Raw genomic sequence first — 56570 nt, forward strand, 5'->3', positions numbered from 1 at the left:
TTGCGGCGGCCGATCTCCAGGACCTGTTCGCGGACGGCCTCGCAGGAGTTCTTCACGGCGCCGCCGGTGACGTAGGTCTGGCGGGACGCGGAGGTGGAGCCGGCCGAACCGACCCGGGTGTCGGCCGGGTGGATGGTGACCTGCGAGACGCCCAGTTCGGTACGGGCGATCTGGGCGTGCACGGTGACGCCGCCCTGGCCGACCTCCGCCATGGCGGTGTGCACGGTCGCGACGGGTACGCCGCCGATGACCTCCATGCGCACCCTGGCGGTGGAGTAGTCGTCGAAGCCCTCCGAGAAGCCGACGTTCTTCAGGCCGACCGCGTAGCCGACGCCGCGTACGACGCCTTCGCCGTGGGTGGTGTTGGACAGTCCGCCGGGCAGCGCGCGTACGTCGGGGTGCTCACCGGCGCTCTCCCACTGCCGTTCGGGCGGCATCGGCCTGGCCTTGACCCGGCGCAGCAGCTCGGCGACGGGTGCGGGTGAGTCGACGCGCTGCCCGGTGGGCAGCAGGGTGCCCTGCTCCATGGCGTTCAGCTGTCTGAACTCGACGGGGTCCATGCCGAGTTCGGCGGCGACCTTGTCCATCTGCGCCTCGTAGGCGAAGCAGGCCTGGACGGCGCCGAAGCCGCGCATCGCGCCGCACGGCGGGTTGTTGGTGTAGAGGGCCAGCGCCTCGATGTCGACGTCCTCGATGACGTACGGGCCGACGGCCAGCGAGGAGGCGTTGCCGACGACGGCCGGGGAGGCGGAGGCGTAGGCGCCGCCGTCCAGCACGATGCGGCACTTCATGTGGGTGAGCTTGCCGTCACGGGTCGCGCCGTGCTCGTACCAGAGCTTGGCGGGGTGGCGGTGTACGTGTCCGAAGAAGGACTCGAAGCGGTTGTAGACGATCTTCACCGGCTTGCCGGTGCGCAGCGCCAGCAGGCAGGCGTGGATCTGCATCGACAGGTCCTCGCGGCCGCCGAAAGCGCCGCCGACGCCGGAGAGCGTCATGCGGACCTTGTCCTCGGGCAGGCCGAGGACGGGGGCGATCTGGCGGAGGTCGGAGTGCAGCCACTGGGTGGCGACGTACAGGTCGACACCGCCGTCCTCGGACGGTACGGCCAGGCCGGACTCGGGGCCGAGGAAGGCCTGGTCCTGCATGCCGAAGACGTACTCGCCACTGACCACCACATCGGCGCGGGCCCTGGCCGCATCCGCGTCGCCGCGGACGATGGGCTGGCGGTGGACGATGTTGGGGTGCGGTACGTGCCCGGCGTGGTGATCGTCGCGGCCCTCGTGGACGAGGATCGCGCCGGGGGCGGTCGCGGAGGCCTCGTCGGTGATGACCGGGAGTTCGCGGTAGTCGATCCTGATCTTCGCGGCGGCGCGGCGGGCGGTCTCGGGGTGGTCGGCGGCGACGATCGCGACGGGCTCGCCGTGGTGACGCACCTTGCCGTGGGCGAGCACGGGGGTGTCCTGGAACTCCAGGCCGTAGTTCTTCACCTCGGTCGGCAGGTCGTCGTAGGTGAGCACGGCGTAGACGCCCGGGGTGGCGAGTGCCTCGGAGGTGTCGATCGAGGCGATCTCGGCGTGCGCGACGGTGGAGCGCAGCGTATGGCCCCAGAGCATGTCCTCGTGCCACATGTCGGAGGAGTACGCGAACTCGCCGGTGACCTTCAGGATGCCGTCGGGGCGCAGCGTGGACTCGCCGATGCCGCCCTTGGTGCGGGTGGCCTGGTTGATATTGGAGGGGGATCCGGTAACGCCCATCGTCTAGACCGTCTCTTCCGCTCGGGCGGCCGCCAGGCGGACCGCGTCGAGGATCTTCTCGTAGCCGGTGCAGCGGCAGAGGTTGCCGGAGAGCGCCTCGCGGATGTCCGCGTCGGACGGGTCCGGGGTGCGCTCCAGGAGTTCGTCGGCCGCGACCAGCAGGCCGGGGGTGCAGAAGCCGCACTGGACGGCTCCGGCGTCGATGAACGCCTGCTGGATCGGGGAGAGCTCGCCGGTGTCGCGGGTCTCGTCGCCGGACGGCTTGGCCTCCCAGCGGCGGGCCTTGTCGACCGTGGTGCCGCAGGCGCCGGAGGCGCAGCCGGTGCCGGGGTGGGCCTCGGAGCGGTGGGCGGCGAAGTCGGCGAGACCTTCTACGGTGACGACCTCGCGGCCCTCGGCCTGGCCGGCGGCGACCAGGCAGGAGCAGACCGGAACGCCGTCGAGGCGGACGGTGCAGGAACCGCACTCGCCCTGCTCGCAGGCGTTCTTGGAGCCGGGCAGGCCCATCCGCTCACGCAGCACGTAGAGGAGGGACTCGCCCTCCCAGACGTCGTCGGCCTCGTGCCTGCGCCCGTTGACCGTGAAATTGACGCGCATGATCAGGCAGCTCCTTCGGTGCCGCGGCCATCACCGCGGTACGACTCCCAGGTCCAGCCGAGGGTCCGGCGGGCCATGATCCCGACCGCGTGCCTGCGGTAGCTCGCGGTGCCGCGCACGTCGTCGATCGGGTTGCAGGCGGCCGCGGCGAGCGTGGCGAACTGCTTGGCGACGGACGGTGTGATGATCGTGCGGCTGTCCCAGAACCCGCCCTCCTCAAGGGCGGCGTTCAGGAACGCCTCGGCCTCCTTGGCCCGTACGGGTGTCGGGGCGGCGGATCCGATGCCGGTGCGGACCGTGCGGGTCTCGGGGTGCAGGGCCAGGCCGAAGGCGCAGACGGCGATGACCATCGCGTTGCGGGTGCCGACCTTGGAGTACTGCTGCGGCCCGTCGGCCTTCTTGATGTGCACGGCCCGGATCAGCTCGTCGGGTTCGAGGGCGTTGCGCTTGACGCCGGTGTAGAAGGCGTCGATGGGGATCAGCCGCGTTCCGCGGACGGACTCGGCCTCCACCTCGGCGCCCGCGGCGAGCAGCGCCGGGTGCGCGTCCCCGGCGGGCGAGGCGGTGCCCAGGTTGCCGCCGACGCCGCCGCGGTTGCGGATCTGCGGCGAGGCGACGGTGTGCGAGGCGAGCGCCAGACCGGGCAGCTCGGCCCGCAGGTGCTCCATGATGTCGCTGTACGGGACAGAGGCGCCGAGCCGTACGTTCTCCTGGCCCACCTCCCACTCGGACAGCTCACCGATGCGGTTCAGGTCCAGGAGGTACTCGGGCCGCCGGTGGTCGAAGTTGATCTCGACCATCACATCGGTGCCGCCCGCGATGGGCACGGCCGTAGGGTGCTCGGCCTTGGCGGCGAGCGCCTCCTCCCAGCTGGCGGGGCGAAGGAAGTCCATGAGTGGCTCTCTTCTCAATCGGGTCGTTCGCGTTCGCTGGGGCTGGGGACGGCCGGCCCTCGACTGGTTGTTCATACGTTGTTAACGCGTTGTGTGGCCCAGTACACAAGCCCTGCTCCACCTGGTGCAGTCACCGAAACCATGAAGGAGTTGGCTGGTCTTCGTCCTCGTCTTGTAGATTCGAACGAATGACGGGTCTCTGTGACCTCACCGCAACACCCAGTTTTCACCCGCACCAACGAAAGAGATCGGCGGCGACGAGATGCGGCTGCGCGCACTGCTGGAGACCGACGCGCTGGGCCTGCGGCTGCTCGGCGGCGACGAGGAGCTGGACCGGTCGGTCCGCGGCGTGATGACCACGGACCTGCGGGACCCCAGCCGTTATCTGACGGGCGGCGAGCTGGTCCTGACCGGACTGGCCTGGCGCCGGGACGGTACGGACTCCGAGCCCTTCGTACGGATCCTCGCGGGAGCCGGCGTGGCCGGGCTCGCGGCGGGCGAGGCGGAGCTCGGCGACATCCCGGCCGATCTGGTCGAGGCGTGCGGCCGGCACCGGCTGCCGCTCTTCGCCGTCAACGAGACCGTCGCATTCGCAACGATCACCGAACATGTGGTCCGCCAGGTGTCCGGCGAGCGCGCCGGCGATCTGGCGGCGGTCGTCGACCGGCACCGCCGGCTGATGACCTCGGGACCTTCGGGCGGCGGGCCGGAGGTGGTCCTCGATCTCCTTGGCTCCGACCTGGACCTTCAGGCCTGGGTGCTCTCGCCCACCGGCCGGCAGATCGCGGGCGCCGGTGTGCCGCTGCCCGGACCGGTCGGTGCGGAGCTGGCCGGTCTGCATCTGGCCGCGGTCCGCTCCGGCCGCCGCGCCCCGTACCGGGCGACGATCGGCGGGGTGGTGTATTCGCTCTTCCCGATCCGGAACAACGGCCGGGGTGCCGTACCGGCCTCCCGTGATGTGCGCGAGTCGGTGCTCTCCGACTGGCTGCTCGCCGTCGAGGCCGACGCGGGCGACTGGCCGGCCGCCCGGCTCGACCTGCTCCAGGGCGTCACCCAGCTGATCGCGGTCGAACGGGACCGGCGGGACGCGGCCCGTACGGTGCGCCGCAGGCTCGCCCAGGAGGTTCTCGAACTGGTCCAGGCGGGCGCCCCGCCGGCCGAGATCGCGGCCAGGCTGCGGGTGGCCACGCCGGTGCTGCTGCCCGGCCTCGGGACCGCGCCGCACTGGCAGGTGGTGGTGGCCCGGGTCGACTGGGACGAGCAGGGCGCGCCCGGCTCCACCGGATCCGGTGTCGCGGGCGGCCCGGCCACCCAGGCGCTGCTGGAGGAGATCCTGGTCGACCCGGCCGTCACCGGCCCCGACTCCGCGGACCGGATCGCGGTCGCGCACTCCGGCGACGAGGCCGTCGCGCTGGTGCCGCTGCCCGCCGTCGCCCCACCGGCCGAGGACGCGGACGACGCCGCGGACCCGGACGGCCCGGAACCCTCCGGGGAGGATCCCGCGCTGCACGCCGATGTCCTGCTGGCCGCCGTCCGCGCCCCGCTCTCCGCGGGTCTGGCCGACGACGGCCGCCTGACACTGGGGGTCAGCGCCTCGGTGCACTCGCCCGAGGGGCTGCGCGGCGCGCTGGAGGAGGCCCGGCACGCCCGCCGGGTGGCGGCGGCCCGTCCGGGGCGGGTCTGCGCGGCCGGCCATCACGAGCTGGCCTCACACGTGCTGCTGCTGCCGTTCGTCCCGGACGACGTGCGCCGCGCGTTCACCGCACGCCTGCTCGACCCGTTGCGCGACTACGACCGGCGCCACCGCGCGGAGCTGATCCCGACCCTGGAATCGTTCCTGGACTGCGACGGTTCATGGACCCGCTGCGCGGCCCGGCTGCATCTGCACGTCAACACGCTGCGCTACCGGATCGGGCGAATCGAGCAGTTGACGGGGCGTGACCTTTCACGGCTGGAGGACAAGCTCGATTTCTTCCTCGCCCTGCGTATGAGCTGATTCCCGGAGGCTCCCGCGACTCCGGCGGCCTCCGTCGATTGTGAAAACTTTCACCTGACATTGCCTCCACCTCTTGGCCCGGCGTGCCATTCCGTGCTGTGATGCGGCCAGACTCAGAGCGTCCGGCCGTTGAGGGGTGGGTGACGCCGCCCCTCGATGGCCGGACACTCTCCACAGCTCAATGGCGCGCTCGGGGAGGGCAATGTGGCGTATACCGCCATGTCTGGTTCCGGAACGACAGCAGATGACGATCCGCCGCTCCAGACAGCGGTATGGCGGTTGCGGTCACGCGCCTGTTGGACGGACGCCGCGGCACTGCTCGAACACGACGCCGCCACCGATCCGGCCGCGGCGCTCCAGCGGACAGCTCTGCTGACCGAGCGGTGTCTGTACGCGGGACAGGGCTGGACCGATGCCGAGGACGCGCTGCGAACCGCCGAGGCCCTGGCCCACGACGACGCCGAGCGCGGGGCCGCCGCCTGCGAGCGCGGCCATCTCGCGTACGCCTCGACGCTGCTCGGTGTGCGGGACCGGGCCGACGAGGCCCGGGTGGCGCTGAGCCGGGCCGCGGCGCTGCTCGCCCCGGCCGCCGCGGGCCGCCCGCTGCTCGACTTCCGGCGGGGCCTGATCGCCCAGAACATCGCGGACTCGCCGCAGGCGGCACGCGCCGCGTACCGCAGGGCCCATGCCGGTGCCACCGCCCAGGGCGATGAACTGCTCCTCTCCTCCACCTGGCGTCATCTCGCCCTGATCGCCCTGCGCGAGGGGGAACTCGCCGAGGCCAGGCACGGTTTCGCGGAGTCCCTGCGGATAAGGGAGGAGCTGGGCTACCTGGTCGGCACGGCCCCGGCGCTCATCGCCATGGCGGACGCCGAACCGGAGCCCGAGGCGGCGACCCGGCTGCGCGCCGAGGCGGGCAGGCTCTTCCGGCTGCTCGGCGGCGTACCGACCTGGCTGGCCCCGCACATCGACCCGCCGGGCCCCGGAACGGCCGAGGCGAACTGAGACCGCGCCCGGGGGCCCTGCCGCACCTGTCGGAGTCAGCCCCCGGAGCCGGTGAAGTGCTCCCGTACGAGTGACTGCACGACCACCGCGTCCTGGGCGATCAGCGCGTCCAGGAGTGCGGTGTGCTCGGCGGCGTCCGCCAGCAGGTCGGCGCGGCGGGTGACGGGGTTGGTCCCCAGCGGCCACTGGGAGCGGCGGTGCAGCTCGTCGGCCACCGCCACGAGCTGTACGTTGCCCGAGAGCGTGAGCACCGCTCCGTGGAAGGCCCGGTCGGCCTCCGCGTAGCTGGCCCGGTCGCCGACGGCCGCCGCCGCCACGGTGGCGTCGGCCAGCGGGCGCAGGGCGCACCAGCCCGCCGACGTCACGGTGCGGGCGAGCCGCAGCATGACGGGGACCTCGATCAGCGCCCGCACCTCGGCCAGTTCGGCCAGCTCGCGCGGGCCGCGCTCGGCGACCCGGAAGCCGCGGTTCGGCACGACTTCGACGGCCCCCTCGACGGCCAGCTGCTGCATCGCCTCGCGCACCGGGGTGGCGGAGACCCCGAAGCGGGCGCCGAGGGCCGGGGCGGAGTAGACCTGTCCGGGGATCAGCTCGCCGTCGACGAGGGCGGCGCGCAGGGCCTCCAGGATCTGGCCGCGCACGGAGTGCCGCTGCACCACGGCCCGGGGCGGGGGCGGCTCGCTGTGGGTGTGCTCGCCGCGGGCCTGTTCGGGCACCCGGACGGACGAGTGGGCGGCCACGGACGCGACGGACGCGTACGGCGGCCGCACCTCCTCACACGCTCTGCCCTGCTCCACGGGTACCTCCTCGGCCGGCGCGGGCACGGCTCGCGTGCGCCGTGCCCCGTGTGCACGATAAGCGGAGGAGGCCGCAGTTCAAACATCGATCAAGTCGGGTAAGGTAAGGCTTACCTCTAAACGATCGCGATACGGTGGTCCCCGCATGACCCTCTCCGCCCTGCTCCCCGCAGCGACAGCCTCGGCCGTGACCGAGGCGTACGCGCGTCTGGCCGAGGTCTTCCCCGGCCTGCGCGCCGAGGTGCTCGCGGACGGCGAGTCCGCCCCGGGCGGCGTCGGCTGGGTGGGCGCGCACGAGCTCGCGGCCGGCGGCGGCGCCCTGGAGGCCTTCCTCGCGTGGGACAACGCGCAGGTGCTGCGGGACTACGGACAGCAGGCCCGGCCCGACGTCGTCGCCAGCTTCGGCCTGCACCGCTACGCCTGGCCGGCCTGTCTGCTGGTGACGGTGCCGTGGTTCCTGCACCGGCGGGTGCCGCGGATCCCGGTCGAGGACGTCGCGTTCCAGCGGGCGCTGGGCCATCTGACCGTCCGGGTAAGGGAGTTCGCCTGCCTGCCCGACGATCCCGCGGCGGCGCTGCCGGGCGCCCGGGTGGTGGCCGACGAGGCCGCGCTGCGCGCCGAGGTCCTCTCGTCCGTGGCCGAGCACCTCGGACCGGTGCTCGACGGCTTCGGCCCGCGGATGCGGCGCGGCAAGCGGGCCCTGTGGGGCATGGCGACGGACGAGATCGTCGAGGGCCTCTGGTACATCGCCCACCTCCTGGGCGAGGAGCGGCGCGCGATGGCCGAGCTGGAGGCGCTCCTGCCGGGCACCACGAAGCCGTACGTCGGCACGGCCGGCTTCCGCGAACTGACCGGCCCGAACGGCGAGTCGCTGCCCACCCGCGACCGGGCGAGCTGCTGCCTCTTCTACACACTGCGGCCCGAGGACACCTGTGTCACCTGCCCGCGCACCTGCGATGCCGACCGGCTGCGGAAGCTGACGCCCGCTCCCTGATCCACACCGCCCGCAGGGGTGACGTGAATCGAACACAACTGGCTCACCGCTGAGGGGTGTTCGACCAGATCGCGGAAATCCGGCGTCTCAGCCACCCCATTGGCATTCACTTGCCCCGAAACCGTCTGGACTTGCGGGAATCTCCGCCACGATTGCGCCCGACACGCCCTATCGCGACGCAAGGGACCGCGCATGAGACTGACCGACATATCGCTCGACTGGCTGCTTCCGGGCGCCGTGCTGCTCGTGGGGGTCATGGCGGCGGTGGCGGTGGTCGCACGCGGCAAGCGCTCCGCTGACACATCCGCGGCCGACGACACCTGGGAACGCAGCGAGGACCGGCGCAGGCGCAAGGAAGCGCTCTACGCCACGGCTTCGTACGTTCTGCTGTTCTGCTGCGCGGCGGTCGCCGCCGCGCTCTCCTTCCACGGGCTCGTCGGCTTCGGCCGGCAGAACCTCGGCCTCTCCGGGGGCTGGGAGTACCTGGTGCCGTTCGGCCTCGACGGGGCGGCGATGTTCTGCTCCGTGCTCGCCGTCCGGGAGGCCAGCCACGGCGACGCGGCCCTCGGCTCCCGGCTGCTGGTGTGGACCTTCGCCGGCGCCGCCGCCTGGTTCAACTGGGTGCACGCACCGCGCGGCCTGGACCACGCGGGCGCCCCGCACTTCTTCGCGGGGATGTCGCTCTCGGCGGCCGTGCTCTTCGACCGGGCGCTGAAGCAGACCAGGGTCGCCGCGCTGCGCGAGCAGGGCCTGGTGCCCCGCCCGCTGCCGCAGATCCGGATCGTACGGTGGCTGCGCGCGCCCCGGGAGACCTTCGGCGCCTGGTCGCTGATGCTGCTCGAAGGCGTACGCACGCTGGACGAGGCGGTCGACGAGGTGCGCGAGGACCGCAGGGAGAAGGAGCAGAACCGTCTCCGCAGGAAGGACCAGGAGAAGCTGGACCGGGCGCAGATCAAGGCCCTGAACCGGCAGAACCGGGCCTGGGGCCGGGCGGGCCGGGGCGTCGCCCAGGTGGATGTCCAGGCCATCACCGCCTCGGCGGGCTCCGCGCAGTCCGTCGCGGAGCCCGCCATATCCGGGCCGGGTCAGCTGCCTCTGCGACCCCGGCCATCCCTGCAAGCCGTCAGCGGCTCCAGCTCCAAGAACGCATCGGACCCGGGCACGACTGAACCGGGAGCGGTCGACCTCACTGCCGAGGACGACACCCAGGCCCTGCCCCGGCTCGACTCGCTGGAGCAGAAACTGAAGGACCTGGAGCAGCAGTTCGGCTGACCCGTACGGACCGGTGAGCAGGTGTTCAACACTGTTGGCGATGAACGGCCCTGACAGTCCGTCGGACTGTCAGGGCCGTTCGCCGTCCAGCTCGAACCAGACCGTCTTTCCCAGCGCCTGCGGGCTGATCCCCCAGGAGTCCGCGAGGCTCTCCACCAGGATCAGCCCTCGGCCGTGCGTACCGTCGTCGGCGTTCGGTACGTGCGACACGGGCATCCCGGGGACGAAGTCCCTCACCTCCACCCGGAGTCCCCGCGGCGCCACGCTGACGGCGACGACCGCGCCGTCGTCCGTGTGGACCAGCGCGTTGGTCACCAGCTCGCTGAGCAGCAGCTCAGCCACCTGCGCGGGCTCCTCCTTCCACCGGTACCTCAGTAATTCCCGTACGGCACACCGCACTTCGGAAATCGCGGCCAGATCCGCGCTGCCCAGCCTGCGATGCAGCCGGCCCAGTTCCTGACGCTCCATCGTCTCCCCCGCCCGCACAGTGAATCGCCCCCTTCTCGTATCGAACCGCTTCACGCAATGCATGCCCCGCCCACGGGCTGTCACGCTTGCCGCCGTGTCACGGCGTGCGGAACCACGCCATCCGGTACGGATCGGACAGCCGGGACGTGGAGCTGCCGCCGTTCGGGTTAACTTCCGAAAAAGTCACTGGAGTTGGCGTTGACGGGAACGCATCTACGCGCGTCATCATGGTGGGTATGCGAATCCCCCCACGGATCACCACGCTCGGCGGCGTCGCCGCCCTCCTGTCCGTCCTCTTCGTCGGCGGCACGGTCGCGACCTCCGCGACGGCGTCCACCACCTCGGTCGGCAGCATCTGTTACTCCGCCCTTCCCTCCCAGGCTCACGACACCCTCGATCTCATCGATGCGGGTGGCCCCTTCCCGTACGACCAGGACGGCGTCGTCTTCCAGAACCGCGAAGGCGTCCTGCCCGGACAGAGCACCGGCTACTACCACGAGTACACCGTGATCACCCCTGGCGCCCCGACCCGCGGCGCACGCAGGATCGTCACCGGCGAGGAGACCCAGGAGGACTACTACACCTCCGACCACTACGAGACGTTCGACCTCGTCGACTTCCACTGCTGAACCCTCCCCGGAAGGATCCGCGCCGCAGCCCCCCACCTGCGGCGCGGATCACCGGTGAATCGGACTTGTACGCTCCCCCCATGACCGTGACCTATGTGATCAACGGCTCCGAGGTCACCGGCCTGGAGCGCTTCTGGCAGCTCATCGGCGAGGCGGTGAACGGGCCCGGCGGCTACTTCGGCACCGGTCTCGACGCCTTCGCGGACTGTCTGAGAGGCGGGATGGGCACGCCGGACGACGGCGATTTCGTCATCGAGTGGCGGGACCACGCCCTCTCGGCACGCGCCCTGGGACACGAGGAGACCGCGCGTCATCTGCGCGGCCTCCTGGACCGTGCCCACCCGAGCAACCTGCCGCGGCTGCGGCAGGAGCTCGCACAGGCGGACGGGGGCCAGGGACCGACGCTGTTCGACCAGCTGCTGGAGATCATCCGGGACGAGACGGCTCCGGGCACCCTGCGACTGCGCTGAGGGGCACGGGTGCGGTCGCCCGCACCCGTGCCCCGGGGTGGATCAGTACTGCGCGGAGACCTTCACTCCGCCGAAGTCCTGCACGGCGTAGAGGCTGATGTAGTGGGCGCCTTCCGCCGGGTGGTCGACGGTCAGCGTGTGGGCGTTCCCGGTACCGGTCGCCCGGCTGGTGTAGGCACCCGTGGTGGCCCAGCCGTTGGCGTTGTAGTAGAGATCGGCGTCGCCCGTGCCGCCGCTGGTGGTGATCTTCAGCGTGGCGGTGCCGGCGGGCACGTAGACGTAGAGGTAGGAGTAGTTGCCCTTGGTGGCCTGCTGCCCGCTGCGGGCGCAGTCCTGGCCGAGCTCGCGGCTGTCGCCGGTGACGCACTCGTTGACCGGGTCGGTGGGCGGGTTGGTGGTGGTGCCGCAGCTGCCGGCAGCGCAGGCCGTCAGCCAGGTGTTCCAGTCGGCGTCGTAGCGGCTGCCGATGGTGGAGGTGAGCAGGGTGCGGGCGCCGTTCCAGTCACCGCTGCGGTAGAGACCGAGCAGCTTGTCCACATCGGCGCGGTGCGACTGGAGCATGTAACGGACGGCCAGGTAGCCCCAGTTGTAGACGCGGGTCTGGTCGGCGTTGTCGTACGTGGTGTCGAACAGGGTGCGCAGGGTGTAGGTGTGCGCGGCGGCCTGCGTGATGGCGTCGTCGTAGACGACGTCGCGGTAGGTGTAGGAGACGTACTCCGCGAAGCCCTCGATCCACCAGATGGTCGGCGTCGTGATGCCGGCGTCGAAGTCACCGGCCATGTCGAACCGGCCGTCGAGGTAGTGCGTGTACTCGTGGTTCAGGTTCCAGATCTGGAACTCGGGACGGACCCACTCGGCCTCGTAGGCGATGAACCGCGGCTGGTTGCCGACCGCGGCCGGGTCGCCTTCCAGGTACATGCCGCCGTTGTTGGTGTCGATGCCGTAGATGGCCCCGGCGTAGGTCTGGTAGTCGGTGCTCGAATCGAAGACCACCACCTCGATGGTGCTGTTGCGGTCATTGGCGACGGGGCCCTTGTCCCGCACCACGTCGTGGAAGTAGGCGTCCTGGTTGCGCAGACTGGTGCAGGCGGTCGCCAGATCGGTCGAGGACATCTGCTGGGCCAGGATGTGAATGCTGTCGCTGCAGGTGTAGTTGACCGGGAGCACGGCGCTCTTGAGGCGTGCCGACAGGTCGCAGGTGTTGTAGGCGGAGCAGTTGGCCGCGTCGTAGAAGTCGGTCATCTCCGCGAGTCCGACCCAGAGCGGCGCGGTGGGCCCGGTCAGGGAGCTCCGGCCGAGCAGGTCGGTGACGAGCGGGCGGACCTTGGGCACCAGCGGCGCCTCCTGGAGGAAGCGGGCCAGTTCGCGTCCCGCGTTGGAGGTCAGGTACGACTGGTCCGTACCCAGCAGGCTCAGGTGGTCACGGGCGAAGCCGGCGAGCGAGTCGAGCAGGCTCGGGTCGGCCTGGACGGCGCTGACGAACTCCGGTACCTGGTGGCCTCGGAAGGTCACGGTGTACACGTTGTTGACCGCGTTGAGCATGTACCAGGAGCTGTTGTACGAGGAGTTGTAGTCGGCGAGCAGCCGCTTGACGACGTAGAGGTAGCGGGCGTTCTGCTCCGCGCTGTCGATGAGGGTGACGGCCTCGGCCAGGGTCTCGCCGTTGGCGTCCGTGACGTCGCGGGAGTGCGAGGAGGCGAAGAAGCCGTCAAGGCCGCCCTGGATGGCGGTACGCAGCGAGGCGCCGTAGCTGCCGACGGTGCCGGGGTCGTAGTACTGCACGTAGTAGCCGGCCCGGAGGAAGAGCACCAGCTGCGGCATGCCGTTGCTGCTGTTGCCCGGGTAGGCGGCCGACGCGTCGCGCATCGCGTTGGCGACGGTGACCATCTGGGCCTCGCGGAAGGCGAGGTAGCCGTCGTTGCCCTTGACGCTGAACAGGGTGTTGACGCAGTCGGTCGTCGACGCCTTGATCTGCTGCACCAGGGCGCTCCCGGTGCGGCTGGTGAAGTCCGCGACCGAGCAGGCGGCGGCCGCGCCGACTCCGGCCGACTTGGCGGCGGAGCGGGCCTTCGACTTCATCGAGGGGGCGCGGTGGCTCGGGGTGGAGGTGCCCTGGTCGTCGTAGTCGCGTCGCAGCGCGTCCTTGGAAGCGGTCTGCGGCGCCCGGTCCGCGGGCTTCAGCGCCTTGTCGCCTATGTGAGCGGCGTCCTGGACGGGGGCGGTGAGGGACTGCGCGGCGGGGCCGCCCGGATCCGGTGCGGACGGGTCGACGGCCTTGTGTGCGGCGGCCGTCGCGCTTGCGGCGGCCGTCACGGAGGGACGGACCTCGGAGGCCCGGCTCGGTGCCGCGAGCATGCCGACGCCCAGGCAGGCCGCCAGGGCCACGGTGGATAGCCCGGTAAATCTCTGACGAACCGTTCGGTTCTTCACGTGCCGCCTCCCAGCGGAGTGGTGGCCGCGCGACGGTGCGCGGCCGTGGGGGATGGTGCGCGGCCGAGGTCGGACGGGGATATGGGTCTGACATGAGCACGACCTCAATCGCGGCCGTCTGTACAATGGCACATGTCACATGTTCTTTGGAAGGCGTTGCGCGCAGATTCATCGACGCGCCAACTCCCGTCCGCGACGCCCTGCTTGCGGCCGGTGTCGACACAGCCCGAGGAGTTCCGCCCCGTGACCGATCCCCGAAACCCCCTGCACACCGGCAGCCACGACCTGCCGGTGTCGCCGGCCCTGGACGCCTTCATGCGCGCCACCTGGGCCGATACCCCGCTCCCGGCGGGTGACCGCGTCCCGTCCCATGACCTGACACCGGCCCGCCGCGCGCGGGTGGCCGCCCGCTTTCCGGGCGAGCGGCTGGTCATTCCGGCGGGCGCCCTCGCTGTCCGGTCCAACGACACGGACCACCGCTTCAGACCGCACACCGGTTACGCCTGGCTCACCGGCCTCACCGGGGAGGACCAGGCCGGCCATGTGCTGGTCCTGGAGCCCGACGGGGACGCCCGCCACGAGGCGGTCCTCTACCTGAGACCCCGGTCACCGCGTTCCGGCGGCGAGTTCTACCAGGACCGCAGGTACGGGGAGTTCTGGGTCGGCCGCAGACCCGGTCTCGCGGAGGCCGCCGGGCTCACCGGCATCCGCTGCGAGCACCTGGACGCGTGGGACAAGCTGATGACCGGGGCCCAGCCCCCGACCAGGGTCGTCGCAGGCGTCGACCCGGCGGTCGACGCCTTGCTGGGTGACGCTCGCCGGATCCCCGCGCCACGGCCCGCCCCGGCCGGCCTGGACACCGTCCTCAGCGAGCTGAGGCTCGTCAAGGACCCTTGGGAGCAGGGCGAGTTGCAGCGAGCCGTCGATGCGACGACCGCCGGGTTCGAGGACGTCGTACGGTCACTGCCACAGGCCCTGGCCCATCCGCGCGGCGAACGCGTGGTCGAGGGCGTGTTCGGCCTCAGGGCCCGGCTCGACGGGAACGGTCCCGGCTACGCGACCATCGCCGCCGCCGGGGCGCACGCCTGTGTGCTGCACTGGACCCGTAACGACGGCCCGATGGAGCGCGGGCAGTTGCTGCTGCTGGACGCGGGCGTGGAGACCGATTCGCTCTACACGGCCGACGTCACCCGCACCCTCCCGCTGTCCGGCACCTTCACCCCCCTCCAGCGCACCGCGTACGAACTGGTGCTGGCCGCCCAGGACGCGGGCATCGCGGCGCTGCGTCCCGGCGCCCGGTTCCGCGACTTCCACCAGGCCGCGATGCGGGTCATCGCCGACGGCCTGCACGACTGGGGCGTGCTGCCGATGCCGGCCGAGGAGGCGCTGGCCCCCGAGAACGGGTTCCACCGCCGCTACACCCTGTGCAGCAGCGGCCACATGCTCGGCATGGACCTGCACGACTGCGCGCAGGCACGCGCGGGGGCGTACCTGGACGGGGTCCTGGAGCCGGGGCAGGTGCTCACCGTGGAGCCGGGCCTGTACCTCCAGCCGGACGACGAGACGCTCCCCCGGGAGCTCCGGGGCATCGGCATCCGGATCGAGGACGACCTCGTGATCACCGCGGACGGCGCCCGGCTGATGTCATCCGCGCTGCCCCGGACGCCGGACGGCGTCGAGGCCTGGATGGCGGGGCTGCTGGAGAGCTGAGGAGCGGCCGGGGCCGCAACGGCCTCGGGAGGCCGCTGAACAGCCCTGGGCACCGCGTACTTGGGCCGGGCCGGCGCCGGGGCCGCCGGCCTCAGGCCTTGACGGCCGGTACGCCCTCGGGCTCCCCGTCGGCCTGCTCCCCGTCCGCCCGTTCCATGTCCGCCCGCTTGCCGTCGGCCCACAGGGACCGGACATGGGACATATGGGCGAGCATGCAGGCCTCGGCGCCGGGGGCGTCACCGGCGACCACCAGATCCAGCAGTTGTACGTGCTCCTCGGCCGAGGCCGTCAACTGCCCTGATTCGGCGAGCCGGTTCAGCCCGTAGAGCCGGGAGCGCTTGCGCAGCTCGCTGACCTCCTCGACCAGCCGGCGGTTCCCGGCCAGCCCGAGCAGAGCGAGGTGGAAGCGGCGGTCTGCCTCCAGGTAGCCCAGTATGTCGTGCCGGCGTGCGGCCTCGACGATCTCCTGCGCGACGGGGCGCAGCGCCTCCAGCTCCCGCGTCAGGCCCATCCGCGCGATCCGGCCCACGGTGGGGACCTCGATCATGGCGCGGAGTTCGGTGAAGTCGTCGAGGTCCTGGTCGGTCAGCTCGGTGATCCGGAAGCCCTTGTTGCGGACGGCCTCGACCAGTCCCTCCCGGGCCAGATCGAGCATCGCCTCGCGGACGGGCGTCGCGGAGACGCCGAACTCCGAGGCGAGCGCGGGCGCGGAGTAGATCGTGCCAGGCCTCAGCTCCCCGGAGATCAGCGCCGCCCGCAGCGCGTGCGCCACCTGGTCGCGCAGATGTTCCTGCGCCGAGATCACGTTGAGCGACGTGAGGCGGGCCATGTCTGTCCTCCAGCACCGTATGGAGCACCAGAATACAATGTCACGTTGTCTTGCCGCCCGGCTCCGTGGCGCGGGGAGTGCGGGGCCGGGCGGCAGGGGTCCGCCGGGTCACGGATTCACAGCAGGAACCCTTCGGGGAAGGGGTCGGCCGGATCGAGGAAGTACTGCGCGGTTCCGGTGATCCAGGCGCGGCCCGTGACGGTGGGGACGACCGCGGGCAGCGTTCCGACGGTGGTCTCCGCGACCAGCCGGCCGGTGAACGACGTACCGATGAAGGACTCGTTGACGAAGTCGGTGTCCAGGGGGAGTTCGCCCCGCGCGTGCAGCTGGGCCATCCGGGCGGAGGTTCCGGTGCCGCACGGTGACCGGTCGAACCATCCGGGGTGGATGGCCATGGCGTGCCGGGAGTGGACGGCGTCGGAGCCAGGTGCGATCAACTGCACGTGCTTGAGCCCGTGGATGTCGGGGTCGAGCGGGTGGACCGGCCGGTCGGTGTCGTTGACCGCGTCCATCAGGGCGAGCCCCGCCTCCAGCAGTTCGTCCTTGCGCGAGCGGTCGAAGGGGAGCCCGAGATCGTCCAGTCGCACCATCGCGTAGAAGTTGCCGCCGTAGGCGAGGTCGTAGGGGACGGTGCCGAAACCGGGCACCTTCGCCGTGAGACCCAGGCCTGCGGAGAAGGCCGGGACGTTGGTGAGCGTGACGGAGACGGCGGCCCCGTCCTCGACGTGCACATCGACGCAGACCAGTCCGGCGGGGGTGTCCAGCCGCACCGTGGTGACCGGTTCGGTGACCTCCACCATGCCGGTCTCCACCAGCACGGTGGCCACCCCGATGGTGCCGTGTCCGCACATCGGCAGAAAGCCCGAGACCTCCATGAACAGGACCCCGAAGTCGGCGTCGGGGCGGGTCGGCGGCTGGAGTACGGCACCGCTCATGGCGGCATGGCCGCGCGGCTCGTACATCAGCAGGGTGCGCACCGCGTCGCGGTGCGCCATGAAGTGATTGCGTCGTTCGGCCATGGTGGCGCCGGGGATGGTGCCGATCCCGCCGGTGATGACGCGGGTGGGCATGCCCTCGGTGTGCGAGTCGACGGCGTGGAATATGTGACGCGTGCGCAAGTCTCCTCCTCGGTCGTCCTGCCGGTCCGTTGCGGTGTGCGGGCCGGGGGCCGGTCAGTCCAGTCCCTCGGCCCGCGCCTTCTCGGTGGCGGCGCGTACGGCGGCCACGGCCTCGGCGTCCAGCGGCAGCCTCGGCGGACGGGTGGGACCGCCGTGCCGTCCGACGATGTCCATCGACGCCTTGATCGCCTGGACGAACTCCGGCTTCGAGTCCCACCGCAGCAGCGGATGCAGCCGCCGGTAGAGCGGCAGGGCCGTCTCCAGGTCCCCGGAGACGGCGGCACGGTACAGCGCGACACAGCCGGCGGGCAGCATGTTGGGGCAGCCCGCGATCCAGCCGACCGCACCGGCCAGGGCGAGTTCCAGCAGGACGTCGTCGGCGCCGACCAGCAGATCGAGCCCGGGAGCCTCCTCGGCGATCTCGTAGGCCCTGCGGACGTCCCCGCTGAACTCCTTGACGGCCACGATGGACCCGTCCGCGTAGAGCTGTGCCAGGAGCCGCGGGGACAGATCGACCTTGGTGTCGAAGGGATTGTTGTACGCGACGACCGGCACGCCCGCCCCCGCGACCTCGGCGTAGTGCGCGCGGACCGCGGCGTCCTCGCACGGGTAGCCGTTGGGCGGCAGCAGCAGGACGGAACCGGCACCCGCCTCCGCCGCCTGGTCGGCCCGGCGGCGCGACTGGGCGCTGTCGTAGGCGGAGACCCCGGGCATGACCCTGGCGCCGTCCCCGGCCGCCTCGACCGCGACCCGCACCACCTGGTCGCGCTCCTGGTCCGTGAGGGTCTGGTACTCCCCCAGCGAGCCGTTGGGCACCACTCCGTCGCAGCCAGCGTCCACGAGGTCGCGGACGTGGGCCGCGTACGCGTCGAAGTCGATGGACCGGTCTTCGCGCAGGGTGAGCGGGGTGGCGACCATGACGCCTCGCCAAGGCCTGGTCCGTGCTGCGGAGTTCGTCGACATCTGGGCTCCTTGAGGTGGTGACATGACATGAATCGGCAGGGGAGAAGAAGGAGAGGGCCGGGAGACGGGCGGGGGCCGGGAGACGGGCGCGCCGCGGGGCCTCACACGTCCTCGGGGCGGGCCGCGCGGGCGAGCACGGAGAGCGGGACGGGGCAGGCGAGCGGACGGCGGTCGGGGGCTCCGGCCTCCGCGGCGCAGCCCGCCAGTCCCCGGACCGCGAATCCGCACGTCCGGCCCTGGCACCAGCCCATCCCGGCCCGGGTGAGGAGTTTGACCGTACGGCTGTCCCCGGCACCGAGGTCGTCGACCGCTGTGCGGATCGCGCCGGCGGTGACCTCCTCGCAGCGGCAGACCTCCGTGTCCGCGGTGAGCCACTCGGTCCATCCGGGGCCGGGCCGGTGCACGGCGCCCATCAGCTCGGCGAACGCGCGCATCCGCCGCCGGGCCCGGCGCAGCGCCGTCACCCGGTGCGCGTCCCGGCCCCGCGTCCCCTGCCTTGCGTCGCGGGTCACGGAGAGCGCGGCCAGCTCCCCTTCGGCCAGCGCGAGGTGCACCCCGCCGATGCCGCCCGTCTCCCCCGCGGCCCAGACACCGGGCACGGTGGTGCGCAGGTCGTCGTCGAGCACCAGGGCGGCCGCCCCGTCCGCACCGCACCGGGTCGCGCAGCCCAGGCCCACGGCGAGGTCCAGCTGCGGTACGAGGCCGTGGCCCACGGCCAGGGTGTCGCAGTCGATACGGCGCCCGGTCCCGGGCAGCGGACGCCAGTCGCGGTCCAGGCGGCTGACGGTGACACCCTCCACCCGGTCGGTGCCGTGCACGGCGGTGACCGCACGGTGCGTCAGCACCCGTACCCGGTCGCGGGCCAGTGCCACGCCGTGCCGTACGCCCTCCCGGAGCCGGCCGGGGTCGGCGGCCAGCACGCGGGGAGCGCGTCCGTACTCCACGTATCCGGCGGCCTCCACCAGAGCGGGCACCCGGGCGCCCGCCCGCGTCAGGGACACCGCGACGGCCTGCAGCAGCGGCCCGCTGCCCGCGACGACGATGCGCCGTCCCGGCAGTACCAGCCCCGACTTGAGCATGGCCTGCGCCCCGGCCGCGCCCACGACACCCGGCAGGGTCCAGCCGGGGAAGGGGAGCTGGCGCTCGTGGGAGCCGGTCGCGATGAGCAGCCGGCGGGCGCGCAGCGCGGCCGAACCCTCGCTGTCGGGCCCGGTGACGGCGTGCAGGGTCCAGTCCGCCCCGGACCTCTCGACGGCCCACACCTGATGCCCGGCGAGGTGGTGGATCCGCCCCGCGTCGCGGTGCCGGTCGAGACGGGACCTCAGTGCGGCGAACCGCGCCCAGCCGTGGTGCAGTGCCTCGGGCCGGGTGGCGCCGAGGCCGGGGGCCGGGGCGCGGTAGTACTGGCCGCCGGGTGCGTCCGCGGCGTCGAGCAGGACGACATCGAGTCCGCGGTCGGCCGCGGTGACCGCCGCCGCCAGTCCGGCCGGTCCGGCGCCCACCACCGCGAGTTCGGTGAAGGACGGCGCGGCCGCGGAACCGGGGGGCTCAGTGGAGGAGTCCGGCATGTCCGTCTCCTTCCTGGGTCGTGACCACGTCGCCGGGGCCGGCGGGCAGCAGACAGGCCCGGCGGCCGGGGACGCCGTTCACGGTGACCAGGCAGTCGAAGCAGGAGCCGATACCGCAGAAGGCACCCCGTGGCCGTCCGTTCACCCTGGTGGTGCGCCAGGTGAGGACGGAGGCCGCCCAGAGGGCTGCCGCCACGCTCTGCCCCGGCAGGGCACGGACCGGGCGGCCGTCAAAGGTGATCTCGAACCCCGGCCCGGACTCGGCACCGGCCACGCCGGCCGGGGTGCGGGCGGTGTCGCGCTTACGGATACGTATCACCAGGGCTCCTGTCTCGGTGATCGGGCGGTCGGGCCGGCCGGCGGGAGTTCGCGGGACCCGCGTGGCGAGGCCGGGGCCGGTAGCGGGCTTCTCTGTGGTGTACGGCGTCGCGGCCGGCGGTTCACGGCCCGGATCCGGGCGTCACGTCGAACCGGTCCGGCCGGAACGGCTCGGGGTCGATGGCGGGTTCCTCCCCGCGGATCGCCGCGACGACCAGCGCCGCCGTCGCGGGCGCCAGTCCGATACCCGCGCCCTCGTGGCCGCAGGCGTGGAAGAGGCCCGGGACCCGGCGGTCGGGTCCGATCGCCGGGAGGTGGTCGGGCAGGTAGGGGCGGAACCCGTGGTAGGCGCGCAGCACGCGGGCCGTCCCGAGTACGGGGAAGAGCGCGGCCGCCGCGGCGGCCAGCCGGCTGATGACCGGCACGGACAACGTGCGGTCGAAGCCGACCCGTTCGCGGCTGGCGCCGATCAGTACCGGCCCCGACGGTGTGCCCTCCACGACGGGTGACGTCTGCAGAGCGGCCGACCCGCTGGAGACATCGGCCACGTACTCCGCCGCGTACACCTTGTGCCTGATCAGGCGTGGCAGCGGCTCGGTGACCAGGACGAACCCGCGCCGGGGCAGTACGGGCAGTTCCACCCCCGCCAGTGCGGCCAGCTCGCCGCCCCGGACGCCCGTGGCGTTGACGACCGCGGGCGCGAGCAGGTCACCCCCGCCGGTCCGTACGCCGCGCACCGCGCCCGTCGGCCCGGTCAGCACGGCCGTGACCGCCTCGCCCAGGTGCACGACGGCCCCGGCGTCGCGTGCCGCGCGTATCAAGTGGGCCGCTGCCAGGGCGGGTTGCACCTGCGAGTCCTGCGGATAGAGGACTCCGCCCGCGAGGCCGGGCGCGAGGTGCGGTTCCAGTTCCGCCAGCTCGTGCGGGGCGACCGCGCAGGTCCGCACTCCCGCCCCGCCCTGTCCGGCCGCCGTCGCGGTCAGGGTGGCCAGCGACGACGCGCCGGCCGCGACCACCAGACCTCCCTTGCGCTCGAACTCGATCGCCGGTGGCAGCACTTCGGAGAGTTCGCGCCAGCGGGACAAGGAGAGCAGCGCGAGGTCCAGCTCCGGACCCGGCGACTTGTCCGAGACCAGGAGATTGCCCTCACCGGCCCCGGTGGTGCCACCGGCGACCGGTCCGCGGTCCACCACCGCGACCGCGAGTCCGGACCGGGCGGCGTAGTAGGCGCAGGCGGCGCCGACCACTCCGGCCCCGACAACGACAACGTCCAAAGGCTGTCTCATGAACACGTCAGTAATATGTCACATTGCTCAGGGGGTGCCAAGAGGGCGTCATCACCCTCTGTATGACGCGTCGTCACGTACGCTGCGCCCCACGTCACGCCCCGCGGTACCGGCGGCCGGCCGCCGGCCGCCGGTGAGGGGTGGATGCCTGCCACCGGGGAATGCAAGCCCTCGACCGCGCGCGGGCGCCGACAACGAGGAGCGACATGCACGACGACAGCACACTGGTGGAGGGCCGGCTGGAGCGGGCCCTGCGCCAGTTCATCCGCCCCGCCGAGTACGCGGCGCGGACCCCGCTCACGCTGGCGGTGTGGCATGCGCCGGGCGAGCCGGTTCCGGTGGCGGAGGCTCTCAAGGCGCGCTACGAACCCTTCGCGGCCGGGACGGTGTGGGGCGGTCCGTGGACCACCAGCTGGTTCCGGCTCGACGGTGCGGTGCCGCAGGAGTGGGCCGGCCGCCGGGTCGAGGTGGTGGTCGATCCGGGCTTCTCGGGCCAGGCTCCCGGCTTCCAGGCCGAGGGGATGCTCTACGACACCGAGGGCGTCCCGCTGAAGGGTGTCCACCCGCGCAACCGGCATCTGACCGTCGGCGCACCCGCCGCCGGTGGCGAGCGGGTCTCCCTGCTGCTGGAGGCGGCGGCCAACCCGGCGGTGCTGGAACACGGCTTCGAGCCGACGCCGCTCGGGGACGTGCTCACGGCGGGCGACGATCCGCTCTACCGGTTCGCGTCGGCGGACCTCGCCGTGCTGGACGAGGACGTCTGGCACCTCGTGCTGGACATCGAGGTGCTGTCCGAGCTGATGCGGGAGCTGCCCACCGACCGGTCGCGGCGGCACGAGATCCTGCGGGCGCTGGAGCGGATGCTCGACGCACTCGATCTGCACGATGTGTCCGCCACCGCGGCGGCCGGACGGGCCGAGCTCACCGAGGTCCTGTCCAGGCCCGCGTCGGCGAGCGCGCACCGGATCTCGGCCACCGGGCACGCGCACATCGACTCGGCATGGCTGTGGCCGCTGCGCGAGACGGTACGGAAGGCCTCCCGCACCTTCGCCAACGTCACCGCGCTCGCCAAGGACTACCCGGAGCTGGTGTTCGCCTGTTCACAGGCCCAGCAGTACGCGTGGGTCAAGGAGCACCAGCCGCACATCTGGGAGCGGATCGTCCGGGCGGTGGCGGACGGGCAGTGGGAGCCCGTCGGTTCGATGTGGGTGGAGTCCGACGCCAATCTGCCCGGCGGCGAGGCGCTGGCCCGGCAGATCGTGCACGGGAAGCGGTTCTTCGAGCAGGAGCTGGGGGTGGAGACCGAGGAGATCTGGCTGCCGGACTCCTTCGGCTGCACCGGCGCGTTCCCGCAGCTGGCCCGGCTGGCGGGTATCCGGTGGTTCCTGACGCAGAAACTGTCGTGGAACCAGACCAACAAGATGCCGCACCACACCTTCTGGTGGGAGGGCATCGACGGCACCAGGATCTTCACGCACTTCCCGCCCGTCGACACCTACAACGCCCACTTCCACGGCCTGGAACTCGCCCACGCCGAGAAGAACTTCACGGACAAGGGCCGGGCCACCCGCTCCCTCATGCCGTTCGGCTGGGGCGACGGCGGCGGCGGCCCGACCCGGGAGATGATGGAGAAGGCCCGCAGACTCAGCGATCTGGAGGGCTCCCCCCGGGTCGAGATCGAGAAGCCCTCGGCGTTCTTCACCGCGGCCGAGGAGGAGTACGGGGCGCAGGCACCGGTCTGGTCGGGTGAGCTGTACCTGGAGCTGCACCGGGCGACGTACACCACGCAGGCGAAGACCAAACAGGGCAACCGCCGCAGCGAACACCTGCTGCGCGAGGCCGAGTTGTGGGCGACCGCGGCGGCCCTGCGGGCACCCGCGTACGCCTACCCGTACGAGGCGCTGGACCGGATCTGGAAGACGGTCCTGCTCCACCAGTTCCACGACATCCTGCCGGGCTCGTCCATCGCCTGGGTCCACCGCGAGGCCCGTGACACCTACGAGCAGGCGCGCGTGGAGCTGGCGGACCTGGTGGCGGAGGCGGTGACGGCGCTCGGCAGGGCACAGGGGCTCGTGGCGCTCAACTCCTCCCCGTACCCGCGCAGTCAGGTCGTCGAGCTGGACGCCGAGGCGAGTGCGGTGCTGCCGTCCGGGGCTCATGCGCAGCCGCTGGGCGACGGGCGCACCGCGGTGCTCGCCGAGGCGCCGGGGCTCGGCTCGGGGCTGCTGGACGGTGCGGCGGTCCCGGAGCAGGGCGTCTCGGCCGTCGTCCGCGCGGACGACGGGACCGTCCTCGACAACGGGCTGCTGCGCGTCACCGTCGACCGGGACGGGCTGATCACCTCCGTCCTCGACCTCGCGGCGGGCCGTGAGGTCCTGGCCCCGGGCCACCGGGCCAACCTCCTCCAGCTGCACCCGGACCACCCGAACAACTGGGACGCGTGGGACATCGACGCCCACTACCGCCGCTCACGCACCGATCTCACCGATGCCGAGCTGGTCGAGCTGGTGGAGGAGGGGCCGCTGCGGGCGGCCGTGCGGGTGGTGCGTGCGTTCGGCGCGTCCCGGATCGTGCAGGAGATCCGGCTCGCCGCGGGGAGCAGGCAGGTCGATATCGAGACCGAGGTGGACTGGCAGGAGTCGGAGAAGGTACTCAAGGCGGCCTTCCCGCTCGATGTGCACGCCGAACGGTCCACGGCCGAGATCCAGTTCGGTCACGTCCACCGGCCCACGCACGCCAACACCGGCTGGGACGCGGCCCGTTTCGAGATCTGCGCCCATCGCTGGCTGCGGGTCGCCGAGCCGGGGTACGGCATCGCGCTGCTCAACGACTCGACGTACGGGCACGAGGTGACCCGCACCCCGCACGCGGCGGGCCTCGGCACGACCGTACGGCTGACACTGCTGCGCGCCCCGCACAGCCCCGACCCGGAGACCGACCTCGGCACGCACCGGTTCCGGTACGCGCTGGCGCCCGGCGTGGAGATCACCGACGCGGTACGGGAGGGACTGGCGCTCAATCTGCCGCTGCGCGCCGCGGTCGCCCCGGCGGTGCCGTCGGTCGTGTCGACCGGCCATCCGGCGGTGACCGTGGAGTCGGTGAAGCTCGCCGAGGACCGCGGCGGCGATGTGATCGTCCGGCTCTACGAGTCGGCCGGGGGCCGGGCCGACGCGACGCTGCGGGTCTCGTTCCCCGTCGTCGCGGCCCGGATCACCGACCTGCTGGAACGGCCGCTGCACGAGGCGACGACCGACGCGCACGGCCTCTCGCTGACGCTGCGGCCGTTCCAGATCCTGACGGTGCGGCTGACCCCGGCCTGAGGACGTGGGGATGTGGGGATGTGGGGATGTGAGGACGGGATGTGAGGAACCGTCCCGGCCCGCCCCGGCCTCGCTCCTGGCCGTCGCGGGTCAGGGGCGGGGCACGTTGCGGAGGTTGGAGCGGGCCATCTGGACCATCCGCCCCACTCCGCCGTCCAGCACGATCTTGCTTGCCGAGAGCGCGAAACCGGTCACCATGTCCGCGCTGATCTTCGGCGGGATGGAGAGCGCGTTGGGATCGGTGACGACGTCGACGAGGGCCGGGCCCTTGTGCCTGAAAGCATCCTTGAGGGCGCTTTCGAGCTGCTTGGGCTTCTCGACACGTACGCCGTACGCCCCCGAGGCACGGGCGATGGCCGCGAAGTCCGGGTTCTTGTTGGTCGTCCCGAACGACGGCAGTCCCGCCACCAGCATCTCCAGTTCGACCATGCCCAGCGCGGAGTTGTTGAACAGGACGACCTTCACCGGCAGGTCGTACTGGACGAGGGTGAGGAAGTCCCCCATCAGCATGGTGAATCCGCCGTCCCCGGACATCGAGACGACCTGCCGGTTCCGGTCCGTGAACTGCGCGCCGATGGCCTGCGGCAGCGCGTTGGCCATCGAGCCGTGGGTGAACGAACCGATCACCCGGCGTTTGCCGTTCGGCGACAGATAGCGGGCCGCCCAGACATTGCACATGCCCGTGTCGACCGTGAACACCGCGTCCTCGTCGGCGAGTTCGTCCAGCACCGATGCCACGTACTCCGGGTGGATCGGCACGTGCTTGTCGACCTTGCGGGTGTACGCCTTGATCACGCCCTCCAGCGCGTCGGCGTGCTTCTTGAGCATCCGGTCGAGGAACTTGCGGTCGGTCTTCGCCTTCACCCGCGGGGTCAGACAGCGAAGCGTCTCGCGGACATCGCCCCAGACCGCCAGATCGAGCTTGGAGCGGCGGCCCAGGTGCTCGGGCCGCACATCGACCTGGACGATCTTCACATCGGTGGGGAGGAAGGCGTTGTACGGGAAGTCCGTACCGAGCAGGATCAGCAGATCGCACTCGTTGGTGGCCTCGTAGGCGGCGCCGTAGCCGAGCAGGCCGCTCATGCCGACGTCGTACGGGTTGTCGTACTGGATCCACTCCTTGCCGCGCAGCGCGTGCCCGACCGGGGACTTCACCCGCTCGGCGAACTCCATCACCTCGGCGTGCGCACCGGCCGTCCCGCTGCCGCAGAACAGCGTCACCCGTTTGGCCTCGTCGACCATCCGGCAGAGCTTCTCGATCTCCGCGTCGCCCGGCCGCACGGAGGGCCGTGAGGTGACCATGGCGTGCTCGATCGACTTCTCCGGTGCGGACTGCGAGGCGATGTCGCCCGGCATCGAGACGACGCTGACGCCGCCCCGGCCGACCGCGTGCTGGATGGCCGTCTGGAGCAGCCTCGGCATCTGCTGCGGGTTGGAGATCATCTCGTTGTAGTGGCTGCACTCCTGGAAGAGCAGCTCCGGATGGGTCGCCTGGAAGTACCCGAGGCCGATCTCGCTCGACGGGATGTGCGAGGCGAGCGCGAGCACGGGTGCCATGGAGCGGTGTGCGTCGTAGAGGCCGTTGATGAGGTGGAGATTGCCGGGTCCGCACGATCCGGCGCAGGCCGCCAGCGTGCCGGTGATCTGCGCCTCCGCACCGGCGGCGAACGCGGCCGTCTCCTCGTGTCTGACCTGGATCCAGTCCATGCCCGAGTGCCGGCGGATGGCGTCGACGACCGGGTTGAGGCTGTCGCCGACGACTCCGTACAGCCGCTTGACGCCCGCGCGGGCGAGGATGTCGACGAACTGCTCCGACACGTTCTGCTTGGCCATGGGTGCGTTCTCCCTCTGCCTGTGCTCCGTGCACGTTCGGCTGTCCGGACTCCGGGGCGCGAAACCTCCGCCGGAGCGGTTCTCTCCGGAGTCCATCAACCCACGGCGCGCGCGGTTACGCCTCCCAGACGCCGACCGCCGTCCGGTCGTCGGCGTACCCCTTGACCCTGAGCTGGGCGTCCGCGAGGAACTCCGCGAGGCCGGGCGCCGGGCCGGGCGCCCAGCGGGCGGCGAGTTCTTCGGCCAGCGCCGGTTCGTCGCGCATCGGGTCCGCCAGACCGTTGCTGCACAGCAGCAGGGTGTCGCCCGGCCGGGCGACCGAGGCCCGGAAGCGGAACGGTTCCGCGGGCGGCGGGACCGGGCTCTCGATGTACGGGGACGGGGCGGTGGTGATCCCCAGGTCCATGGTCAGCCGCTCGCCGTCGGGACCGCTCTCGGGGGACGCGGAGCCGAAACCGACCACGCCCTCCCCCGTGAGTTCGCCGGGGTGCGCAACCGCCGGTTCGAGGTCCTGCCAGCTGCCGTCGCGCAGCCGGAAGAGCCCTCCGCCGCCGACGCCGAAGAAGACCCGGGTGCGGCAGTCGGGATCGGCGGACAGCAGGAGGCAGCGCAGACCCGACGTGTACTCGTGCGGTTCGAGCCCGAGTTCGGCGGCGCGGGCGCGGAGCTTGCCGTAGCTGCGGTCGGCGAGCCGGTGCAGACCCGATTTGAGTTCGCCGCGGCGGCCCGCCCGTATGTCCTCGGAGAGCCGGGCATGGCTGCGTCCGACGGCCTCACCGATCCAGCGGCACGCGTCGGCGGCGGCCGGATGCACGCCCTCGGCGGTACGGGCGCCGCCCGCGACGGCGACCAGGACGAGGGCGCTCTCGGCGGTGCCGAAGCGCGCGGTGAGCAGCGCGTCGCGCCGGGGCTCGCCCCGGAACCGTGCGGAGTCACCGCGCACGGAGGCGGCCCGCAGGGTGTACGTCCCGTAAACGGCGCCGTCGAGCACGGTGTCGGCGACGAGGGCGTGGATCTCGCGCGGGTCGGTGGCGGGCAGCGCGGTGGGCTCCGCGTCGTACGTGGGCGGCCGGGCACCCACGTACGACGCGGGGCGGGGCGCTTGCGCCCCGGCGGCGGGGGAGGTGCGGGCCGGAGCGGTGTGAGCAGGAGCGGTGTGGGCCGGGGTCTTCGTGTCCGGTCGCTCGTTCTCGTCCGGCCGCTCGTTCTCCTTCCGCTCGACGACCGGCCGTCTGGGCAGCGGCGGGGCGATGCGGGGATCGGCGGGAGGCGGCGGGGGCGGCACGGGTGCGGGTTCGGATGCGGCTTCGGGTTCGGGTTCGGGTGCGGGTTCGGCAGGGGGCTCGGGCGCCACGGCTTCGGGCGCCGGGGCGGGTATGGGCGCCGGTGTCGCGAAGGTGCGGGGCCCGGATGTGCCGGCCGGGGGCTCCCACGGAGCGCGTACGGGCTCCTCGCGCGACGGCGACGGCGGTGGCGTCGGGGGCGGAACGGGCGGGGCCTGCGCCGTCCGGTCGGCCTCCGGCGGCGCCACCCGTGGCTCGGGCACCACCGCGGCCGCCTCGTACGCGTCACGGCCGTCGGGCCCCACGGCGTCCGATGCCGAGTCGAAGCGGTCGTCGAGACTGTCGGCCGCCTGGCTCGCCCCGGTGTCCGGGGCGGATTCGTCGTACAGCCTGCGCCACCAGTCGTCCTCGTGGGCGGCGGGCCTCTCCCCCTGCTGACTCATGCCCATATTGTCCACCGCGGGGGCCGTCGCAAAACGGATCATCCCGAAAATGTGATGGGAGGCCTCCGGGAAAGAGGTCCGCCGGGCGGCCCCACCCCCCACGGGAGGGACGCCCGGCGGACCGGTCGGGGTGATCCGTCGTCAGCGCGCGGCGCGGACGTCGGTCATGGTCTCAACTTCCCTTGCTCACCAGCACCTTGTTGCGAGGGAAACCGGAACGGGCAGCACAAAGCATCACGTTCCGGAGGTTGTTGGTGCTGCGGTGGCGCAACATTGGCAGAGGGGCGGGCGGTACAGCGATGATGTGCCGAGGCGGGTTTACGCCGTGGCCGCTTTCCGCCACGGCCCGGTCGGCCGAACAGCCCGACATGACATGGAAGCACTGCGTCCGGGGAGGGGTCCGGAGATGCTGGGAGCCATAGGTCTCGACGAAAGACAGGAGTCGGCCTATCGCGCGCTCGTGGCGCTGGGAGCCGCGGAGCTCTCCGATCTCGCACACCGGCTGGCGCTTCCGGAACCGGAGACCGAGCGGGCGCTGCGACGGCTGGAGCAGCACGGTCTGGCCGCCCAGTCGTCGGCCCGCACGGGGCGGTGGGTGGCGGCGCCGCCGGGGGTCGCGCTGGGTGCGCTGCTGACGCAGCAGCGCCATGAGCTGGAGCAGGCGGAGCTGGCGGCGGCGCTGCTGGCCGAGGAGTACCGGGCGGACGCCGCCGAACCCGCCGTCCACGACCTGGTCGAGGTGGTCACCGGTGCGAGCGCGGTGGCGCACCGGTTCCATCAGCTCCAGCTGGGTGCGACGAGCGAGGTGTGCGCCCTGGTCACCGGGAAGCCGATCGCGGTCAGCGGTCTCGACAACGAGTCCGAGGAGCAGGCCGCCACGCGTGGGGTGACGTTCCGGGTGGTGGTCGAGCGCGAGGTGCTCGCGCTGCCGTCCGGGATCCTGGAGCTGTCGGCGGCGCTGAGCCGTGACGAGCGGTGCCGGGTCGTGGACCGGGTGCCGACGAAGCTTGTCGTCGCCGATGCCTCGCTGGCGATGGTTCCGCTGACGGGCCGTGGCGCGGAGCCCGCGGCCCTGGTCGTGCACGCGTCCGGGCTGCTGGAGTCGCTGATGGGGCTCTTCGAGGCGGTGTGGCGCGAGGCGATGCCGCTGCGGCTCGGCGAGAGCGGGCTGCTGCGGGAGGACGCGACCGGGCCCGATCCGACGGATCTGGAAGTCCTGTCACTGCTGCTGGCCGGGCTGACCGACGCCAGTGTGGCGAAACAGCTGGAACTGGGGCTGCGGACCGTGCAGCGCCGGGTCAAGGGCCTGATGGAGCTCACCGGGGTGTCGACCCGGCTACAGCTGGGCTGGCATGCCTACGAGCGGGGCTGGGTGTCCCGCGAGCCGCGCGCCTGAGCGGCCGTCGGCCCTCGAATCCCGGCCGATACGCCCTCTGAGCTGCGCCGACGGGCACTGCTGGGGGCATCGACGACGGGCGGGACCGGCCGGACTCCGGCACGCTGGTCAGATGAGTGTGTGGCAGCTCGTCACCGTCGGCCTGGTCATCCTGCTCGGCCTGATCGGTGTGCTGGTGCCCGGTGTGCCAGGTCAGGCGATCGTGTGGGCCGCCGTGCTGTGGTGGGCGCTGGCGGACAACACCCCGGCCGCCTGGGGTGTGCTGATCGGCGCCACGGCGCTTCTGCTGCTGAACCAGGCGCTGAAGCCGCTCCTCGCACCGCGCCGCCCGCGTGAGTCGGGTGCGCCGCGCCGGACGCTGATGCTCGGCGGGATCGGCGCGATCGCCGGCTTCTTCGTCGTCCCGGTCATCGGCGCGATCGCCGGGTACGTGGGCGTGATCTACGGGGCGGAGCGGCTGCGGCTGGGCAGCCGGGGGGCGGGGTGGGCCTCGGTCCGCTCGGTGATGCGGGCCACCGGCTACTCCGTACTGGTCGAACTGTTCGCCTGCCTGCTGGTGACAGGGGCATGGCTGAGCGTGCTGCTCTGGCGCTGACGCGGGGCGTGCCGCTCCGGCCCTGGCGTCACGTAGACGGAGTCCGATCACATGGATAGAAACACATCGGATCTCTCGCATCCTATTGACGCTCGGATAGCGCAAGTCTAACTTCCGTGAGGACATAGCTCGGATGAATTGCCGCACCCGACTGCGTATGAGTCGCCAGGAGATGCCTTGCCCACAGCACCGGACCCCGCCGCCTCCCCCCGGACCGATTCCCCGTCGCCCGCGCCCTCCCGCAGAACCGTCCTCGCCACCGGGACCGCGCTCGGCGGCGCCCTCGTGGTGGGCGGCACGGCCGTCCCCGCCCAGGCCGCCGCCCCGGCGGCCGCCGCGACGGCCCCGGTCGCGGTGCACTCCCCCGCCGACAGCTGGAACACCGTCCTCGACGACGCCGACCTGCACTGGCAGAAGCTGCCGAAGACCTGGTACGAGGGCCCGTACCTGGGCAACGGCCGGCTCGGCTCCGGCATCTACGCGGAGCCCGGCGCCGAGACCACGGCGATCCGGTTCAACGTCCAGCACTCCGAGGTCCAGGACCACCGCCCCGAGTACGGCTCGCTCTTCGGCCTGGCCCGGCTCCCGATCGGCCACTTCACCCTGGAGCCGGCCGGCACCATCACGGGCATCGACTGGCGGATGCGGCTGCGCACGGCCGAACTCCGGGGCACGGTCACGACCTCCGCCGGCACCCTCACGCTCCGCGCCTTCATCCAGTCCACCGGCGACGTCCTGGCCGTCGAGGTGACCCCGAGCGCGGGCGAGAAGGACTTCCGTTGGGTCTTCCACCCGGCCGAGGCGATCAGCCCCCGCGCCGCCTTCAAACCGCTGCCCGACGGCTACACGGGCAATCCCCCGGCCGTCGTCGAGCAGCACGGCGCCACCTCCGCCGCCGTGCAGTCGCTGCTCGGCGGCGGACAGCACGTCACCGCCTGGCGCGAGCGGGCGCGCGGCGCCGGCCGCACCCTGTACGCGAGCGTCGCGCACTCGTATCCGAAGAACAGCGCCCGCGACCGCGCCCTGCGGACCGTCACGGTCGCCTCGGCCCTCCCGTACACCCTGCTGGCCGCCCCGCACCGGCTCTGGTGGGACCGCTTCTACCGGAAGAGCTTCTTGTCCCTGCCCGATGCCCGGCTCCAGCGGTTCTACTGGATCCAGCTCTACAAAACGGCGTCGGCCGCGCGCAAGGACGCGCCGGTGATGGCCACCTCGGGCCCCTGGCTGGAGCCCACGCCCTGGCCCAACACCTGGTGGAACCTCAACGTCCAGCTGGAGTACTGGCTGATCCACGGCTCCAACCACCTGGAGCTGGACGCCGTCACCCGGGCCCTGAGCGAGTTCCGCGACCAGCTCTCCCGCGAGGTCGCCGTCCCCTACCGGGCGGACTCCGCGGGCATCCCCCGGACCACCGACCCGCAACTGGTCAACGGCGCTGCCGTCGCCGACGGCGGATACGGGGTCGGCATCCCCGGCCAGGACCCGCCCACGCCCGAGGTCGGCAACCTGACCTGGGCCCTGCACAACGTCTGGCTCTCCTACCGGCACACCATGGACCGGTCGATCCTGCGCGACACGCTGTTCCCGCTGCTGCGCAAGGCCGTCAACTACTACCTGCACTTCCTCGCCCCGGGCGCCGACGGCAAGCTGCACCTCCCGGCGACCTTCTCCCCGGAGTACGGCGTCAACGCCCCCGACTGCAACTACGACCTGATGCTGCTGCGCTGGGGCTGCCACACCCTGCTCGACTCGGCCCGGGAACTGGGCGTCCGCGACCCGCTGACCGCCCGCTGGGAAGAGGTCCTGGCCAGGCTCGCCCCGTACCCGGTGGACGAGAACGGCTTCATGATCGGCGCCGGCGTGCCGTTCGCGATGTCCCACCGCCACTACTCGCACATGCTCGCGGTCTACCCGCTGTACGAGATCAACGGCTCCACCGACGCGGAGCGCGCCCTGATCGAGAAGTCCCTCGCCCACTGGGTCGGCTTCGAGGGCGCCCTCCAGGGCTACACCTTCACCGGCGCGGCCTCCATGTCGGCGCTGCTCGGCAAGGGCGAGGACGCGCTGAAGTACCTCGGCCAGCTGATGAGCCGGTTCATCCAGGCCAACACCATGTACAAGGAGTCGGGCCCGGTCATCGAGACCCCGCTGTCGGCGGCCCAGTCGCTGCACGACATGGTCTGCCAGTCCTGGGGCGGCACCATCAGGGTCTTCCCCGCGCTGCCCGCCGCCTGGCGGGAGCTGACCGTCCACGACTTCCGCACCCAGGGCGCCTTCCTGCTCAGCGCGGTACGGGAAGAGGGCCGGACCCGCTGGGTGCGGCTGACGAGCGAGGCGGGCGCGCCCTGTGTCGTGCGGCACGGCATCGAGGGCGCGATCGAGGTCCGCGACCGGCACGGCCGCCCCCTGGACCATGAGGAACTGGCCGGCGGATCGGTCCGCATCCGGCTCCGCAAGGGCGACTCGGCACTGATCACCGCGGCGGGTGACCGCCCGGACCTGACCGTCCGCCCGGTCACCGCGAACGAGCCGGCACCCAGCTGGGGCCTGCCGGCCTGACCGCCGCTACCCGGACGCCCGGCCCGCGACCTCCGCGTGGCGTACGCCGTAGGAGCGCCACGGCCGCCACCGGTGCGAGCCGGGCGTCCCGTACGGATCGACATCGGGGTCACCCAGCGCGCACATCCGGATCAGCCCCGCGGTCGCCGGGCCGATACCCGGCAGCCGCAGCAGCGCCTGCTCGGCCTCGTCCCGGTCGGCGCCCGCGTCGAGCCGTACGCTCCCGTCGCAGAGCGCCGCCGCCAGCGCACGCAGCCGCGGGTCGGCCGCCGAACCGGCCAGCACGCCCGGTTCGGGAAACACATGGGTGAGCCCGCCGCAGGGCACGTCCAGGCGCTTCCCGTACGTCTCCACGAGCGCCTCGGCCGCCGCCGGACCGACCAGGGCCCGTACGGCGAACTCCTCGGGGTCCGCCGCACCCGGCGAGCGCAGCCCCGGGCGGGCGGCCACCCGCGGGGCGAGCAGCGGATCGGCGGCGAGCAGCTCGCCGACGGCGTACGGATCGGCGTCCAGGTCGAAGAGCCGGCGCAGCCGCTGCACCGCCGTGGTCAGATCGCGCAGGTCGGTGAGGTGGATTCGGGCCTCCAGCCAGTTCCCGGCGGACCGCTCGTCCACGGCGGCGATGGCGGTGCCGTACGGAAGGCGCAGGGTGCGCCGGTAGGTGCGGCTGCCGGGCTCGCCGCTGACCTCCTCGATACGGGCGACCGTCCCGGCGGCGAGCACGTCGAAGACCTCGCGGGCGGCGTACGGTCCCCGGTGCGCGAGCCGGAGCGGGATTCCGGTGGTGCGCGCCTCCTTGACCGCCGCGCCGAGGCCGGTGCCCGCCTCGGTCCGCAGCTCGCTCGGGGTACGGGCGTAGATCTGCCGGATCGTGTCGTTGAACTGGCGCACGCTCGCGAAGCCGGCGGCGAAGGCGATCTCGGTGACGGGCAGTGCCGTGGTCTGGAGGAGGACCCGTGCGGTGTGCGCGCGCTGGGCGCGCGCCAGGGCGACGGGACCGGCGCCCAGCTCCGCGTTGAGCTGCCGCTGCACCTGCCGTGAGCTGTAGCCGAGCCGGCCGGCGAGACCGGGGACGCCCTCCCGGTCCACCACACCGTCGCCGATCATCCGCATGGCGCGGCCGACCACATCGGCCCGGACGTTCCACTCCGCGGAGCCGGGGACGGCGTCCGGGCGGCAGCGTCGGCACGCCCGGAAGCCGTTGCCCTGGGCGGCGGCCGCGGTCGGGTAGAAACGGACGTTCTTCCGCTTGGGCGTGACGGCGGGGCAGCTCGGCCGGCAGTAGATACCGGTCGTTTCGACGGCGAAGAAGAACTCTCCGTCGAAACGCGCGTCGCGGCTGCTCACCGCCTCGTACCTGGTCTCTTCGTCCATCACACCGTCCAGTGTGCGACATCGCGCACCACGGCACTCGCGGTTTTCGGACGTCGACCAGGTGCCCGGCTACCTGACCCGGCCGCGCTTCGCCTCCATGGCGGCCCGGCCCTCGGCGCCCTTGCGCTTCCAGTCGCGCCGGAGCTCGTTGCGGACCCGTGCATCGGTCTTGGCGACGATGCGCTGGTTCTCGCGCAGCAGCTTGCGGTAGCTGTCCATGCGCCGTTCGGGCAGCGATCCGTCCTTGAGCGCCGCCAGCACCGCGCAGCCCGGCTCGGCCTCGTGGGCGCAGTCCTGGAACCGGCACCGCTCGGCCAGCGCCTCGATCTCGGAGAAGACCTGGCCGACGCCGGTCTCCGCGTCCCACAGGCCGACCCCGCGCAGTCCCGGGGTGTCGATCAGGACCCCGCCGGAGGGCAGCACCAGCAGATTGCGGGTCGTGGTGGTGTGCCGGCCCTTGCCGTCCATGTCGCGGGTGGCCCGCACCTCCATCTCGTCGTGCCCGAGCAGCGTGTTGGCGAGGGTGGACTTGCCCGCGCCGGAGGCCCCGAGCAGCACGCTCGTACCGCCGGAGACGATCGCGGCGAACACGTCGACGCCCTCACCGGTCGCGGAGCTGACGGGCAGCACCTGCACCCCCGGCGCGAGGCGTTCGACGTCCTGGACGAGGTAGGACAGCGTGGCGGCGTCCGGGACCAGGTCGGCCTTGGTCAGGACGACGACCGTCTCGGCGGCCCCGTCCCCGGCCGACGCCCCGTCACGCAGCAGCGCGTCACCGCCGGCGCTGGACATGGCGAGGGCCAGGAACCGTTCGACCCGCCCCAGGTCGAGTTCCACCGCCAGCGAGACGCAGATGGCGATGTGGTCGACGTTGGTGGCGAGCACCTGGCCCTCGGAGCGCTTGGACGAGGTGGAGCGGACGAACGCCGTGCGCCGGGGCAGCAGCGTACGGACGAACCGCGGGTCGCCCTCGGGGTCGACGGCGGCCCAGTCGCCCGTGCAGACGATCCGCATCGGGTCGCGGGGCACGACGAACGCGGTGTCGGCGCGGAGGGTGCCGCGCGGGGTGGCGATGTCGCACTGCCCGCGGTCCACCCGCACCACGCGTCCGGGCAGCAGCCCCTGCGCGGCGTACGGGGCGAACTCGGCCGCCCAGTCGTCGTCCCAGCCGTACGCGGCCAACGGGTGCGACGGCGAGGAGTCCTGCGGAGCGCGGGAGGAGAGGGAGGAAGGAGAGGATGAAGACGGGAAAGACAAGGGAGACCCTTCACAGGGTGGCCCCGGCACTGCGCACGGCGGCGCAGAAGTCTCGAAGAAGGTCAGCCGGCGGCCACGGGGGTGGGAACGATGCACTTCGGCTTGTGGGCAGCGCCCACCGCAACGACAGTCATCAATGTCCTCACCTCCTGGTTCACGCACGGTCCGGGAGCAGCGGTCTCGTCCGCCGTCCGTAACGTCGCAAACGATAGCCCGGAGCGGTCGGGGAGCGTCAACCGAATTAACGCGGCCCGCTGACCGGTACTCGGGAACGGACCGTTCCGGAGTTCCGGTTCGGGAGCGCGGACCACCGATATCCGTAACTCTCCCCCGATCGGGTGATACGCATGGAGATCGACCGGTCGCAGCCGGTTAGGGTGCCGGACATGACCTCCCCCCAGACATCCACCGGCACCTTCACCCAGGCCCAGTTGGGCACCCTCACCCTGATCGGCTGGAGCGGCGAACATCCCCACAACGGGCGGGACGTCGCCTTCCTGCTCGTGTACTCACTCGGCGACGGGTCGGACGGCCCGGCGGCCGGCGAGAGCGCCATGCACATCGCCCTGGAGCGCAGCGGCCTTCCGGTCGGCGGCGGCCCCGTGCGCGCCGACGAGACCCCCGGGCTCCCGGTGAAGCTCCTCATCCAGGCGGGTCAGGCCGTCCTGACACTGCCCCACTTCACCGCCCAGTACCCGGCTCGGCCGGAGTGGCTGGCGGCTGCCCGCGAACAGGGCGAGGTGCACGCGATGTTCGCCACCCGCCCGTGGCCGCAGGGGGCGCCTGGGTATCCGGTGACCGAGGACTCGCTGCGGTCCTTCGCCGGCGACCCGGAGGTCATCGTGACCTCCGCCCACTGCGTCCTGCCGGTACGCAGCCTGGGCTGACCGCCCCCGGACACGGACGATGCCCACCGCCCCCGTGGAGCGGTGGGCATCGCGCGTACTCAGCTGCCCCGCCGACGGACCGCGGGCGGCCCGGGACTTCCCGGACCGCCCGCGGCACGTGTGTCAGGCGTCAGTTGTTGGCGACGCCGTTCCCGGAGAGGACCGGGATGTCGTCCACCAGGTGCGAGAGGGGCTCGTCGCCCTTGGCCTGGACGGAGTTGTCGGCGCACTGCTGGTTCTGCGGCGAGGACAGGACCTGGACGTCCTGGACCGCGATCGGGACGAGCCCGATCAGCGAACCGACGTTGGCCTTGATCGGAGCGCCGACGCAGAGCTTGTTCAGCGAGCCCTGGATGAGCTGGGCCTGCGGGCTGCCGTCGCCCCGGGTCACGCTGTTGCCGAACGAGGACTGGGCGCCGTTGCCGTTGACCGACGTCGTGCCCTGGTCGTTACCGATCGCCATGGCCGCGGGGGCCACTACGGCGGACAGGCCGACCATGGACACGGCTACTGCCGCGCCGGCCATCATCTTCTTCATCACACGTCACCTTTCGAAGCGTTCCGTTCTGGAACGTACTGATCAACCCCCCAGAGAGGCGTCGGTTGCGCAGTTCCACTCAAATGGGTTCGATCCACTGTAAGTTCGACACTTTTCGTCAACCTCGGAAGGCCTCGCCCGAGGTGCGCGCCGCGGGTACGAGGCCGCCCACGCGGGGCGGATCGGGCTCCGGGTCGCCCCGGGACGCCTGCCATTCGGCGAGAAGGCGGTCGTAGATCGGCGTGGGGCCTTCCGGGCGACGGCGGTCCTGCGGGCTCCTGCTGTCGTACTGGTCCATGAGGGGGCCATACCCGGTACGGCGGGAACGGCCCGGTGCCACTACGGCAACCGGCCCAGCGGACCCGTCCTTTCGGGGAGTTTCGGGCTGCGCCACCGGGAAACGGCGTGGGGCCGACGCGTCCGGGCGGCCGGAATCCGGCTGCCGCGTGGACGGGTCGGCCCCACGGGACTTCTAAAACACGACCTAGTCGTTGGCGGCACCGTTGCCGGACAGGATCGGAATGTTGTCCAGGATGTGCGACAGCGCCTCGTCACCCTTGGCCTGGGTGGAGTTCTCGGTGCACTGCTGGTTCTGCGGCGACGACAGGACGTTGAGGTCCTGGACCGAGACCGGCACGACACCGAGCAGCGAACCGGCGTTGACCTTGGCGGGCAGGGCGATGCAGGGCTTGTTCAGTGACCCCTGGATGAGGGCGAACTGCGGGCTCCAGTCACCGTGGGTGGCGGAGTTGCCGTACGACTGCATGGCACCGTTGCCGTTGACCGAGGTGGTGCCCTGGTCGTTGCCGATCGCCATGGCCGCGGGAGCCACCGCGGCGGAGACGCCGACGATGGAGGCAGCGACGGCTGCCGACGCCATAATCTTCTTGATCATTGAATGTAGCCCTTCTGGGTTTTTCTGTTGCCCGCTGTCCTGAGCGCTCTGATCAACTCGCGGCGGCGGGAATGGTTGTGGCGCTTCACTCGAACGGTGCTTCTGCCATCCGTCGGTTCACGGGAGGTACGGCACCGGAGAGACGCGGAACGCTTTGGATCGGGAACTGCCGTCCTGGGACGGGTCAGCCACCGAGCGGGAGACCGCCCACGAGCGGGGCAGCGCCCTTGGCCGCACCGGTGGCCTGGCCGGCGAGCTTGGTGACGGTGCCGTCCTTCTGCAGCGCGTCGGCGGCGCCGCCGACCGTGTCGATGATCGGGTCGACGGCCTGCGGGGCCGCCGCGACCACCTGGTTGACACCGCCGTCGAGGCTGAAGTTCGGAGCCGTGGCGGTGGTAACGGCGAAGGCGGGAGCAGCCGTTCCGAGAGCGACCACGGAGCCGGCAACGAACGCGGCGGTCTTCGCGTACTTCACTTTCAGGTTCCCTTCTGCAACGGCAGCCGTTTCGGTCGCGTCTCCGCGCCGCACCAGCCTTCTTTAGCTGTGACTTCTGCCGCTTTCTCCATGGCTAACGATCCGATTGCGGCCGGGCAACTGGAGCTTCCGGCTTTTCTCGGAACGGCTCACAGGACCACTCGATCGATTGCATGACTAATCACTGAATCGGGTGTGAGTGCGGGACAGCGGACGCACATCGGTGGTGCACTGTCGGTACTCCGTCCCGCGCGCCCGCCCGGATGTCAGCCCCCAGCCGCCGGCGCACCGCGCCCCGGGCCGGTGGAAATGGCTCAGGCCTTTCCACCGCGTCCGGGCAGGGCCGCGAACTCCCGGGACGGAGAACGCAGGAAAGAGGAAAGCCCCGGATCGCAGGAGATGCGATCCGGGGCAGACCGGTGCCGGGACAGGTCCCGGCGGTACAGAGATCAGGCGTTGACGCAGGTGTTGCCGAAGGACGGGTTCAGCAGACCGACCACGTTCACGGTGTTGCCGCACAGGTTGACCGGAATGTGGATCGGGACCTGGATGACGTTGCCGGACAGGACGCCCGGGGAGCCCACGGCCGCACCCTCGGCGCCGGAGTCGGCGAACGCCGGGGCGGCGGCACCCATCGCCATGAGGGTTCCGGCGGCGACGGCGGCAATCTTGGTGTACTTCACTTTCAACCCTTTCTTTGACGGAGTCCGTAGCGGCAACGAATTTCGTGCCGCACGAGCGCGGGTTCTGCTCACTCGTAACTCCGCCGCTGTAATTCGTAACGATTTAAGACGGTAAGCGAAACTCTTCGAGATGAAGATTTCTAAAAGTCCGCCCGAATGACGCAGTTCCGATCACGCGACGTCACCGTCGCGATCACCGGACCGTGCGCGGGCGGACCTTCACAGCACAGCAGCAGGCCCGAGCCGCTCGGAGGAGGAACGCCCGCGGCTCGGGCCTGAGCACAGCCGGATCAGCTGTTGCCGGCACCGTTGCCGGAGAGGACCGGGATGCCGTCCAGGATGTGCGACAGCGCCTCGTCGCCCTTGGCCTGGGTGGAGTTCTCGGTGCACTGCTGGTTCTGCGGCGACGACAGGACGTTGACGTCCTGGACCGCGATCGGGACGAGACCGATCAGCGAACCGACGTTGGCCTTGGCCGGCAGGCCGATGCAGGGCTTGTTGAGCGAGCCCTGGACCAGACCGAACTGCGGGCTGCCGTCGCCGTGGGTCTCGGCGTTGCCGAAGGACTGCGAGGCCCCGTTGCCATTGACCGACGTGGTGCCGCCGTCGTTGCCGATGGCCATCGCCTGCGCGGCGCCGAGACCGAGGATGGAGGCGGCAACGGCACCCGTAGCCAGGACCTTCTTGATCACGATGAACCCTTCTCGTACTGGATGCCCCGTACCGGAGCGCACTGACCAACTCGCTTCCGGACGTTTGGTTATGTCCATTCACCCGAATGCCGGGAATCCACGGACACCCGTGCGAAAGAAGGCCGTTAATCCGCAGCGCATTCGGTGGGCGCGCTTTTTGATTCAAGCCTCAACGGCTTTCCCCTGCCGGGCGTCACGTGCGGCCCAATGCGCCGAATCCCGGAAACGAACACCTATACGTAGTCCGTCCGAGTGGTCACACGATTTACACGGATTCCACGTTTCCCCGCCACACGCGCGTCGTTATGGGTGGAGTCAAGCCCGCCCGACGGGACGCTCACCCACCAGTAGTGGCATGCCCGACGGTTGCTGCCGGCTGATGAATGAACCGCGGGCAATGCGCCCGCGCGAAATGTCCTAAGGAAGGGCAACCAATGCGAAAAGCCTTGAGTAAAAGCGTGCTCGTCATGGCGGCGGCGTCAGGCATCCTGACCGCCTCAGGCGGCTACGCCTTCGCGGACGCGTCGGCCGACGGCGCCGCCATCGGTTCTCCCGGCGTCGCTTCGGGCAACGCCGTGCAGGTGCCGGTGCACGTGCCCGTCAACGTCTGCGGCAACACGGTCGACGTGGTCGGCCTGCTGAACCCGGCGTTCGGCAACGAGTGCGAGAACGCCGGCGGCGGATCGGGCAGCGGCGATGCCCAGGGCGCGAGCGCCAACGGCGTCGCGGCCAACTCCCCCGGCGTGCTGTCGGGCAACCTGATCCAGGTGCCGGTTGACGTCCCGGTCAACGCCTGCGGCAACACGGTCGACGTGGTCGGCCTGCTGAACCCGGCGTTCGGCAACGAGTGCGAGAACGGCGGGGGCGGGACCGAGACCCCCAAGCCTCCGACGCACCCCCAGCCCCCGACCCATCACCAGCCTCCGACGCACCACCAGCCCCCGACCCACCACCAGCCCCCGACGCCGCCGAAGACGGGCCATCACCACCACAACGGTGACTGCCCTCCCGGCCACCACCACAACCCGCCGACCCACACCCCTCCCACCCACAACCCGCCGCACCACAACCCCCCGCACCACAACCCGCCCACGCACACCCCGCCGACCCACAACCCGCCCACCCACAACCCGCCGACGCACGCCTGGCACCCCCACAAGCCGACGCACCACCACAAGCCGCCGCAGATGGCGCACACCGGTGCGAACAGCAACCTGGGCATCGCCGGTGGCGCCAGCGCCGCGATGGTGCTCGGTGGCGGCCTGCTGATGCGCCGCAGCCGCAAGTCGCAGAGCTGACACACCCCACGCACTGAAAAGGTCCGGCCGGACAGCCCAAGCTGTCCGGCCGGACCATGCGTCGTCCCCGTCCGTGCGACGGGGCGGGGCCGTCAGGCCCTGGAGAGCCCCGCGCGGTCCAGGCACCCGGCGATCGTCGCCGTCTCCGCCGCGTCCAGCGGGCGCATCGGCGGGCTCATCACATTGGTGGCGATGATCCCGCGCAGCATGAGCGCGGTCTTGAACGCGCCGAGTCCCGCGGCGGTGGCGGAGGCGGTTCCCGGGCGGGCGGCGCGGATGATGTCGAAGAGCGCGACGAGTCGGTCCTGTTCGGCCGTCGCCGCGGCCCAGTCACCGCGTACCGCGGCCTCGTGGAGGCGGACGTACCCGTGCGGGTCGACGTTACCGAGCCCGGGGACCGAGCCGTCGGCGCCGCCGAGCATCATCGAGTCGACGACCAGCTCATGGCCGGTGAGCACGGAGAACCCGGGCAGTTCCCGGGCCCCGATGACGAGCCGGCGGAACGAGCCGTCGTCGCCGCTGGAGTCCTTCACCCCGGCCAGGACCCCGTCGGCCGCCAGCGGCAGCAGCAGTTCCGGGTCGAGCTTGCTGTGGACGCAGACCGGCACGTCGTACGCGAGGAGCGGCAGGTCGACGGCTGCCGCGACGTCCCTGAAGTGGCGGTCGATCTCGATGTCGTGGGTGCGGGTGTAGAAGGGCGCGGTGACGACGACGGCGTCCGCACCGAGCTCGGCGGCGCGGTTGGCGCGCTCGATGGCCCGGTTGGTGGTGGTCTCGATCGCTCCGACGAGGACCGGCACCTGGCCCGCGGCTGCCGCCGTGATGACCTCGATGACCTGGTCCTGCTGTCCGGGCGTCAGATAGGCGGTCTCGCCGGAGCTGCCGAGGGCGAACAGCCCGCTGACACCACCGTCGAGAAGATGCCCCACGACCCGCTCCAGGGAGGGGCGGTCGAGCTCGCCGTCCGCGGTGAGCGGGGTGACGACGGGCGGGATCACTCCCGAATAGCGGGGGGTTCGGGCGGTCATGCGGTGCTCCTTGCGGACGGTACGGGGGTCGGGTCCCCGGAGGGGGACGCGGGGGTCTGGGGGTGGACGCAGTGCCAGCGGTGTCCGTCGGGGCCGTCGGTACGGACCGGGAAGACCGTGGCGCACGCGTCGTCCGCCTTCCAGCAGCGGGTGCGGAACGGGCAGCCGGTCGGCGGGTTGGTCGCCGAGGGGACCGGACCGGTGAGCACGATGCGCTCGGTGGTCTCCAGCAGGCTGGGGGTCGCGGAGAGCAGTGCCTCGGTGTACGGGTGCGAGGGGGCGCCCGCGACATCCGCCGCGCGCCCCTCCTCGACGATGCGGCCGAGGTAGAGGACGGCGATGCGGTCGGCGAGGTAGCGCACGGTCTGGATGTCGTGCGAGATGAACACCATGCCGAGGCCGAGCCGTTCGCGCAGGTCCACCAGGAGGTTGAGGACCTGCGCGCGGACCGAGACGTCGAGCGCGGACGTCGGTTCGTCGGCGACGATCAGCTCCGGTTCGAGCGCCAGGGCGCGGGCGATGGCGACGCGCTGGCGCTGGCCGCCGGAGAGCTGTCCGGGCAGCGCGGCCAGGGTGTGGCCGGGGAGGCCGACCAGGTCGAGGAGTTCCTCGACGCGTGCCTCGCGCTCCTCGCGGGTGCCGCGGCGGTGCACATCGAGCGGGTCGCGCAGGATCTGGCGGACCGTGAGCCGGGGGTTGAGGGCGGTGGAGGGGTCCTGGAAGACGACGCCGACGGCGGAGCCGAAGTCGTCGCGCCGCTGGGTCCCGGACATCTCCCACAGGTCCTTGCCGTGGAAGGTGACCGTGCCCTCGGTGGGCTTCTGCAGACCGGTCAGCACCCGGGCCATCGTCGACTTGCCGCAGCCGGACTCCCCGACCAGGCCGACGATCTCGCCGCGCTTGACCTCCAGGCTCGCGTCGGTGAGGGCGTGCACGGCGTCGCGGCGGAAGACGCCTCCGCTGCGTGCCTTGTGGCGTACGTGGACGCCGTCGAGCCTGATCACAGGGCGCTCCTTTCCAGCTGTGCGGCCTTCGCCGGGTGGTGGCAGGCGAAGCCGTGGTCGTGCGCGCCGGCGCGTGCGGTGAGTGCGGGGGTGGTGGTGCGGCACAGTTCGGTGGCGGCGCCGCAGCGCGAGGCGAACCGGCAGCCCTCGCCGAAGCCCTGTGGCGCGGGGACGACGCCGCGGATCTGGTGGAGCCGTTCGGCGCCCGCCTCCAGGGAGACGACCGAGCCGAGCAGGCCGCGGCTGTAGTGGTGGGTGGGGGCGGTGAGTACGGACCGGGTGTCACCGATCTCGGCCAGCCGGCCCGCGTACATCACCGCGACGCGGTGCGACAGGTCACCGACGAGGGCGAGGTCGTGGCTGACGAGCACCATCGCGAAGCCGAGTTCGTCGCGCAGCCGGACGAGGAGTTCGACGACCTGGGCCTGGACGGTGACGTCGAGGGCGGTGGTCGGTTCGTCCGCGATGAGCAGGCGGGGGCTGCGGGACAGGGCCATGGCGATCAGGACGCGCTGGCGCTGGCCGCCGGAGAGCTCGTGCGGGTAGCTGCGCAGGGTGCGTTCGGGTGCGAGGCCGACCAGGTCGAGGAGTTCGGCCGGGGTCTTCGTGCCGCCTCGCGAGGTGAGCTGCTTGAGCTGGGTGCCCACGAGCACGGACGGGTTGAGGGAGGAGAGCGCGTCCTGGTAGACCATCGCGATCTCGGGGCCCATCAGGGCGCGGCGTTCCTTCGGCGGGAGCTTCAGCAGGTCCCGGCCGCGGTAGAGGATCTCCCCGCTGACCTCGGCGTTGCGGGCGAGGAGGCCCATGACGGCGAGGCTGGTGATGGACTTGCCGCAGCCGGACTCCCCGACCAGGCCGAGGGTTTCGCCCTCGTGGACGGTGAAGTCCAGGGAGTCGACGACCGGGACGGTGCCGTACCGGTCGGGGAAGCGGATGGCGAGGTCCCGTACGACCAGGAGTTCGGCGGCGTCCTCCGGTACCGGGGTGATCGCCGGCCCGTTGGCGTGGACGCGCTCCGCGAGCTTGGTGAGGGCGGCGTCGATGTCGATGGTGGAGCGGGCCTCCACCGGGTCCGGTGCCGTGGTGGTGTGGGCGGGGTCCGCGCCGGCACGGGCCTTCTTCGGGGCCGCCGAGGCGTCGGTGAGGCCCTCGGAGAGGATGTTCAGCGCGAGCACGGTGATCAGCAGGGCGAGGCCCGGGAAGAACGTGGCCCACCAGCCGCCCGCGAGGAGGATCTGCCGGCCGTAGGCCAGGACGCTGCCCCAGCTGGGGTCGGGGTCCTGCACACCGGCGCCGATGAAGGAGAGGCTCGCCTCGAAGATGATCGCCTCGGCGACCATCACGGTGGCGAACACCATGACCGGGGCCATGCAGTTGACGGCGACGTGGCGCAGCACGATGTAGCCGCGCCGGGCGCCGATGACCTTCTCGGCCGCGACGTAGTCCTCGCCGTACTGGGAGAGGACGTTGGCGCGGACCACGCGGGCCAGCGAGGGGGTGTAGACGAAGGCGATGGTGAAGATGATGACCGGGATGCTGGTGCCGAAGACCGCGACGAGGACGGCGGCCAGGGCGATCGGCGGGAACGACATCACCACGTCGAGGGTGCGCATCACGGACTCGTCGCCGAGCTTGCGCGAGGTGGCGGCGAGTGCTCCGAGCAGCGCGCCCGCGATCAGGGCCAGGGCGGTGGAGCCGAGTCCGATGATCAGCGAGTAGCGCGAGCCGTGCACGACGCGGGCGAAGACGTCGCGGCCGGCCCGGTCGGTGCCGAACCAGTGGTCGGCGCCCGGGGCCTGCACCGGGGTGCCGGTGGTGAGCGGGTTCTGGGTGAGCAGCGGGGCGAACACCGCACCGAGGATGACGACGAGCAGCACGCAGAGCGCGACGCGGGAGGTGACCGGGAGGGCGCGGAACGCGATGCCCGGTCGGGACAGCTTATTGGCCAGACGGCCCGTGGTGAACATGTCACACCGTCCTGATGCGCGGGTTGACCAGCAGATAGAGCAGGTCGACGATGACGTTGACCACCAGGAACGCGATGGCGATGGTCAGTACGGTGCCCTGGACCAGGGCGACATCGCCGCCGGTGACACCTTCGAGGATGAGTTTGCCCATGCCGGGCAGGTCGAAGATCGCTTCGATGACGACGGCGCCGCTGAGCAGGTAGCCGACCTTGACGCCGAGCACGGTGAGCGGGGTGACGAGCGCGTTGCGCAGCACCGAGCGGATCACCAGGAACACCGGCAGGCCGTTGCCGCGTGCGGTGCGGACGTAGTCGCGGTCGAGTTCGGCGACCATCGAGGTGCGGACGAGGCGGGCGAGCGACGCCGCGACGGGCACGGCGAGCGAGAAGGCGGGCAGGGCCATGGTTCTGAGCCAGCCGCCGAAGGAGTCCGCCGGGTTGGTGTAGCCGCCGGTCGGGAAGATCGGGGTGTTCAGTGCGAACTGCTGGATGAGCAGGACACCGAGCCAGAACGACGGGATGGCGACCCCGGCCATGGAGAGCACCCGGAACAGCTGGTCGGGCCAGCGGTCGCGGTACATCGCTCCGAGGACGCCGCCGAGCACGGCCATGATGAGCGCGAGGATCAGCCCGAGGATGGTGAGCTGGAGCGTGAGCGGGAAGGCGGCGGTGATCCGGTCGATGACGGGCTGGCTCGGCGGGACGGTGCTGCCGAGGTCCAGGTGGATCAGCTGGCCGAGGAAGCGGAAGTAGCGGACGGGCAGCGGGTCGTTGAGACCGTTCGCCTCGGAGAAGGCCGCGCGGGCTTCGGGAGTGGAGCTCTCCCCCAGCGCGTTGAAGGCCGGGTCGACCGGCGAGAACTGCAGCACCACGAAGACGAGCAGCGCGATACCGAGGATCATCACCGGCATCATCGCGACGCGGCGCAGCGCGAGCCGGAGAAAAGCAACCATCGTCGGGTTCCTTGCGGTTGGGCGGGCCGGTCCGGGACAGCGGGGATGTCCGGTGTCCCGGACCGGGCTATCGGACGCCGGGTGAGCGGCGCCGGGGCGGGGCGTGATCCGGCGGCCGCCGGATCAACGGGCCGGTGTCAGCCGGTGCGGCGGCCCGGTGGTGGCGGTCAGGCGGGGCTGACGTCCAGGAAGGACAGGCCCGTGGTGGGCAGCGGCTTGAAGCCGGGCAGCGCCTTCTCGTTCCAGGCGGTGGGAAGCTTGCGGTGCAGGATCGGGTAGAGCGCGGCCTCGTCGGCGACGAGGTCGGTGACCTCGCCCCACAGCTCCTTGCGCTTCGCCTCGTCGCTTGCCTGGGCGGCCTTGTCGAGGGTCTGCTTGACCTTCTTGTACGCGGCGGACTTGCTCCAGCCGTAGCGGTTCTCCGGCCAGAAGCCGTAGTAGAACCAGCGCAGCAGCAGGTCCGTGTCGTTACCGAAGACCGACGGGTCGCCGGGGGCGACGAGGACGTCGAAGTCGCCCTTGTCGACCTTGGCGTACTGTGCCGCGGACTGGGCGATGCTGAGGGTGACCTTGACGCCCGCCTGCTCCCAGCTCTCCTTCAGCAGCGGGGCGATGTCCTTGACCCAGCCGGTGTCGGTGGTGAGGACGGTGAAGGACAGGTTCTTCACGCCCGCGTCGGCGAGCAGCTGCTTCGCCTTGGCCACGTCGTGCGTGTAGACCGTGGCGGCCTTGTGGTACTCGGGGTGGGTGGCCGGCACATAGCCGGTGGCCGCCGCTGCGTTGCCGACCATCGCGGTGGAGATGATCTTCTCGGTGTCCAGGGCGTAGAACAGCGCCTGGCGCACCCGCTTGTCGGCGAACCGCTTGTCGGCGGTGTTGAACATCAGGAAGAGCAGCCCGAAGGACTGGACGGACTCGGTCTTCGCGCTCGCCGAGAGGCTCTTGACGTCGATGTACGGGACGTCCTCGATGGCCTGGACGCGGCCCGACTGCATGGCGCTGACGCGAGCCGACTGGTCGGACATCAGCCGCCAGACCATCTTCTTGGCCTTGGCGGGGTGGGCGCCGTTGTACTTGTCGTACGCCTCGAAGACGATCTTGTCCTCGCGGGTGGCCGAGACGAACTTGTACGGGCCCGAGCCGACCGGCTTGGCGTCGAAGGCCTTGGGGTCGGGCGCCACGATCTTCTTCGGGACGATCCGGGCCACGGCTATGCGGGACGGGAAGAGCGCGAAGGGGTACTTGAGCTTGAACTCGACCGTGCCGGCGTCGACGGCCTTGACCGTGTCGATGAAGGGCACGAACTGCGCCATCAGCGAGGCGTTCTTCGGGTCCAGGATGCGTTCGAAGCTGAACACCACGTCGTCGGCGGTGACGGCCGATCCGTCGTGGAAGGTCGCCCCCTTGCGCAGCGTCGCCCGGTAGGTGGTGGCGTTGATCTTCTTCGGCATCTCGGTGGCGAGCGCGGGACGGGCCACGAGCGTTACTGGATCGAGATCTACCAGACCCTCGAAGATGTGCATATTGGCGGCGTACGGGGTCGCGCCCGAGGTGATCATCGGGTCGAAGCCGGTCGACAGCGGGTAGGACAGACCGGCCTCGATGAGGTCGCTGCCACTGCCCTTGTCCGCCGATCCGTCGGCGGTCGAGGACGGGCCGCCACAGGCGGCAAGGCTCGCCGTGATGGCGGCCGCAGCGCCGACAGCACTGGTGTAACGCAGGAAGGTGCGGCGCTCGACACCGGCTGATCTCAGCTCGGGCACGGGTCCTCCAGGGACTTTGAGGTGGGGCATCGGAGGTCAGGACGGGCGGTGGATCGGTGGTTCACGGGGACCGTGGAACCTGAAGCATCAGACGTCAGATGTCTGATGCCTTGATAGCGTGGGAACGTAGCTTGACAATCGAGAGGGGTCAAGAGGTGGGGAGTTCACATATGTCCGGAACGAGGCCCGGCCGGCAGTTGCTCCGGCAGGAAGTCGTCGACGGCATCAAGCGGTACATCCTCGAAGAAAGGCTCCGCCCCGGGGACCCGCTGCCCACCGAGCCCGCCCTGTGCGAGGCCCTCGGCGCCAGCCGCTCCAGCGTCCGCGAGGCCGTCAAGATCCTCAACGCGCTGGACATCGTCGAGGTCCGCCACGGGCACGGCACGTACGTCGGCAGGCTGAGCCTGTCGGCGCTGGTGGAGAGCCTGACCTTCCGCGGGCTGCTCTCTCCCGACGACGACTTCCAGGTGATGGCCGACCTGGTCGACGTGCGCGAGCTCTTCGAGCGCGGGATGGCCGACCGGATCGTCACGCTGCTCACGCCGGAGCAGCTCGACGCGCTGGACGGCCTGGTGGCCACCATGCGCGAGACCGGGGCGCAGGAGGGGCACGGTTTCGTGGACGCCGACCGGGCGTTCCACGCACTGCTCGTCGCCCCGCTGGGCAACGAGCTGATCGGTCAGCTCTCGATGGCCTTCTGGGACGTGTACACGATCGTCGCGCCGCATCTCGACGGATTCACCCAGGCCGACGAGACGGCGACGATCGCGGCGCACCAGAACATCGTGGACGCCGCGCGGGCCGGGGACACCGTCGGCTTCATGCAGGCGCTCGGTGAGCACTACGCCCCGGTCAGGCGCAGGATCTCCGAGGCCCGGACCCGCGACGGCGCCAAGGGCTGAGCCGCTCGCCGACGCCTGCGGCGCGGTGACCGGGCCGGGCCCAGTGCCTCTCGCACCCGGCCCGGCGCACCCTTGACGAGCGCCGCAGGGGCTGCCTAGGGTCCGTGTGCCGACAGGACATCTGACGTCATCCGTCTGATGACCTGTGCTTCACCTCGCACCTGGCACTTCCCGACCGCGCCCCCAGGAGGGCACCTCCATGCCGTTGACGGACCTCTCGCTCGCGGACTGCCGCGACTACCGGCCGACGTTGCCCGTCCCGGCGGACTTCGACGACTTCTGGACACGGACCCTGGACGGAGCCGGAGCCGGAGCAGGAGCCGGAGCCGGAGCCAGGGACGGAGCCGGGGACGGTCCGGCGCCGAAGCCGGTGTTCGCCGAGGTGGAGACCGGGCTCACCCAGATCCGCACCTACGACGTGACGGTCCCCGGCTTCGCCGGTCAACCGGTGCGCGGCTGGCTGCGGATGCCCATCGGGACGAGCGAACCCCTCGGCTGCGTCGTGGAGTTCCTGGGCTACGGGCGCGGCCGGGGCCTGTCGCACGAGAACCTGCTCTGGGCGTCGGCGGGTTACGCGCATCTGATCATGGACACCCGCGGCCAGGGCTGGTCGGCGGCGGGCGGCGACACCGCGGATTCGGATGCCGGCGCGGCCGGAGTCGTCCCCGGTTTCCTCACCCGTGGCATCGAGAGCCCGGAAACGTACTACTACCGGCGGCTGTTCACCGACGCGGTGCGCTGCGTCGAGGCGATGCGCAGCCATCCCGAGGTCGATCCGGACCGGATCGTCGTCACCGGGGTGAGCCAGGGCGGGGGTATCGCGCTGGCCGTGTCGGGGCTGGTGCCGGGACTGGCCGGGGTGATGCCGGACGTGCCGTTCCTCTGCGACTTCCCTCGCGCGACGGAGATTTCGGGGCGCCCGCCGTTCACCGAGATCGCCGAGTACCTGAAGCTCCACCGCGACCGCGCCGAAGGCGTCTTCACCACCCTGTCGTACTTCGACGCGGCGCTGCACGCCACCCGGGCCACGGCTCCAGCCCTGTTCTCGATCGCCATGATGGACGAGATCTGCCCGCCCTCCACCTGCTTCTCCGCCTACAACAACTACGCCGGGCCCAAGGACGTGCGGATCTACGCGTTCAACGGGCACGAGGGCGGCGCGGAGTACCAGCAGCGGGAGCAACTGGCCTGGGTGCGCACCCTGTTCGCCGGTCTGCCGTCGGGGCAGGCCGGACACTCCTGACCGGAGGCACCTTCCGTGCGCAGACGATCCATGCTTCTTGCCGCAGGCGCGGCGGCGCTGAGCACCCGGCTCGGCGGCCGCGCCTTCGCCGCCGCGGGGAGCGGCCCGGTCCTGGACCACGACACCCCCGTGGACCTGGACGGCAGCGAGTACGTCGACCTGTCGAACCAGGTCGGCGTGCTCGCCCCGCTCACCACGGGAACCATCGTCGTCACCTTCCGCACCACCAGTCACAACGAGGCGATGACGCTGTTCAGCGCCTCGGATCCCACCGCCCCGTCCTCCGACATCACTCTGAATCTGAGTGGCGGCGCACTCCAGTTCTCCGTACGCGAGAAGGGATCGGTACTACTGAATGTCATGACCAGGACACGGTACGACGACGGGCTGCGCCACACCGTCGCGGTCACCGTCAACGCCTCCGGCACCAGGCTGCACGCCGGCGGACGCGTGGTGTTCGAGACCGCGCGGCATGCCTTCTTCGGCAGCGTCTCCAAGCTCACCGCACTCGCCCTGGGCCGCAACACCGACAGCGACCACCCCGGCGGCGAGTGGTTCTGCACCGGCACCGTCGAGCGGGCCGCCGTCTGGGACCGGGTGCTGAACGAGAGCGAACTGGTCGCGCAGTGCCCGCGCCCCGACCTCGCGGACCTGGGGCCGGATCTCCACGATCCTCAACAGCGGCGCCCCGGCCACCTGGGTCATCACCGGCGACAGCATCACCCACGGCGCCCTGCACACCAACGGCTGGCGCAGCTACCCGGAACACTGGACGGAACGGGTCCGGTGGGAGCTGGGCAAGCCGAAGAACCGCGACTTCGTGATCGATTCCGGAGTGAGCGGCGCCACCAGCGCCGAACTCGTCTGCGGATCTTCGAGGCAGACAGCCCGGTCTGCTCCCTGCGCATCCCGTAATCCCGGCGCACCCCCCAATCTCCCACCCTTCGAGAAGCACCACCCCTTCCGAGAAGAGAGATCGTCCATGCAGCGAACTGTCCCTGTCGCCCTGCTCAGCGCCGCCATGCTGGTGGTCGCCGTGACCGGCACCGCGCAGGCCGCGTCACCCACCCCCGGCGCGCTCACGTCCCAGGACCTGACCGTCGACGGGGTGGGCTCCCCCCACTACCGCATCCCGGCCCTGACCACCTCGGTCAAGGGCACCGTGCTGGCGGCCTACGACGCCCGGCCCACCCTCGGCGACCTGCCCTCCAACATCGGCGTCGTACTGCGGCGCAGCACCGACGGCGGTACGACCTGGCAGGCGCAGCAGGTGGTCCGCAAGGACGCCGCGCCCAAGGGCTACGGGGACCCGAGCCTGCTGGTCGACCGGACCACCGGACGGATCTTCCTGTTCTACGCGGCCGGTGTGAACCAGGGCTTCTTCGGCTCGGCCACCGGCAACGACGAGAGCGACCCCGACGTCCTCCAGGCCGACTACAGCTACTCGGACGACGACGGGCTGACCTGGACCCATCGCCGGATCACCAAGCAGATCAAGGACCCCGCCTGGGCCGGGATGTTCGCCGCGTCCGGCGAGGGCATCCAACTGCGCAACGGGGCACACAAGGGCCGGCTGATCCAGCAGTACGCCGTCCGTATCAACGGCGCCAACTACGCGGCGAGCGCGTACAGCGACGACCACGGCGCCACCTGGAAGATGGGCAAGCCGGTCGGCCCCGGCGGCGACGAGAACAAGACCGTCGAGCTGAACGACGGCACGGTCATGCTCAACAACCGGTCGGCGCCGTACCGGACGATCGCGTACTCCACGGACGGCGGGGTCACCTATACCCCGTTCGTCCAGGACACGCAGCTCCCCGACCCGGCGAACAACGCCTCGGTCATCCGGTACGCCCCCGACGCCGCGGCCTCGGATCCGCAGTCCTCGTGGCTGCTGTTCAGCAACACCGAGGACACCGGGGCACGGCGCAACCTGACCGTGAAGATGTCCTGCGACAACGGGAAGACCTGGCCGATCAGGAAGGTCGTCGACCCCGGCGCCGCGGCCTACTCGACGCTGACCCGGCTGCCGGACGGCAGGCTCGGGCTGCTTTACGAGCGCGGCAACGCCGAGCACATCACGTACGACTCGTTCGACCTGAAGTGGCTGGGCGGCACCTGCGCCGACATCACGATCACCCCGCCCGCCTCGCTCAGGGCGGGGACCAGTGCCCAGGTCACGGTCCGGGTCGTCAACCGGATGGACGTACGCCGGGACGCGGGCACGATCGACCTGACCGTGCCGGGCGGCTGGACCACCGCGCGGACCGTGATCCCCGCGCTGAACCCCGGCCAGGGCGCCAACATCAACATCCCGGTCACCGTCGCGGCCGGCGCCTCCGGCAGCGCCGCGCTCACCGCGACGTACCGGGCGAACGGCAAGCAGGCCCAGGGCAGTACGACGGTGACGGTCACTCCGTAACCGGGGCGAGTCCCGTACGTCCGACCGCCGCACGGCGGTTGGACGTGCCCCGGCCCGCGGCCGTTGAATGGGTGCGACGCGCGGCAGGCGGAGCAACCGGGAAGTGGTGGCGGACACATGGCGGGATCGGTTTTACGCATCGGAGTGGTCGGCGGGAGCGTCGCCGGGTGTGCCATGGCGATCGCCGGGGCCAGGGCCGGCGCGCAGGTGACGGTCCACGAGCGCAGCGACGGGGCCCTGGAGGACCGGGGGTTCGGCATCGTCATCCCGCCGGCGCTGTACCGGGAGCTGGTCGCGGCCGGCTATCTGGACGCCGGAATGCCGACGGCGCCGGTGCCCTCCCGGGTCTGGCTCACCCGGCGGAGCGGTCACTCCACCGCGCGCGAACTGGCACGCCAGGAAGGCGCGGTGACGGCCTGTCACTGGGGCCTTCTGTGGCGCACCCTGCACGCGAACACCGGCGGCGCCGTGCGGTACCACCGGGGGCGGCCCGTCACCGAGGTACGGCGCCACCCCTCGGGCGGCGCCGTGATCCGGACGGCTGACTCGGAGCAGGTGTACGACATCGTCGTCGGGGCGGACGGCCCCCGGTCCGTCACCCGGGAGACCGTCGCCCCGGGGGTACGGCCGGTTCCGGCGGGGTACGCCGTGTGGCGGGGCACCCTGCCGCTCACCGCGCTCGCCGGTCATCCGCACCTGCTCGATCTGCTGCGCAGCGCGTGGATCACGCTGGGATACCGGGGCGGGCACGGGGTCTTCTACCTGATCCCCGGCGCCGCACCGGGATCCCGGCTGCTGGCCTACGCCGTCTACGGCTCCCCTCCCCCGGCATCGTGGACCGCCGGGCGCGAGGCGTACGTACGGCGCATCGCCGAGGAGCACTTCCCGGCGGACTGGGCCGCTCTCGTCGGCCGGGGCGAGCACACGTCCACGGCGTACCACCCGGTCGCCGACTTCCACGCCCCGCAGGTGGCCGACCCCCCGTTCCTGCTGGCGGGCGACGCGGCGAGCATCACCAGACCGCACACCGCCAGCGGCGCGACCAAGGCCTTGCAGGACGCGCTCTGCCTGGAACGCGTCCTGCGCGGGGCGTCCTCCCCGGCCGACGCGCTGCGCGCGTACGCGGCCGAGCGGTCACCCGAGGGAGCCAGACTGGTCGCCCTCGGCCGCAGACTGGGGCACGCGATGGTCGAACGGACCCCGGACTGGGCGGCGATGGGGCCGGCGGAGGTGGCGACGTGGTCCCGCGCGACGCTGGACGGCGCCGACAGCTATCTGTACGGGGCGGCGGAGGGCTGACGGGGGCGGGCGGCCGCGTACGGGGCGCGCGGCCTTCTTGCCCGCCACAGGCTTCGGCGACGGGCCTCAGGGGCTGTCGTCGGGAGGCGAGCCCTGCTCCAAGCACTCAAACACCGGGGATGTCCCGCTTCGCCGCGATGAGCATGCTGCGCGGGATGACCACGAGGCGTTCGTCCAGGCCGATCGAGACTCCGTCCGGCAGGCGGGTGCCGAGGGAGGCGGTGAGGTCGCGTCCGATCACGGCGACGTCGCCGTTCTCCAGCTCCCAGATGTCCGGGCATTCAGGGCCGGAATTGGTCGCACCCAGTTCCAGGGCCGACTTGCCCAAGCGCCTCTTGAAGTCCGTTCCCGGGTCCGCTTCCCATGGCCTGCTCATGGTGTCGCCCTTCTGCTGCCTCGCCTTCAATATAGCAGTGACGATCTATCAAATTCCTTGCGGAATAAAGCATTTGGCCTGATCGGTGAGTTCGGTCGTTCCGCCGGCGGGATCGCGGCTCAGGCCGGGCTGAGCCTGGTGCGGATGCCGTCGAAGTGGGTGCGCATCGCCCTTACCGCGCGCAGGCCGTCGGCCGCCGCCACCGCCGCGACGATCTCGCGGTGCTGGGCGCAGGTGACCCATGGGTCCTGGTGGCCGTCGTCGAGGTCCTCGCGCACCCGGTCCATCGCCGCCCAGAAGGCGTCGAGCACCTCGCTGAGCAGGTGGTTGTCGAGCGAGGCGTACAGCGCGAGGTGGAAGGCCCGGTCGGTGCCGCGGGCGACCCGGCCGGTGGCGGCCTCCTCCTCCATCTTCGCCACCAGGGCGCGCAGTACTTCGATGTCCTCGTCCGGGACCCCGGCCGCGACGGCGCCCACCAGGCCCGCCTCCAGGGCCTCGCGCACCTTCATCAGCTCGGCGAGGCCCGGTTCGCCCTGGCGGTGGCGGACCGCCGCGCGGAAGGCGAGGCCCTCGGCGAACGGGGACAGGGAGAGCGAGCCGACGAAGGTGCCGAATCCGCGGCGGATCTCGACGACGTTGACCGCCTGGAGCGACTTGAGCGCCTCGCGCACCGATACCCGCCCGGCCCCGAAGAGCTCCATCAGTTCGGCCTCGGTGGGCAGTGCGTCGCCCGGTGCGAGCCGGCGTTCCAGGATCAGTTCCTTGATCCTTCGCTCGATGTCCTGAGCCATGGTGGGCCGCGCCACAACGTCCTCCTGAGGTGCCGTTGCCCCTTGACCGGTCACAGGAGCATCTGTTTAAGGTGAAGCAAGACATAGGACATCTTACGTCTCACGTCTCGATCCGAGTAGCCGCACAGGCCCCGGATCGGTATCCCGATCAGCTGGAGCCTCCACCATGTCTCTGACCGCACCGCTGCACGGCGTAGTTCCGCCGGTCTGCACCCCGCTCGACTCCCGCGGGGAGGTCGACACCACGTCCCTCGTCCGGCTCGTCGAGCACCTCATCGGCGGGGGCGTGCACGGACTCTTCGCGCTCGGGTCCACCAGCGAGGTCGCCTACCTCACCGACGAACAGCGCGCCACGGTCCTGGAGACCGTGGTCAACGCGACCGACGGGCGGGTCCCGGTGCTGGCCGGGGTCATCGACACCACCACGGCCCGGGTCGTCGAGCATGCCAGGTCCGCCGCCCAGCTGGGCGCGGACGCGCTGGTCGCGACCGCGCCGTTCTACACCCGCACCCACGGCAAGGAGATCGCCGGGCACTTCCGCCGGCTGCGCGCCGAGGTGGACCTGCCGCTGTTCGCGTACGACATCCCGGTCGCCGTGCACAGCAAGCTGTCCGCCGCACTGGTCCGTGAGCTGGCCGAGGACGGCACGCTGGCCGGGCTCAAGGACAGCAGCGGTGACGAGGGCGGGCTGCGCCGGCTCGTCGTCGAGCTCGGTGGGCGCGAGGGGCGCGCGCAGGGTCCGGTGCCGGAGTTCAGCATCCTCACCGGCTCCGAGCTGACGGTGGACGCGGCGCTGCTCGCCGGGGCCGACGGCGTCGTCCCGGGCATCGGCAACGTGGACCCGTCCGGTTACGTGCGGCTCTACGAGGCCGCGCGCGCCGGGGACTGGGCGCTGGCCGCCAAGGAGCAGGAGCGGCTCATCGAGCTGTTCGCCATGGTCGACGTCGGCCCCGAGGCGGACATGGGCCGCAGCTCCTCGGCGCTCGGCTCGTTCAAGTCGGCGCTCCGGCTGCTGGGCGTCATCGACTGCGGCGACACGGCGTTCCCGCAGATCCAGCTGTCCGCCGAATCCGTCGCGCTGGTCTCCGGACTGCTGCGCGCCGCCGGTCTGCCGCCGGTCCGATGACCTCGGCAGCTCGGACAGCGCGGGCCGGGCGGCCGGTCGTCGGCCTCGACCTCGGCGGTACGAAGATCGCCGCCGCGCTCCTCGGCGCCGACGGCACGGTCCTGGCCCGGCACAGCCGCCCCACCCCGGCCCGTGACGGCGCGGCGGCGGTCCTCGACGCACTCGCCGCCGCCGCGGCCGAGGTCGACCCCGGCCGCACCGCCGCGGTGCTCGGCATCGCGGCGGCCGGGGTGATCGATCCCCGCACCGGCATGGTCACCAGTGCCACCGACTCCATCCGCGGCTGGGCCGGCACCGCTCTGGGCGCCGGCCTCGCGGACCGTACCGGGTACCCGGTGGCCTGCGACAACGACGTACGCGCCACGGCCGGGCCGGAACTCGCGGCGCTGGGCGCGGACGGTACGGGGCACGGCTCACTGCTCTTCGCCGCCATCGGCACCGGGGTCGGCGGCGCGATCGCCGCCGACGGGCGGATGCTGCACGGCGCGTCCGGCATCGCCGGGCACCTCGGCCATCTGCCCAGCCCCGAGGCGGCCGGGCTGCCCTGCACCTGTGGCGCCACCGGCCACCTGGAGGTCATCGCCTCCGGGCCCGGTATCGCCGCCCACTACGAGCGGCTGACCGGCACCCCGGTGGACCGGCTGGAGACCGTTGCCGCGCGGGCCGCGCGCGGCGACACCGACGCCGCGTCCGCCATCACCACCGGCGCGGCCGCCGCCGGCCATGTGCTCGGCGGACTCGCCAACGCCTTCGGGCCCGACCGGGTCGTCGTCGGCGGCGGGGTCCCGCGGATCGGCCCCCTGTACGGGGACGCCCTGCGGGCCGCCTTCACCTCGGAACTGATGGAACCGCTGCGCGGGCTCGTACCGCGGGCTCCGCTCCTCGGCCACGACGCGGCCGTGCTCGGAGCGGCCGCCCTGACCACCACCCTTCCCCTCCACCACCCGGGAGCTCACCGATGACCGCACAGAAACTGGCCGCCTTCCTCCAGGGCAAGCTGATCGTGTCCTGCCAGGCCCCGCCCGGCGACCCGATGCGGGAGACCGCCACCCTGGTACGCCTCGCTCAGTCG

General features: G+C 71.6%; 50 protein-coding genes (2 of these 50 cut by a window edge). 21 read left to right on the forward strand and 29 right to left on the reverse strand.

Annotated elements, in window-relative coordinates; all coding sequences use genetic code 11:
• The 3 genes in view from ACZ6S6_RS07935 to ACZ6S6_RS07945 are tightly spaced (at most 3 nt apart) and all read right to left on the reverse strand, a layout consistent with a single transcriptional unit that may run on beyond the window.
• Positions 1 to 1754: the 5' portion of a xanthine dehydrogenase family protein molybdopterin-binding subunit gene (locus ACZ6S6_RS07935; protein ID WP_362954652.1), read on the reverse strand. 631 nt of this gene lie to the left of the window's left edge; the window shows 1754 of its 2385 coding nt (coding positions 1-1754); its start codon is at positions 1752 to 1754; the stop codon falls past the left edge of the window.
• Between the two features lie 3 nt (positions 1755 to 1757).
• Positions 1758 to 2351, reverse strand: a complete 594-nt coding sequence (locus tag ACZ6S6_RS07940; protein ID WP_362954654.1) for a (2Fe-2S)-binding protein — start codon at positions 2349 to 2351, stop codon at positions 1758 to 1760.
• Between the two features lie 2 nt (positions 2352 to 2353).
• Complete coding sequence (locus tag ACZ6S6_RS07945) at positions 2354 to 3244, reverse strand: FAD binding domain-containing protein (protein WP_469704368.1); 891 nt, start codon at positions 3242 to 3244, stop codon at positions 2354 to 2356.
• Positions 3245 to 3506: 262 nt separating this feature from the next.
• Here ACZ6S6_RS07945 and ACZ6S6_RS07950 point away from each other — a divergent pair, with 262 nt between their 5' ends.
• Both ACZ6S6_RS07950 and ACZ6S6_RS07955 read left to right on the forward strand, forming a co-directional pair.
• On the forward strand, positions 3507 to 5240 hold the full coding sequence (locus tag ACZ6S6_RS07950; protein WP_469704369.1) for a PucR family transcriptional regulator: 1734 nt from the start codon (positions 3507 to 3509) through the stop codon (positions 5238 to 5240).
• A 219-nt stretch (positions 5241 to 5459) separates the two neighbouring features.
• Positions 5460 to 6245: a hypothetical protein gene (locus tag ACZ6S6_RS07955; protein ID WP_362954659.1), complete on the forward strand. Its 786-nt coding sequence runs from the start codon at positions 5460 to 5462 to the stop codon at positions 6243 to 6245.
• A 35-nt stretch (positions 6246 to 6280) separates the two neighbouring features.
• Here the strand turns inward: ACZ6S6_RS07955 and ACZ6S6_RS07960 are convergent, their stop codons facing one another.
• Complete coding sequence (locus tag ACZ6S6_RS07960) at positions 6281 to 7042, reverse strand: GntR family transcriptional regulator (protein WP_362954661.1); 762 nt, start codon at positions 7040 to 7042, stop codon at positions 6281 to 6283.
• A 145-nt stretch (positions 7043 to 7187) separates the two neighbouring features.
• On the opposite strand from ACZ6S6_RS07960, the gene ACZ6S6_RS07965 reads away from it, so the two are divergent.
• The gene (locus tag ACZ6S6_RS07965) at positions 7188 to 8036 is read left to right on the forward strand and encodes a (2Fe-2S)-binding protein (RefSeq protein ID WP_362954663.1); all 849 of its coding nucleotides are present in this window, start codon (positions 7188 to 7190) and stop codon (positions 8034 to 8036) included.
• A gap of 192 nt (positions 8037 to 8228) precedes the next feature.
• Positions 8229 to 9308, forward strand: a complete 1080-nt coding sequence (locus ACZ6S6_RS07970; protein WP_362954664.1) for a DUF2637 domain-containing protein — start codon at positions 8229 to 8231, stop codon at positions 9306 to 9308.
• A gap of 69 nt (positions 9309 to 9377) precedes the next feature.
• On the opposite strand, the gene ACZ6S6_RS07975 is transcribed toward ACZ6S6_RS07970, so the two are convergent.
• Positions 9378 to 9740 (reverse strand): ATP-binding protein, encoded by a 363-nt coding sequence (locus ACZ6S6_RS07975; protein ID WP_469704508.1) that lies wholly within the window; start codon positions 9738 to 9740, stop codon positions 9378 to 9380.
• A 272-nt stretch (positions 9741 to 10012) separates the two neighbouring features.
• Between ACZ6S6_RS07975 and ACZ6S6_RS07980 the strand changes: the two genes are divergently transcribed.
• Positions 10013 to 10405, forward strand: coding sequence for a guanyl-specific ribonuclease (locus ACZ6S6_RS07980; RefSeq protein ID WP_362954668.1), 393 nt, complete (start codon positions 10013 to 10015; stop codon positions 10403 to 10405).
• Positions 10406 to 10485: 80 nt separating this feature from the next.
• Entirely contained in the window at positions 10486 to 10875 is a 390-nt protein-coding gene (locus ACZ6S6_RS07985; protein WP_362954669.1) for a barstar family protein, read from the forward strand.
• A gap of 42 nt (positions 10876 to 10917) precedes the next feature.
• On the opposite strand, the gene ACZ6S6_RS07990 is transcribed toward ACZ6S6_RS07985, so the two are convergent.
• Positions 10918 to 13305 (reverse strand): M9 family metallopeptidase, encoded by a 2388-nt coding sequence (locus ACZ6S6_RS07990; protein ID WP_362954671.1) that lies wholly within the window; start codon positions 13303 to 13305, stop codon positions 10918 to 10920.
• Positions 13306 to 13437: 132 nt separating this feature from the next.
• On the opposite strand from ACZ6S6_RS07990, the gene ACZ6S6_RS07995 reads away from it, so the two are divergent.
• Entirely contained in the window at positions 13438 to 15015 is a 1578-nt protein-coding gene (locus ACZ6S6_RS07995; RefSeq protein ID WP_469704370.1) for an aminopeptidase P family protein, read from the forward strand.
• A 91-nt stretch (positions 15016 to 15106) separates the two neighbouring features.
• Here the strand turns inward: ACZ6S6_RS07995 and ACZ6S6_RS08000 are convergent, their stop codons facing one another.
• The 6 genes from ACZ6S6_RS08000 to ACZ6S6_RS08025 form a co-directional block, all read right to left on the reverse strand.
• Positions 15107 to 15844, reverse strand: a complete 738-nt coding sequence (locus tag ACZ6S6_RS08000) for a GntR family transcriptional regulator (protein WP_469704371.1) — start codon at positions 15842 to 15844, stop codon at positions 15107 to 15109.
• Between the two features lie 116 nt (positions 15845 to 15960).
• A complete protein-coding gene (locus ACZ6S6_RS08005; RefSeq protein ID WP_469704372.1) occupies positions 15961 to 16962 on the reverse strand; it encodes a proline racemase family protein in 1002 nt (333 codons plus the stop codon).
• 54 nt (positions 16963 to 17016) lie between these two features.
• A complete protein-coding gene (locus tag ACZ6S6_RS08010) occupies positions 17017 to 17925 on the reverse strand; it encodes a dihydrodipicolinate synthase family protein (RefSeq protein WP_362954679.1) in 909 nt (302 codons plus the stop codon).
• A 101-nt stretch (positions 17926 to 18026) separates the two neighbouring features.
• Positions 18027 to 19493 (reverse strand): FAD/NAD(P)-dependent oxidoreductase, encoded by a 1467-nt coding sequence (locus tag ACZ6S6_RS08015; protein WP_362954681.1) that lies wholly within the window; start codon positions 19491 to 19493, stop codon positions 18027 to 18029.
• Entirely contained in the window at positions 19474 to 19812 is a 339-nt protein-coding gene (locus ACZ6S6_RS08020) for a (2Fe-2S)-binding protein (protein ID WP_362954683.1), read from the reverse strand. The genes ACZ6S6_RS08015 and ACZ6S6_RS08020 overlap by 20 nt, the downstream gene beginning before the upstream one ends.
• Positions 19813 to 19933: 121 nt before the next feature.
• The gene (locus ACZ6S6_RS08025; protein ID WP_469704373.1) at positions 19934 to 21103 is read right to left on the reverse strand and encodes an NAD(P)/FAD-dependent oxidoreductase; all 1170 of its coding nucleotides are present in this window, start codon (positions 21101 to 21103) and stop codon (positions 19934 to 19936) included.
• Between the two features lie 200 nt (positions 21104 to 21303).
• Between ACZ6S6_RS08025 and ACZ6S6_RS08030 the strand changes: the two genes are divergently transcribed.
• Positions 21304 to 24417 (forward strand): alpha-mannosidase, encoded by a 3114-nt coding sequence (locus tag ACZ6S6_RS08030; RefSeq protein WP_469704374.1) that lies wholly within the window; start codon positions 21304 to 21306, stop codon positions 24415 to 24417.
• Between the two features lie 90 nt (positions 24418 to 24507).
• Here the strand turns inward: ACZ6S6_RS08030 and ACZ6S6_RS08035 are convergent, their stop codons facing one another.
• Together ACZ6S6_RS08035 and ACZ6S6_RS08040 are read right to left on the reverse strand one after the other, a co-directional pair.
• On the reverse strand, positions 24508 to 26250 hold the full coding sequence (locus tag ACZ6S6_RS08035; protein WP_362954688.1) for a pyruvate dehydrogenase: 1743 nt from the start codon (positions 26248 to 26250) through the stop codon (positions 24508 to 24510).
• A gap of 115 nt (positions 26251 to 26365) precedes the next feature.
• Positions 26366 to 27976, reverse strand: a complete 1611-nt coding sequence (locus ACZ6S6_RS08040) for a protein phosphatase 2C domain-containing protein (RefSeq protein WP_469704375.1) — start codon at positions 27974 to 27976, stop codon at positions 26366 to 26368.
• 406 nt (positions 27977 to 28382) lie between these two features.
• Between ACZ6S6_RS08040 and ACZ6S6_RS08045 the strand changes: the two genes are divergently transcribed.
• From ACZ6S6_RS08045 to ACZ6S6_RS08055, 3 genes are all read left to right on the forward strand, one after another.
• Positions 28383 to 29372 carry a helix-turn-helix domain-containing protein gene (locus ACZ6S6_RS08045; RefSeq protein ID WP_469704376.1) on the forward strand — a complete coding sequence of 330 codons (990 nt, stop codon included), beginning with the start codon at positions 28383 to 28385 and terminating at the stop codon, positions 29370 to 29372.
• Positions 29373 to 29484: 112 nt separating this feature from the next.
• Positions 29485 to 29967 carry a DUF456 domain-containing protein gene (locus ACZ6S6_RS08050; protein WP_469704377.1) on the forward strand — a complete coding sequence of 161 codons (483 nt, stop codon included), beginning with the start codon at positions 29485 to 29487 and terminating at the stop codon, positions 29965 to 29967.
• 177 nt (positions 29968 to 30144) lie between these two features.
• On the forward strand, positions 30145 to 32526 hold the full coding sequence (locus tag ACZ6S6_RS08055; RefSeq protein ID WP_469704378.1) for a glycosyl hydrolase family 95 catalytic domain-containing protein: 2382 nt from the start codon (positions 30145 to 30147) through the stop codon (positions 32524 to 32526).
• A 6-nt stretch (positions 32527 to 32532) separates the two neighbouring features.
• On the opposite strand, the gene ACZ6S6_RS08060 is transcribed toward ACZ6S6_RS08055, so the two are convergent.
• Both ACZ6S6_RS08060 and rsgA read right to left on the reverse strand, forming a co-directional pair.
• Positions 32533 to 33900: a DNA-3-methyladenine glycosylase 2 family protein gene (locus tag ACZ6S6_RS08060; RefSeq protein ID WP_469704510.1), complete on the reverse strand. Its 1368-nt coding sequence runs from the start codon at positions 33898 to 33900 to the stop codon at positions 32533 to 32535.
• Between the two features lie 69 nt (positions 33901 to 33969).
• The gene (gene rsgA, locus ACZ6S6_RS08065; protein ID WP_362954696.1) at positions 33970 to 35157 is read right to left on the reverse strand and encodes a ribosome small subunit-dependent GTPase A; all 1188 of its coding nucleotides are present in this window, start codon (positions 35155 to 35157) and stop codon (positions 33970 to 33972) included.
• Positions 35158 to 35543: 386 nt separating this feature from the next.
• Here rsgA and ACZ6S6_RS08070 point away from each other — a divergent pair, with 386 nt between their 5' ends.
• On the forward strand, positions 35544 to 36044 hold the full coding sequence (locus ACZ6S6_RS08070) for a DUF5949 family protein (RefSeq protein WP_362954698.1): 501 nt from the start codon (positions 35544 to 35546) through the stop codon (positions 36042 to 36044).
• Positions 36045 to 36174: 130 nt separating this feature from the next.
• Here the strand turns inward: ACZ6S6_RS08070 and ACZ6S6_RS08075 are convergent, their stop codons facing one another.
• The 6 genes from ACZ6S6_RS08075 to ACZ6S6_RS08100 form a co-directional block, all read right to left on the reverse strand.
• Positions 36175 to 36582, reverse strand: a complete 408-nt coding sequence (locus ACZ6S6_RS08075; protein WP_362954699.1) for a rodlin — start codon at positions 36580 to 36582, stop codon at positions 36175 to 36177.
• A gap of 118 nt (positions 36583 to 36700) precedes the next feature.
• A complete protein-coding gene (locus tag ACZ6S6_RS08080) occupies positions 36701 to 36880 on the reverse strand; it encodes a hypothetical protein (protein ID WP_469704379.1) in 180 nt (59 codons plus the stop codon).
• Between the two features lie 186 nt (positions 36881 to 37066).
• A complete protein-coding gene (locus ACZ6S6_RS08085; RefSeq protein WP_362954703.1) occupies positions 37067 to 37477 on the reverse strand; it encodes a rodlin in 411 nt (136 codons plus the stop codon).
• Positions 37478 to 37661: 184 nt separating this feature from the next.
• Entirely contained in the window at positions 37662 to 37952 is a 291-nt protein-coding gene (locus ACZ6S6_RS08090) for a hypothetical protein (RefSeq protein ID WP_362954705.1), read from the reverse strand.
• Between the two features lie 449 nt (positions 37953 to 38401).
• Positions 38402 to 38635, reverse strand: a complete 234-nt coding sequence (locus ACZ6S6_RS08095) for a chaplin (RefSeq protein WP_362954707.1) — start codon at positions 38633 to 38635, stop codon at positions 38402 to 38404.
• A 290-nt stretch (positions 38636 to 38925) separates the two neighbouring features.
• A complete protein-coding gene (locus tag ACZ6S6_RS08100; protein WP_362954709.1) occupies positions 38926 to 39327 on the reverse strand; it encodes a rodlin in 402 nt (133 codons plus the stop codon).
• 434 nt (positions 39328 to 39761) lie between these two features.
• Between ACZ6S6_RS08100 and ACZ6S6_RS08105 the strand changes: the two genes are divergently transcribed.
• On the forward strand, positions 39762 to 40625 hold the full coding sequence (locus ACZ6S6_RS08105; protein WP_469704380.1) for a chaplin: 864 nt from the start codon (positions 39762 to 39764) through the stop codon (positions 40623 to 40625).
• Positions 40626 to 40717: 92 nt separating this feature from the next.
• Here the strand turns inward: ACZ6S6_RS08105 and ACZ6S6_RS08110 are convergent, their stop codons facing one another.
• The 5 genes from ACZ6S6_RS08110 to ACZ6S6_RS08130 all read right to left on the reverse strand — a co-directional run bounded on the left by ACZ6S6_RS08110 (position 40718) and on the right by ACZ6S6_RS08130 (position 47339).
• On the reverse strand, positions 40718 to 41653 hold the full coding sequence (locus ACZ6S6_RS08110) for a dihydrodipicolinate synthase family protein (RefSeq protein WP_362954713.1): 936 nt from the start codon (positions 41651 to 41653) through the stop codon (positions 40718 to 40720).
• Complete coding sequence (locus ACZ6S6_RS08115) at positions 41650 to 42657, reverse strand: oligopeptide/dipeptide ABC transporter ATP-binding protein (protein WP_469704381.1); 1008 nt, start codon at positions 42655 to 42657, stop codon at positions 41650 to 41652. Before ACZ6S6_RS08115 ends, ACZ6S6_RS08110 begins: the two co-directional genes overlap by 4 nt.
• Positions 42654 to 44624 (reverse strand): dipeptide/oligopeptide/nickel ABC transporter permease/ATP-binding protein, encoded by a 1971-nt coding sequence (locus ACZ6S6_RS08120; RefSeq protein ID WP_469704382.1) that lies wholly within the window; start codon positions 44622 to 44624, stop codon positions 42654 to 42656. Before ACZ6S6_RS08120 ends, ACZ6S6_RS08115 begins: the two co-directional genes overlap by 4 nt.
• A 1-nt stretch (position 44625) precedes the next feature.
• On the reverse strand, positions 44626 to 45576 hold the full coding sequence (locus ACZ6S6_RS08125; protein WP_362954719.1) for an ABC transporter permease: 951 nt from the start codon (positions 45574 to 45576) through the stop codon (positions 44626 to 44628).
• A 167-nt stretch (positions 45577 to 45743) separates the two neighbouring features.
• Positions 45744 to 47339, reverse strand: a complete 1596-nt coding sequence (locus tag ACZ6S6_RS08130) for an ABC transporter substrate-binding protein (RefSeq protein WP_362954721.1) — start codon at positions 47337 to 47339, stop codon at positions 45744 to 45746.
• Positions 47340 to 47509: 170 nt separating this feature from the next.
• On the opposite strand from ACZ6S6_RS08130, the gene ACZ6S6_RS08135 reads away from it, so the two are divergent.
• The 5 genes from ACZ6S6_RS08135 (at position 47510) to ACZ6S6_RS08155 (ending at position 53205) form a co-directional block, all read left to right on the forward strand.
• The gene (locus ACZ6S6_RS08135; protein ID WP_469704383.1) at positions 47510 to 48241 is read left to right on the forward strand and encodes a FadR/GntR family transcriptional regulator; all 732 of its coding nucleotides are present in this window, start codon (positions 47510 to 47512) and stop codon (positions 48239 to 48241) included.
• A gap of 199 nt (positions 48242 to 48440) precedes the next feature.
• Positions 48441 to 49484, forward strand: a complete 1044-nt coding sequence (locus ACZ6S6_RS08140; RefSeq protein WP_469704384.1) for an acetylxylan esterase — start codon at positions 48441 to 48443, stop codon at positions 49482 to 49484.
• A gap of 30 nt (positions 49485 to 49514) precedes the next feature.
• A complete protein-coding gene (locus tag ACZ6S6_RS08145) occupies positions 49515 to 50399 on the forward strand; it encodes a laminin G domain-containing protein (protein WP_469704385.1) in 885 nt (294 codons plus the stop codon).
• A gap of 67 nt (positions 50400 to 50466) precedes the next feature.
• Complete coding sequence (locus tag ACZ6S6_RS08150; protein ID WP_469704386.1) at positions 50467 to 51906, forward strand: sialidase family protein; 1440 nt, start codon at positions 50467 to 50469, stop codon at positions 51904 to 51906.
• 117 nt (positions 51907 to 52023) lie between these two features.
• On the forward strand, positions 52024 to 53205 hold the full coding sequence (locus ACZ6S6_RS08155) for an FAD-dependent monooxygenase (protein WP_469704387.1): 1182 nt from the start codon (positions 52024 to 52026) through the stop codon (positions 53203 to 53205).
• Between the two features lie 106 nt (positions 53206 to 53311).
• Here the strand turns inward: ACZ6S6_RS08155 and ACZ6S6_RS08160 are convergent, their stop codons facing one another.
• Both ACZ6S6_RS08160 and ACZ6S6_RS08165 read right to left on the reverse strand, forming a co-directional pair.
• Positions 53312 to 53581: a hypothetical protein gene (locus ACZ6S6_RS08160; RefSeq protein ID WP_362954732.1), complete on the reverse strand. Its 270-nt coding sequence runs from the start codon at positions 53579 to 53581 to the stop codon at positions 53312 to 53314.
• Between the two features lie 119 nt (positions 53582 to 53700).
• Positions 53701 to 54387: a FadR/GntR family transcriptional regulator gene (locus ACZ6S6_RS08165; protein ID WP_362954733.1), complete on the reverse strand. Its 687-nt coding sequence runs from the start codon at positions 54385 to 54387 to the stop codon at positions 53701 to 53703.
• Positions 54388 to 54538: 151 nt separating this feature from the next.
• On the opposite strand from ACZ6S6_RS08165, the gene ACZ6S6_RS08170 reads away from it, so the two are divergent.
• The 3 genes in view from ACZ6S6_RS08170 to ACZ6S6_RS08180 are tightly spaced (each overlapping or abutting the next) and all read left to right on the forward strand, a layout consistent with a single transcriptional unit that may run on beyond the window.
• Positions 54539 to 55498 carry a dihydrodipicolinate synthase family protein gene (locus tag ACZ6S6_RS08170; RefSeq protein ID WP_469704388.1) on the forward strand — a complete coding sequence of 320 codons (960 nt, stop codon included), beginning with the start codon at positions 54539 to 54541 and terminating at the stop codon, positions 55496 to 55498.
• Complete coding sequence (locus tag ACZ6S6_RS08175; RefSeq protein WP_469704389.1) at positions 55495 to 56460, forward strand: ROK family protein; 966 nt, start codon at positions 55495 to 55497, stop codon at positions 56458 to 56460. Before ACZ6S6_RS08170 ends, ACZ6S6_RS08175 begins: the two co-directional genes overlap by 4 nt.
• A protein-coding gene (locus tag ACZ6S6_RS08180) for an N-acetylmannosamine-6-phosphate 2-epimerase (RefSeq protein WP_362954739.1) crosses the window boundary here: on the forward strand, positions 56457 to 56570 show its 5' end (the start). The gene runs 567 nt beyond the window's last position; only the first 114 of its 681 coding nucleotides appear in the window; it begins with the start codon at positions 56457 to 56459; its stop codon lies beyond the right edge, outside the window. Before ACZ6S6_RS08175 ends, ACZ6S6_RS08180 begins: the two co-directional genes overlap by 4 nt.

The sequence above is a fragment of the Streptomyces sp. NPDC048671 genome (assembly GCF_055587045.1).

Coding starts and splice junctions, on each gene's coding strand:
- ACZ6S6_RS07940 (WP_362954654.1), bottom strand. CDS start 2,351: ATGCGCGTCAATTTCACGGTCAACGGGCGCAGGCACGAGGCCGACGAC.
- ACZ6S6_RS07945 (WP_469704368.1), bottom strand. CDS start 3,244: ATGGACTTCCTTCGCCCCGCCAGCTGGGAGGAGGCGCTCGCCGCCAAG.
- ACZ6S6_RS07950 (WP_469704369.1), top strand. CDS start 3,507: ATGCGGCTGCGCGCACTGCTGGAGACCGACGCGCTGGGCCTGCGGCTG.
- ACZ6S6_RS07955 (WP_362954659.1), top strand. CDS start 5,460: ATGTCTGGTTCCGGAACGACAGCAGATGACGATCCGCCGCTCCAGACA.
- ACZ6S6_RS07965 (WP_362954663.1), top strand. CDS start 7,188: ATGACCCTCTCCGCCCTGCTCCCCGCAGCGACAGCCTCGGCCGTGACC.
- ACZ6S6_RS07970 (WP_362954664.1), top strand. CDS start 8,229: ATGAGACTGACCGACATATCGCTCGACTGGCTGCTTCCGGGCGCCGTG.
- ACZ6S6_RS07980 (WP_362954668.1), top strand. CDS start 10,013: ATGCGAATCCCCCCACGGATCACCACGCTCGGCGGCGTCGCCGCCCTC.
- ACZ6S6_RS07985 (WP_362954669.1), top strand. CDS start 10,486: ATGACCGTGACCTATGTGATCAACGGCTCCGAGGTCACCGGCCTGGAG.
- ACZ6S6_RS07995 (WP_469704370.1), top strand. CDS start 13,438: ATGTCACATGTTCTTTGGAAGGCGTTGCGCGCAGATTCATCGACGCGC.
- ACZ6S6_RS08000 (WP_469704371.1), bottom strand. CDS start 15,844: ATGGCCCGCCTCACGTCGCTCAACGTGATCTCGGCGCAGGAACATCTG.
- ACZ6S6_RS08010 (WP_362954679.1), bottom strand. CDS start 17,925: ATGTCGACGAACTCCGCAGCACGGACCAGGCCTTGGCGAGGCGTCATG.
- ACZ6S6_RS08015 (WP_362954681.1), bottom strand. CDS start 19,493: ATGCCGGACTCCTCCACTGAGCCCCCCGGTTCCGCGGCCGCGCCGTCC.
- ACZ6S6_RS08030 (WP_469704374.1), top strand. CDS start 21,304: ATGCACGACGACAGCACACTGGTGGAGGGCCGGCTGGAGCGGGCCCTG.
- ACZ6S6_RS08035 (WP_362954688.1), bottom strand. CDS start 26,250: ATGGCCAAGCAGAACGTGTCGGAGCAGTTCGTCGACATCCTCGCCCGC.
- ACZ6S6_RS08040 (WP_469704375.1), bottom strand. CDS start 27,976: ATGAGTCAGCAGGGGGAGAGGCCCGCCGCCCACGAGGACGACTGGTGG.
- ACZ6S6_RS08045 (WP_469704376.1), top strand. CDS start 28,383: ATGCTGGGAGCCATAGGTCTCGACGAAAGACAGGAGTCGGCCTATCGC.
- ACZ6S6_RS08050 (WP_469704377.1), top strand. CDS start 29,485: ATGAGTGTGTGGCAGCTCGTCACCGTCGGCCTGGTCATCCTGCTCGGC.
- ACZ6S6_RS08060 (WP_469704510.1), bottom strand. CDS start 33,900: ATGGACGAAGAGACCAGGTACGAGGCGGTGAGCAGCCGCGACGCGCGT.
- ACZ6S6_RS08070 (WP_362954698.1), top strand. CDS start 35,544: ATGACCTCCCCCCAGACATCCACCGGCACCTTCACCCAGGCCCAGTTG.
- ACZ6S6_RS08075 (WP_362954699.1), bottom strand. CDS start 36,582: ATGAAGAAGATGATGGCCGGCGCGGCAGTAGCCGTGTCCATGGTCGGC.
- ACZ6S6_RS08080 (WP_469704379.1), bottom strand. CDS start 36,880: ATGGACCAGTACGACAGCAGGAGCCCGCAGGACCGCCGTCGCCCGGAA.
- ACZ6S6_RS08085 (WP_362954703.1), bottom strand. CDS start 37,477: ATGATCAAGAAGATTATGGCGTCGGCAGCCGTCGCTGCCTCCATCGTC.
- ACZ6S6_RS08105 (WP_469704380.1), top strand. CDS start 39,762: ATGCGAAAAGCCTTGAGTAAAAGCGTGCTCGTCATGGCGGCGGCGTCA.
- ACZ6S6_RS08110 (WP_362954713.1), bottom strand. CDS start 41,653: ATGACCGCCCGAACCCCCCGCTATTCGGGAGTGATCCCGCCCGTCGTC.
- ACZ6S6_RS08120 (WP_469704382.1), bottom strand. CDS start 44,624: ATGTTCACCACGGGCCGTCTGGCCAATAAGCTGTCCCGACCGGGCATC.
- ACZ6S6_RS08125 (WP_362954719.1), bottom strand. CDS start 45,576: ATGGTTGCTTTTCTCCGGCTCGCGCTGCGCCGCGTCGCGATGATGCCG.
- ACZ6S6_RS08135 (WP_469704383.1), top strand. CDS start 47,510: ATGTCCGGAACGAGGCCCGGCCGGCAGTTGCTCCGGCAGGAAGTCGTC.
- ACZ6S6_RS08140 (WP_469704384.1), top strand. CDS start 48,441: ATGCCGTTGACGGACCTCTCGCTCGCGGACTGCCGCGACTACCGGCCG.
- ACZ6S6_RS08145 (WP_469704385.1), top strand. CDS start 49,515: ATGCTTCTTGCCGCAGGCGCGGCGGCGCTGAGCACCCGGCTCGGCGGC.
- ACZ6S6_RS08150 (WP_469704386.1), top strand. CDS start 50,467: ATGCAGCGAACTGTCCCTGTCGCCCTGCTCAGCGCCGCCATGCTGGTG.
- ACZ6S6_RS08155 (WP_469704387.1), top strand. CDS start 52,024: ATGGCGGGATCGGTTTTACGCATCGGAGTGGTCGGCGGGAGCGTCGCC.
- ACZ6S6_RS08160 (WP_362954732.1), bottom strand. CDS start 53,581: ATGAGCAGGCCATGGGAAGCGGACCCGGGAACGGACTTCAAGAGGCGC.
- ACZ6S6_RS08170 (WP_469704388.1), top strand. CDS start 54,539: ATGTCTCTGACCGCACCGCTGCACGGCGTAGTTCCGCCGGTCTGCACC.
- ACZ6S6_RS08175 (WP_469704389.1), top strand. CDS start 55,495: ATGACCTCGGCAGCTCGGACAGCGCGGGCCGGGCGGCCGGTCGTCGGC.